Origin of the sequence: Carnobacterium pleistocenium FTR1, assembly GCF_000744285.1 — a bacterium.
Lineage (GTDB): Bacteria > Bacillota > Bacilli > Lactobacillales > Carnobacteriaceae > Carnobacterium_B > Carnobacterium_B pleistocenium.
The window spans coordinates 2,420,172-2,477,842 of sequence record NZ_JQLQ01000002.1 but is presented as its reverse complement, the minus strand read 5'-3'; the positions used below and the strand labels follow the sequence as shown (position 1 = coordinate 2,477,842).

The 57,671-nt window shown below is 38.2% G+C and carries 38 protein-coding genes, 10 tRNA genes, 6 rRNA genes and 1 other RNA gene (2 of these 55 cut by a window edge); 48 read left to right on the top strand and 7 right to left on the bottom strand.

All coding sequences use genetic code 11. The features are described from left to right. The 36 genes from mfd to BP17_RS11935 all read left to right on the top strand — a co-directional run. Positions 1 to 2,666, top strand: partial view of a transcription-repair coupling factor gene (mfd, locus tag BP17_RS12110; RefSeq protein ID WP_035054714.1) — the 3' portion only. 877 nt of this gene lie to the left of the window's left edge; the window shows 2,666 of its 3,543 coding nt (coding positions 878-3,543); its start codon lies off the left edge, out of view; it ends in the stop codon at positions 2,664 to 2,666. Positions 2,667 to 2,708: 42 nt separating this feature from the next. Then, positions 2,709 to 4,295, top strand: coding sequence for a putative polysaccharide biosynthesis protein (locus BP17_RS12105; protein WP_035055495.1), 1,587 nt, complete (start codon positions 2,709 to 2,711; stop codon positions 4,293 to 4,295). A gap of 10 nt (positions 4,296 to 4,305) precedes the next feature. Further along, positions 4,306 to 5,367, top strand: coding sequence for a MazG nucleotide pyrophosphohydrolase domain-containing protein (locus tag BP17_RS12100; protein WP_035054712.1), 1,062 nt, complete (start codon positions 4,306 to 4,308; stop codon positions 5,365 to 5,367). Next, on the top strand, positions 5,364 to 5,633 hold the full coding sequence (locus tag BP17_RS12095; protein WP_035054710.1) for an RNA-binding S4 domain-containing protein: 270 nt from the start codon (positions 5,364 to 5,366) through the stop codon (positions 5,631 to 5,633). Before BP17_RS12100 ends, BP17_RS12095 begins: the two co-directional genes overlap by 4 nt. 162 nt (positions 5,634 to 5,795) lie before the next feature. Continuing rightward, the gene (locus BP17_RS12090) at positions 5,796 to 6,197 is read left to right on the top strand and encodes an FtsB family cell division protein (RefSeq protein ID WP_035054708.1); all 402 of its coding nucleotides are present in this window, start codon (positions 5,796 to 5,798) and stop codon (positions 6,195 to 6,197) included. Between the two features lie 134 nt (positions 6,198 to 6,331). Beyond that, positions 6,332 to 6,817: a S1 domain-containing RNA-binding protein gene (locus tag BP17_RS12085; protein ID WP_035054707.1), complete on the top strand. Its 486-nt coding sequence runs from the start codon at positions 6,332 to 6,334 to the stop codon at positions 6,815 to 6,817. Positions 6,818 to 6,932: 115 nt separating this feature from the next. Further along, positions 6,933 to 8,339, top strand: a complete 1,407-nt coding sequence (tilS, locus tag BP17_RS12080) for a tRNA lysidine(34) synthetase TilS (protein WP_035054705.1) — start codon at positions 6,933 to 6,935, stop codon at positions 8,337 to 8,339. Positions 8,340 to 8,371: 32 nt separating this feature from the next. Beyond that, on the top strand, positions 8,372 to 8,914 hold the full coding sequence (gene hpt, locus BP17_RS12075; RefSeq protein ID WP_035054703.1) for a hypoxanthine phosphoribosyltransferase: 543 nt from the start codon (positions 8,372 to 8,374) through the stop codon (positions 8,912 to 8,914). Between the two features lie 104 nt (positions 8,915 to 9,018). After that, positions 9,019 to 11,196: an ATP-dependent zinc metalloprotease FtsH gene (gene ftsH / locus BP17_RS12070; RefSeq protein WP_035054701.1), complete on the top strand. Its 2,178-nt coding sequence runs from the start codon at positions 9,019 to 9,021 to the stop codon at positions 11,194 to 11,196. Positions 11,197 to 11,291: 95 nt separating this feature from the next. Next, positions 11,292 to 12,173: an Hsp33 family molecular chaperone HslO gene (gene hslO, locus BP17_RS12065; protein ID WP_035054699.1), complete on the top strand. Its 882-nt coding sequence runs from the start codon at positions 11,292 to 11,294 to the stop codon at positions 12,171 to 12,173. A gap of 180 nt (positions 12,174 to 12,353) precedes the next feature. Further along, positions 12,354 to 13,283 (top strand): cysteine synthase A, encoded by a 930-nt coding sequence (cysK, locus tag BP17_RS12060; RefSeq protein WP_035054697.1) that lies wholly within the window; start codon positions 12,354 to 12,356, stop codon positions 13,281 to 13,283. A 271-nt stretch (positions 13,284 to 13,554) separates the two neighbouring features. Beyond that, on the top strand, positions 13,555 to 15,054 hold the full coding sequence (gene lysS, locus BP17_RS12055) for a lysine--tRNA ligase (RefSeq protein ID WP_035054695.1): 1,500 nt from the start codon (positions 13,555 to 13,557) through the stop codon (positions 15,052 to 15,054). A 128-nt stretch (positions 15,055 to 15,182) separates the two neighbouring features. After that, positions 15,183 to 16,364 (top strand): AI-2E family transporter, encoded by a 1,182-nt coding sequence (locus BP17_RS12050; RefSeq protein WP_084676393.1) that lies wholly within the window; start codon positions 15,183 to 15,185, stop codon positions 16,362 to 16,364. 620 nt (positions 16,365 to 16,984) lie between these two features. Then, a 16S ribosomal RNA gene (locus BP17_RS12045) occupies positions 16,985 to 18,546 on the top strand. Positions 18,547 to 18,770: 224 nt separating this feature from the next. Further along, positions 18,771 to 21,691 (top strand): 23S ribosomal RNA (locus BP17_RS12040). An 88-nt stretch (positions 21,692 to 21,779) separates the two neighbouring features. Then, positions 21,780 to 21,895, top strand: a 5S ribosomal RNA gene (gene rrf, locus BP17_RS12035). The 16S, 23S and 5S rRNA genes sit together here, the layout of an rRNA operon. 315 nt (positions 21,896 to 22,210) lie before the next feature. Beyond that, positions 22,211 to 23,053 (top strand): BglG family transcription antiterminator LicT, encoded by an 843-nt coding sequence (licT, locus tag BP17_RS12030; protein ID WP_035055493.1) that lies wholly within the window; start codon positions 22,211 to 22,213, stop codon positions 23,051 to 23,053. Between the two features lie 137 nt (positions 23,054 to 23,190). Continuing rightward, positions 23,191 to 25,116, top strand: a complete 1,926-nt coding sequence (locus BP17_RS12025) for a beta-glucoside-specific PTS transporter subunit IIABC (RefSeq protein WP_035054692.1) — start codon at positions 23,191 to 23,193, stop codon at positions 25,114 to 25,116. Positions 25,117 to 25,138: 22 nt separating this feature from the next. Continuing rightward, on the top strand, positions 25,139 to 26,599 hold the full coding sequence (gene ascB, locus BP17_RS12020; protein WP_035054690.1) for a 6-phospho-beta-glucosidase: 1,461 nt from the start codon (positions 25,139 to 25,141) through the stop codon (positions 26,597 to 26,599). A 134-nt stretch (positions 26,600 to 26,733) separates the two neighbouring features. Further along, positions 26,734 to 28,173, top strand: coding sequence for a glycoside hydrolase family 1 protein (locus BP17_RS12015; RefSeq protein WP_156956037.1), 1,440 nt, complete (start codon positions 26,734 to 26,736; stop codon positions 28,171 to 28,173). A gap of 508 nt (positions 28,174 to 28,681) precedes the next feature. Continuing rightward, a 16S ribosomal RNA gene (locus BP17_RS12010) occupies positions 28,682 to 30,243 on the top strand. Positions 30,244 to 30,345: 102 nt separating this feature from the next. Beyond that, positions 30,346 to 30,419, top strand: a tRNA-Ile gene (locus BP17_RS12005). A 39-nt stretch (positions 30,420 to 30,458) separates the two neighbouring features. Further along, positions 30,459 to 30,531, top strand: a tRNA-Ala gene (locus tag BP17_RS12000). Between the two features lie 159 nt (positions 30,532 to 30,690). Beyond that, positions 30,691 to 33,611, top strand: a 23S ribosomal RNA gene (locus BP17_RS11995). Positions 33,612 to 33,699: 88 nt separating this feature from the next. After that, positions 33,700 to 33,815 (top strand): 5S ribosomal RNA (gene rrf, locus BP17_RS11990). A gap of 25 nt (positions 33,816 to 33,840) precedes the next feature. After that, positions 33,841 to 33,916 (top strand) — tRNA-Val (locus tag BP17_RS11985). A gap of 1 nt (position 33,917) precedes the next feature. Continuing rightward, positions 33,918 to 33,990: transfer RNA gene (locus tag BP17_RS11980), tRNA-Lys, on the top strand. Positions 33,991 to 34,030: 40 nt separating this feature from the next. After that, a tRNA-Leu gene (locus BP17_RS11975) sits at positions 34,031 to 34,112 on the top strand. 33 nt (positions 34,113 to 34,145) lie between these two features. Beyond that, positions 34,146 to 34,218, top strand: a tRNA-Thr gene (locus tag BP17_RS11970). A gap of 7 nt (positions 34,219 to 34,225) precedes the next feature. Continuing rightward, positions 34,226 to 34,297, top strand: a tRNA-Gly gene (locus tag BP17_RS11965). A 49-nt stretch (positions 34,298 to 34,346) separates the two neighbouring features. Next, positions 34,347 to 34,432: transfer RNA gene (locus BP17_RS11960), tRNA-Leu, on the top strand. A 6-nt stretch (positions 34,433 to 34,438) separates the two neighbouring features. Continuing rightward, positions 34,439 to 34,512: transfer RNA gene (locus BP17_RS11955), tRNA-Arg, on the top strand. Positions 34,513 to 34,546: 34 nt separating this feature from the next. Then, positions 34,547 to 34,620: transfer RNA gene (locus tag BP17_RS11950), tRNA-Pro, on the top strand. An 888-nt stretch (positions 34,621 to 35,508) separates the two neighbouring features. Further along, entirely contained in the window at positions 35,509 to 35,970 is a 462-nt protein-coding gene (locus BP17_RS11945) for a CtsR family transcriptional regulator (RefSeq protein WP_035054688.1), read from the top strand. 26 nt (positions 35,971 to 35,996) lie between these two features. Beyond that, positions 35,997 to 38,489 (top strand): ATP-dependent Clp protease ATP-binding subunit, encoded by a 2,493-nt coding sequence (locus BP17_RS11940; protein WP_035054686.1) that lies wholly within the window; start codon positions 35,997 to 35,999, stop codon positions 38,487 to 38,489. 126 nt (positions 38,490 to 38,615) lie between these two features. Further along, complete coding sequence (locus BP17_RS11935; protein ID WP_035054684.1) at positions 38,616 to 38,999, top strand: hypothetical protein; 384 nt, start codon at positions 38,616 to 38,618, stop codon at positions 38,997 to 38,999. A gap of 63 nt (positions 39,000 to 39,062) precedes the next feature. On the opposite strand, the gene BP17_RS11930 is transcribed toward BP17_RS11935, so the two are convergent. Beyond that, complete coding sequence (locus tag BP17_RS11930; protein ID WP_035054682.1) at positions 39,063 to 39,926, bottom strand: helix-turn-helix domain-containing protein; 864 nt, start codon at positions 39,924 to 39,926, stop codon at positions 39,063 to 39,065. A gap of 123 nt (positions 39,927 to 40,049) precedes the next feature. On the opposite strand from BP17_RS11930, the gene tadA reads away from it, so the two are divergent. After that, positions 40,050 to 40,574 carry a tRNA adenosine(34) deaminase TadA gene (gene tadA / locus BP17_RS11925; RefSeq protein WP_035054680.1) on the top strand — a complete coding sequence of 175 codons (525 nt, stop codon included), beginning with the start codon at positions 40,050 to 40,052 and terminating at the stop codon, positions 40,572 to 40,574. Positions 40,575 to 40,614: 40 nt separating this feature from the next. Here the strand turns inward: tadA and proC are convergent, their stop codons facing one another. Beyond that, positions 40,615 to 41,427, bottom strand: a complete 813-nt coding sequence (proC, locus tag BP17_RS11920) for a pyrroline-5-carboxylate reductase (RefSeq protein WP_035054678.1) — start codon at positions 41,425 to 41,427, stop codon at positions 40,615 to 40,617. A 186-nt stretch (positions 41,428 to 41,613) separates the two neighbouring features. Here proC and BP17_RS11915 point away from each other — a divergent pair, with 186 nt between their 5' ends. The 5 genes from BP17_RS11915 to BP17_RS11895 all read left to right on the top strand — a co-directional run bounded on the left by BP17_RS11915 (position 41,614) and on the right by BP17_RS11895 (position 46,369). Further along, entirely contained in the window at positions 41,614 to 42,582 is a 969-nt protein-coding gene (locus tag BP17_RS11915) for a tocopherol cyclase family protein (RefSeq protein WP_035054676.1), read from the top strand. 17 nt (positions 42,583 to 42,599) lie between these two features. Continuing rightward, positions 42,600 to 43,133: a methylated-DNA--[protein]-cysteine S-methyltransferase gene (locus tag BP17_RS11910; RefSeq protein WP_035054674.1), complete on the top strand. Its 534-nt coding sequence runs from the start codon at positions 42,600 to 42,602 to the stop codon at positions 43,131 to 43,133. Between the two features lie 182 nt (positions 43,134 to 43,315). Beyond that, on the top strand, positions 43,316 to 45,514 hold the full coding sequence (gene nrdD / locus BP17_RS11905; protein WP_035054672.1) for an anaerobic ribonucleoside-triphosphate reductase: 2,199 nt from the start codon (positions 43,316 to 43,318) through the stop codon (positions 45,512 to 45,514). Between the two features lie 2 nt (positions 45,515 to 45,516). Beyond that, positions 45,517 to 46,077: an anaerobic ribonucleoside-triphosphate reductase activating protein gene (gene nrdG / locus BP17_RS11900; RefSeq protein ID WP_035054670.1), complete on the top strand. Its 561-nt coding sequence runs from the start codon at positions 45,517 to 45,519 to the stop codon at positions 46,075 to 46,077. 85 nt (positions 46,078 to 46,162) lie between these two features. Next, positions 46,163 to 46,369 carry a YwbE family protein gene (locus tag BP17_RS11895; RefSeq protein WP_035054668.1) on the top strand — a complete coding sequence of 69 codons (207 nt, stop codon included), beginning with the start codon at positions 46,163 to 46,165 and terminating at the stop codon, positions 46,367 to 46,369. A 352-nt stretch (positions 46,370 to 46,721) separates the two neighbouring features. Here the strand turns inward: BP17_RS11895 and BP17_RS11890 are convergent, their stop codons facing one another. Both BP17_RS11890 and BP17_RS11885 read right to left on the bottom strand, forming a co-directional pair. After that, positions 46,722 to 47,252, bottom strand: coding sequence for a biotin transporter BioY (locus tag BP17_RS11890; protein ID WP_035054665.1), 531 nt, complete (start codon positions 47,250 to 47,252; stop codon positions 46,722 to 46,724). A gap of 31 nt (positions 47,253 to 47,283) precedes the next feature. After that, the gene (locus BP17_RS11885) at positions 47,284 to 48,270 is read right to left on the bottom strand and encodes a biotin--[acetyl-CoA-carboxylase] ligase (protein ID WP_035054663.1); all 987 of its coding nucleotides are present in this window, start codon (positions 48,268 to 48,270) and stop codon (positions 47,284 to 47,286) included. A 227-nt stretch (positions 48,271 to 48,497) separates the two neighbouring features. Here BP17_RS11885 and BP17_RS11880 point away from each other — a divergent pair, with 227 nt between their 5' ends. Both BP17_RS11880 and BP17_RS11875 read left to right on the top strand, forming a co-directional pair. After that, a complete protein-coding gene (locus BP17_RS11880; RefSeq protein ID WP_035054661.1) occupies positions 48,498 to 50,456 on the top strand; it encodes an ABC transporter ATP-binding protein/permease in 1,959 nt (652 codons plus the stop codon). Between the two features lie 20 nt (positions 50,457 to 50,476). Then, a complete protein-coding gene (locus BP17_RS11875) occupies positions 50,477 to 50,995 on the top strand; it encodes a GrpB family protein (RefSeq protein WP_035054659.1) in 519 nt (172 codons plus the stop codon). A gap of 331 nt (positions 50,996 to 51,326) precedes the next feature. Here the strand turns inward: BP17_RS11875 and alr are convergent, their stop codons facing one another. After that, a complete protein-coding gene (alr, locus tag BP17_RS11870; protein WP_035054657.1) occupies positions 51,327 to 52,499 on the bottom strand; it encodes an alanine racemase in 1,173 nt (390 codons plus the stop codon). A 379-nt stretch (positions 52,500 to 52,878) separates the two neighbouring features. On the opposite strand from alr, the gene BP17_RS11865 reads away from it, so the two are divergent. Both BP17_RS11865 and BP17_RS11860 read left to right on the top strand, forming a co-directional pair. After that, positions 52,879 to 53,637: a polysaccharide deacetylase family protein gene (locus tag BP17_RS11865; RefSeq protein ID WP_035054655.1), complete on the top strand. Its 759-nt coding sequence runs from the start codon at positions 52,879 to 52,881 to the stop codon at positions 53,635 to 53,637. After that, positions 53,634 to 54,512 carry an ABC transporter substrate-binding protein gene (locus BP17_RS11860; RefSeq protein WP_232219623.1) on the top strand — a complete coding sequence of 293 codons (879 nt, stop codon included), beginning with the start codon at positions 53,634 to 53,636 and terminating at the stop codon, positions 54,510 to 54,512. Before BP17_RS11865 ends, BP17_RS11860 begins: the two co-directional genes overlap by 4 nt. Positions 54,513 to 54,677: 165 nt before the next feature. Here BP17_RS11860 and BP17_RS11855 read toward each other — a convergent pair whose 3' ends face one another. Together BP17_RS11855 and BP17_RS11850 are read right to left on the bottom strand one after the other, a co-directional pair. Further along, the gene (locus BP17_RS11855) at positions 54,678 to 55,427 is read right to left on the bottom strand and encodes an ABC transporter permease (RefSeq protein WP_051910535.1); all 750 of its coding nucleotides are present in this window, start codon (positions 55,425 to 55,427) and stop codon (positions 54,678 to 54,680) included. Then, positions 55,420 to 56,169 (bottom strand): ABC transporter ATP-binding protein, encoded by a 750-nt coding sequence (locus BP17_RS11850; protein WP_035054653.1) that lies wholly within the window; start codon positions 56,167 to 56,169, stop codon positions 55,420 to 55,422. Before BP17_RS11850 ends, BP17_RS11855 begins: the two co-directional genes overlap by 8 nt. 170 nt (positions 56,170 to 56,339) lie before the next feature. Here BP17_RS11850 and ffs point away from each other — a divergent pair. Both ffs and dnaX read left to right on the top strand, forming a co-directional pair. Next, positions 56,340 to 56,426: signal recognition particle sRNA small type (gene ffs, locus BP17_RS13325), an RNA gene on the top strand. A 175-nt stretch (positions 56,427 to 56,601) separates the two neighbouring features. Further along, a protein-coding gene (gene dnaX / locus BP17_RS11845) for a DNA polymerase III subunit gamma/tau (protein WP_035054651.1) crosses the window boundary here: on the top strand, positions 56,602 to 57,671 show its 5' portion. 760 nt of this gene lie beyond the right edge of the window; the window shows 1,070 of its 1,830 coding nt (coding positions 1-1,070); its start codon is at positions 56,602 to 56,604; its stop codon lies beyond the right edge, outside the window.

Sequence of the window (57,671 nt, the reverse complement as noted above, 5' to 3'; positions counted from 1 at the left end):
AAAATAGTGTGTTGGACTATATGAGTAAAAAAGGAATCGTTGTCATAGATGAGTATCCTAGGGTAATGGAAACCGATCGTCGTTTAAACGAAGAAGAAGCTGAATGGGTCACGAGCAAATTGAGTGAGCGACGTATTTTGCAAGACCAAGTCTTTTCCAACAACTTTCGTGATCAATTGAAGGCGTTAAGTAACAACATCTTATATTTTGCTGTTTTTCAAAAAGGAATGGGAAATACTCGATTTAATAACATACAGGCCTTTCAATATCGAAATATGCAGCAGTTTTTTGGGCAAATGCCTTTGTTTAAAACTGAGATAGATCGGTGGGTCAAACAAAAAAATACGGTTATCATCATGGTCCCGAATGCGGATCGAGCTAAAAAAGTACATCAGACCCTCAATGATTTTGAGATAACTAGTAAAATAGTCAAACCTGCTAGGATCGAACTCGAGAAAGTTCAAGTAGTAGAAGGCTATGTTCAAGCCGGTTTTGAAATGCCAACAGAAAAACTAGTAGTCGTTACTGAACGAGAATTATTTAATAAGGTCACAAAGAAAGTCGCTAGACGTCAAACGTTGTCTAATGCGGAGAGATTGAAAAGTTATAGCGAACTCAATCCTGGCGATTTCGTTGTTCATGTTAATCATGGGATAGGGAAATATACTGGAATGGAAACTCTTGAGATAAATGGTATCTATCAAGATTATATGTCGATCATCTATAAAGATGAGGCAAAATTATTTATTCCTGTAACACAGCTTAATTTATTACAAAAGTATGTTTCTTCTGAAGCAAAAACGCCTAAAGTAAATAAGTTAGGTGGGACAGAGTGGGCTAAAACAAAGAAAAAAGTAGCTACTAAAATTGAAGATATCGCTGATGAATTAATTGAGCTATATGCTTCTAGGGAACAAGAAGTAGGCTATGCCTTTTCTCCAGATGATGCTTATCAAGAAGAATTTGAAAATGCATTTCCGTATACTGAAACAGATGATCAATTAAGAAGTACTGCTGAAATAAAACACGATATGGAACAGAAAAAACCAATGGATCGTCTGCTTGTTGGAGATGTTGGGTATGGTAAAACAGAAGTAGCTATGCGAGCAGTATTTAAAGCTGTTCAAGAAGGCAAGCAAGCAGCCTTTTTAGTTCCGACAACTATTTTAGCGCAACAGCATTATGAAACGATGCTACAACGATTTGCTGATTTTCCAATTGAAATTGGGTTGCTTAGTCGTTTTCGTACAAAAAAACAACAAAGCGAGACTATTGCACGTATAAAAAAAGGCCAAGTCGATATTACTATTGGGACGCATCGCATTTTATCAAAAGATATCGAGTTCCAAGATTTAGGTTTGCTTGTAGTTGATGAAGAACAACGTTTTGGTGTAAAACATAAAGAAAAGCTGAAACAGTTGAAAGCTCAAGTGGATGTATTAACATTGACAGCAACACCTATTCCAAGAACATTACACATGTCGATGTTGGGCGTACGAGATTTATCGGTTATCGAAACTCCGCCAGCAAATCGGTATCCTGTACAAACATACGTAATGGAACAAAACTTAGGTGCGGTTCGTGAAGCTGTGGAACGAGAAATGGCACGAGGCGGTCAAGTATTCTATTTATATAACCGAGTAGCAACGATTGAGAAAAAAGTAGATGAGTTGCAACAGCTGATTCCAGATGCGAGAATTGCTTATGCGCATGGCCAAATGACAGAAGGACAGCTTGAGAATACGTTGTTACAATTTATTGAAGGGGAATACGATATGCTCGTGACGACTACGATTATTGAAACTGGTGTTGATATTCCAAATGTCAATACGCTGTTTGTAGAGAATGCAGACCATATGGGGTTATCGCAATTGTATCAATTGCGGGGACGTGTTGGTAGGAGCAATCGGGTAGCCTATGCTTATTTCTTATATCAACCGAATAAAGTGTTAAATGAAGTCAGTGAAAAAAGGCTGCAAGCGATTAAAGATTTTACTGAATTAGGTTCAGGATTTAAAATTGCAATGCGCGATTTATCGATTCGCGGTGCAGGAAATCTTTTGGGAGCGCAACAGCACGGATTTATCGATTCTGTTGGATTTGACTTGTATTCTGAAATGTTGAGCGAAGCAGTAGCTCGTAAACGAGGAATGGATACAAGAGAAGAAAAAACGCAAGTTGAAATTGATTTAGGAATCAACGCGTACTTACCAAGTACGTATATAGAGGATGAACGTCAAAAAATTGAAATTTACAAACGAATTCGAGAATTGAGATCACATGAACAATACGTTGAATTACAGGATGACCTGATTGATCGCTTCGGAGAATATGCTGACGAAGTAGCGGACCTATTGACGATTGGATTGATCAAAATGTATGGAGAACGTGCACTGATCGAAATGATTAAACGACCAGGAGATGAAATTATCATAACCTTCTCTGTTTCGGGCACTCAATCGTTGCCAGCAGAAGAAGTATTCAGAGCACTAAGTGACATACCTTTAAAAGCAAATGTAGCAATAAAAAAAGATCAATTAATGGTTACCTTACAGTTGAAAAAAGAGCCAACTTATCAGTGGTTGGGATATATTCAGAAATTTGCACAAGAGATTGTCAGCTATCGTTCCCAAGATGCTGACAAACCTGTGGAAGCAGAAAGTTAAGCGTGAATGTCTGGTCCAGGTAAAGTAAGCGAGGGTAGGAAATTGGAAAATCAACAGATGAGAAAAATGATGAATGGAGCAATCATCCTTTCAGTGGCAGCTTTTATTGCTAAAATTTTAAGTGCTGTTTATCGCGTTCCTTTTCAAAATATGGTTGGAAATTCAGGATTTTATGTTTATCAACAAATTTATCCAATCTACGGTATTGCAATGACTGTAGCATTGAGCGGTTTTCCTATTTTCTTATCTAAGTTGGTCGCTGAAACTTCAACGATTGATGAGCGGAAAAGCCTTTTAAAAAAATCATTTGTTTTATTAAGTATTTTTTCAGTATTTTTCTTTTTAGGGATTTATTTTTCAGCTTCACTGATTGCAAATTGGATGGGAGACACTAAGTTAGAACCCATTATTCAAAACGTCTCATGGCTGTTCCTGCTGATTCCGTTCTTAGCCGTTAGTCGCGGTTATTTTCAAGGCACTTTTCGTATGCTGCCAACAGCTATTTCTCAAGTAGGAGAACAAGGTGTGCGCGTAGCAGTTATTTTAATTGCGGCTTTCTTGTACACACGTAATCAATGGGATGAGTATCAAATGGGTACGATTGCTATGAGTAGTTCTTGGATAGCAGGTTTAGTCGCACTGATTATTTTAAGTGTTGCACTATACAAACAACGGTCGTTGAAAGTAGAACAACAGCCAGAAGTAAAATCTATAGCTAAAATAATTAACTATAAGAAGATTGCAAAGCGGTTTGCCACAGAAGGCCTTACGATGTTTTTATTGAGTGCATTGCTTATTTTCTTGCAATTGATCGATTCTTTTACGTTATATAATGGATTAATAGAGAACGGAATAAACTCTAGTGAAGCCAAAAATTTGAAGGGAATCTACGATCGCGGCCAGCCGCTAGTCCAATTAGGAATGGTTGTTGCTACAGCTTTCTCAGCTAGCCTCATTCCTTTACTAAGTCAATCGTTTGCTCAACGTAATCAGAAAGCTTTTTCTCGTACTGCAAAATCTTTAATGCGGATAACGGCAACGTTCGCTATGGCAGCTACTACGGGTATGATCGTATTGATGCCGTATTTGAATTTAACATTATTTGGCGATACGGATGGAAATCTTGTTTTAAGTATCTATAATCTGGCCATTCTTTTTGCATCACTAATAGGAGCCTATAATACTATTTTTCAAAGTCAAAATAAGCATCGAATGGCCTTGATTGGGTTTCTAATAGGCTTAGGTGTAAAAATATTACTGAACAAATGGTTCATCGCGTATTTCGGTACACTTGGTTCAAGTGGAGCTACTGTTGTAAGCTTGTTCGCTATTCTAATGGTTATTCGGCTTGATTCATCTAAAGAAGCGAAAGAACGTTTAGTAGAAAAAAGTTTTGGATGGAAATTGTTGTTGAGTTGTGGTGTAATGGCTGTGATAGTATGGCTTGAAATGCAATTAGTTGGACAAGGTGCTTTAATTGAAGAAAACCGATGGGCTGCTTTCAGTTATACTTTAATAGGTGGACTTACAGGTATTGGGGTCTTTCTATGGTTGATAATAAAATGTAAATTGTTAACGATTCGTGAATGGTTATCTCTTCCTTTTGGAAAAAAACTATTAAGAAAGTAGGTGGAGCGGGATGGGGAAAATTAAAGTTGTCGGACTTGGCCCAGGGGATATTGAACAGCTTCCTTTTGGCGTGTACCAATTGTTGAAAAAAGAAAAACCGTTACCGTTGTATTTACGAACCAAATTGCACCCAGCAGTGAAGGATTTAGAACAAGAAGGGCTTGTCTATGAATCATTTGATGCTATTTATGAAGAGAATGATCAGTTTGAGGGCGTTTATGAGACTATTGTAAAAGAGCTGTTAGAGGCTGCTCAAAAGGGTGATATAGTCTACGCTGTTCCAGGACATCCGATGGTAGCTGAAAAATCGGTACAATTATTATTGGAAAATAAAGCCGAAATCGCAATTGAGATAAAAGGTGGAAAAAGTTTTTTAGATGATCTTTTTCAAGCGGTAAAGATTGATCCAGTAGAAGGTTTTCAGTTGGTAGATGCATTGGATTTAAATCAAGATGAGCTAGTAGTCAGTCAACATATCATCGTTATGCAAGTATTTAATGAATATATTGCTAGTGAAGTAAAACTAACCTTAATGGAAAAATACTCAGATGAGCATGTTGTAGCTTTGGTACATGAAGCTGGAAGTAAAAATGAAAAGGTAGAATGGTTGCCATTGTTTGAATTGGATCGAATGGAAGGTGTTCATAACTTAACGTCTTTATATGTTCCTCCTTTGAAAGTGGATGAACGGACAAAATCTTTTCAAACAGTACAGCATTATATGGATGCTATTACGGGAGAAAATGGAGATGCCTGGATAAAAAAACAAGACCATCAGACGTTACTGGCTTATTTGGAAGAAGAAGTAAGTGAATTTAGAGCAGCTGTTGAAAATGATGATATTGATAATATGGTTGAAGAATTAGGTGACTTATTAATGCAAGTGCTCTACCACACAAATCTTGGCGAACAATCCGGTTATTTTTCATTTGAAGAAGTAGTTGAAACACTAAATAAAAAACTTCGTCGTCGTCATCCACATGTCTTTGATGGTGTTAAAGCAGAAACAGTCGAAGAAATCGATGCGATCTGGCAAAAAATAAAGGCTGAAGAAAAGAGGAATAACTTATGAGATTAGATAAATTTTTGAAAGTTTCCCGAATCATTAAACGACGCACGATTGCAAAAGAAGTAGCGGACAAAGGGCGGATACAAATTAATGGTCTAGCGGCTAAATCTTCTTCGGATGTTAAAGTTGGAGATGAATTAACGATAGCGTTTGGAAATAAAACGTTGGTTGTTAGAATCGATAAAATTGTTGAAACAACTAAAAAAGAAGAGTCAAAAGAAATGTTTAGCATTATAAGTGAGACTCAGCGAGAAGAATTAAATAACTAATATAGAAGAAAATAAATAGAGGGTAGCTTTTTTTTCTGAATATAGTCTATGCTGAATGATTTCAGTGAAAAATATTTCTTGTATTTCAACTGATTTATAGACAAAGTAACTGCTTTCTTGCTATAATCATTTCATAAGTGAGAATAGAAGGTGAATCATTTTATGAAGGAAGAAAATCCAACAAATGTCTCCAGATTAAATAATGAGTATACACATAACAAAACGCTTGAAGTACTTCGAAAACGCAAACAAAAACGCCATATACGTAGAAGAATCGTAGGAATACTCGTTATTAGCGGATTCTTTGTTTCAGGATTTGCCGTTAATATATGGACAAATACTCAAACGATTTCTCAAATGGAGGAAGAAAAAACAGAATCACAAACGGAATTGAAGCTTGTTGAAAAAGAGCAAGATGATTTAGATAATCAAATCAAAAAATTAGAAGATGAAGATTATGTTGCTAAAGTAGCGCGTAGTCAGTATTATTTATCTGAAGACAATGAAATTATTTTTAGTTTGCCGGAAGATAATGCAGCCAATGATATCGAAAAAGATAACTGATTTTAAAAATAATCAAATGAAATTGATCAAATTAAAGAGTTGTGTTAATTTTAGTTTTAATAAAAAAATCGTTTTATGTCATAAGATAACATGGTATAATAATCGTACAAGTTTTAAGGAGGAAGCAATTTTATATGTCAATTGAAGTTGGAGAAAAGGTTATCGGTACAGTTTCAGGAATTACAAATTTTGGTGCGTTCATCGATTTAGGTGATAGAAAAACAGGATTAGTTCATATTAGTGAAGTTTCAGATAGCTTCATCAAAGACATAAAAGAAGTTTTAAAAGTTGGAGAACAAGTTACTGTTAAAGTAATGTCCATTGGAGATGATGGTAAGATTGGTCTTTCTATTAGACGTGCAGTAGATAAACCAGTTGAAGCAACACCTTCTCCTCGAGAAAAAACAGGAAGCTATCAAGGGCGTCGCGACAGTAGCAGTACAGGACGCAGTAGTAGTGGTTATCAAAAAGCAGATCGAGGAGCAAGAAATGCAGGACCGAAAAAAGAAGATTTTGATTCATTAATGAGTTCGTTCATAAAAGACAGCGATGATCGTTTAACTTCTCTTAAACGCAACACAGAAGGCAAACGTGGCGGACGCGGCGGACGTCGTAATTAAAAATTAATATTAAAGGATAAGGAGACTTATCCTTTTTATGTTACACTCATTTAGGTCAAATCGATTTAATATCAGTCGATTCAATAACCAGATTCGACGTAAGGGAGTAGCTGAAATGGGCATATATGCTAGTTTTTTAGAGAATTGTCAAACTAATCTCTATTGGAAACCAACAGATCGTCTGCTACTAGCCGTATCTGGTGGGGTTGATTCTATGGTATTGCTGGATTTGATTCAGCGACTACCTGAGGGTATTAAACCTTGGTTTGGAATTGTTCATGTGAACCATCAATTAAGAGAGTCTTCTATAGAAGAAGAAGTATTTCTTCTTCAGTATTGTAAAGACAATAGTATTCCGTTTTTTTCTAAAAGATGGCCGATAAAAGAGCATCCAGTTGAAGGAACAGAAGTAGCAGCTAGAGAATTCAGATATACTTTTTTTCATGAAGTATTGAAAAAAGAAAGAGCTACACATTTGCTTACTGGGCATCATGCAGATGATCAAATGGAAACTATTCTAATGCGATTAGTTCGTGGTGGACAACTAGAGAGTATTATAGGAATAAAAAAACAACGATCTTTTTATGAAAGTCTATTGACTCGACCGTTGTTAGACTATAGTAAAAAAGCAATCTGTGAGTATAGTCGGTTGCGCGAATTATCTTTTTTTGAAGATGAGACAAATAAAAGTTTGGATTTTACGAGAAATCGTTACAGACATCAAGTCGTTCCGTTGCTAAAAAAAGAAAACGCTCAAGTATTAGTTCATTTTTTGGAGTTTTCTTCTGATTTGCAAGATATGATCACAGTAGCTAAAAAAGAAATTAAAAAAATCATGAAAAGTATTTGTTTTCAAAGAGATCCATTTTGCTGGGAACTAGATGTTGAAAAATTTTCAGCTCTTGAACCTGCAGTGCAACGTCAAGTTATGCAGACCTTATTTAATAGTTTATTTGAAAAAGAAGCTAACGAATTTGGAAGAAAACATCAAATGCAAATCATCAGTTTAATAGAGGATGATAAACCAAATAGTCAACTTGATTTGCCTGGAAGCTGGATTGGCCAAAAGAGTTATCAAAAATTTTATTTCTTAAAAGAAAAAGGTCAGCATGAAGAGGCAAATAAAAAAATAGCAAGTGCTCTTTCGTTAAATTTAGAAGAATGGGTAATATTACCCAATGGAGCAAGGATAGGTTTATTCCAAGCAACAAAAAAACTATGGACTCCAAATAAAACAAAGCAAGTTATTTGGCTAGACCCAGCGAGTGTTCATTTGCCATTGCAAGTTAGAAATCGAAGACCTGGCGATCGTATGACCTTAAAAGGATTAGAAACTGGCAGCAAGAAAATCAAAGACATATTTATTGATCAAAAGATCCCGCTTAATAAACGCGAAGAAGCTATATTAGTAACAGACTTCAAGGAAGAAATTATTTGGTTAGTAGAATATAAGGAATCAAGATTGTCTATTGTCCCAGAAACTGATAAAATACATTACATACTCATTTATGAAAGTAAATAAGAGCAGATGTGATGAAAAGGAGAACTTGAACAATGAAAAATGATATTGAACGTGTACTTTTTTCGCAAAAGGAAATAGCTGAAAAAACAAAAGAATTAGGGAAACAGTTAACAGAAGATTATCAAGGTAAGAATCCTTTAGTAGTAGGTATCTTGAAAGGTGGATTGCCGTTTTTATCTGATTTAGTGAAAGAAATGGATCTTTACTTGGAAATGGACTTTATGGACGTTTCGAGTTATGGAAATGGAATAGTTTCTTCAGGTGAAGTCAAAATTGTCAAAGATCTAGACACAAACGTTGAAGGCCGCGATTTACTATTAGTGGAAGACATCATTGATAGCGGACGGACACTGAGTTACTTGATCGATATGTTTAAATACCGTAAGGCTCGTTCAGTTAAAATCGTTACATTGCTAGATAAACCAGAAGGTCGTGTTGTGGATATTACAGCTGACTATGTCGGTTTTCTAGTTCCAAATGAATTTGTAGTTGGGTATGGATTAGACTATGCGGAAAGATACCGTAATTTACCATATGTAGGGATTTTAAAACCCGAAATTTACCAAGAGAAATAAATGGTCAATGTTGGTCAAATATGATACAATAAATAAGATAAAGCATCAATTATATTAAAATACAGAATAGAACTTAAAAAGTTTGTTTGTAGAAGGAGGGCACAATGAAAAAAGGACTCTTTAAAAATGGGTTCTTCTATGCGATCGTTTTCTTAGTCATTATAGGAATTGTAACTTGGGCGACAGGTGGAGACTCAGGAGAAAATAATACAACTCTTTCAGCTAGTGAATTCGTAACGCAACTAGAAGATAATAAGATAAAATCATTCACGATTCAGCCTAACGCTGGAGTGTATCAAATTACGGGCGAGTACCGTGAAGAACAACCTGCAGAGGAGAGTTCTAGTCAAGGTGTCGATATTTTTGGTACGACGGAAACAACAAGTACAACATTTACAACAGCCATATTACAGAATGATTCATCAGTACAAGAAATAACAGCCTTAGCAGATGAAAGTAATATTGTATACACACCTCAACAAGAAGAAACAACAGGTATTTGGGTTACATTATTGATCTCAGTATTGCCTCTAGTTATTTTTGTGTTCTTCATCTACATGATGATGGGACAAAGTGGTCAAGGTGGTGCTGGTCAAGGCGGACGTGGCGTGATGAACTTTGGTAAATCAAAAGCTAAAGAAGCTGATAGTAAAGCGAGCAAAGTTCGATTCTCTGATGTGGCAGGAGCTGATGAAGAGAAAGAAGAACTTGTTGAAGTAGTTGAATTTTTGAAAGATCCTAGACGTTTTGCAGCTTTAGGAGCACGTATTCCAGCAGGTGTCTTGTTAGAAGGACCTCCAGGAACGGGTAAAACGTTGCTAGCTAAAGCCGTTGCTGGTGAAGCAGGAGTGCCGTTCTTCTCAATTTCTGGTTCAGAATTTGTTGAAATGTTTGTTGGGGTCGGAGCAAGTCGTGTACGTGACTTGTTTGAAAATGCTAAAAAAACAGCACCGGCTATTATTTTTATTGATGAAATCGATGCTGTTGGTCGTCAACGTGGCGCAGGAATGGGCGGCGGACATGACGAACGTGAGCAAACATTGAATCAATTGTTAGTAGAAATGGATGGTTTCTCAGGAAATGAAGGAGTTATTGTCATTGCTGCTACAAACCGTTCTGATGTATTAGATCCGGCATTATTGCGTCCAGGTCGTTTTGACCGTCAGATTTTAGTAGGACACCCTGATGTTAAGGGCCGTGAAGCTATCTTAAAAGTTCACGCTAAAAACAAACCTCTAGCGTCTGACGTTGACCTTGCAGTTGTTGCAAGACAAACTCCAGGTTTTTCTGGAGCAGATTTAGAAAATGTGCTAAACGAAGCAGCTCTAGTAGCAGCTCGCCGCAACAAGAAAGAAATAGATGCATTAGATCTTGATGAAGCTCAAGACCGTGTCATTGCTGGTCCAGCTAAAAAAGATCGTGTTATTAGTAAGACAGAACGTGCAATGGTTGCTTACCATGAATCTGGACATACAATTGTCGGAATGGTTCTGAATGATGCACGTATCGTTCACAAAGTTACGATCGTCCCTCGTGGAAAAGCAGGCGGATACGCGATCATGCTTCCTAAAGAAGATCGTTTCTTAATGACTAAAAAAGAAATGTCTGAACAAATTGTAGGATTACTTGGTGGACGTGTGGCTGAAGAGATGGTATTTAACTCTCAATCATCTGGAGCAAGTAATGACTTCCAACAAGCGACTCAATTAGCTCGAAGTATGGTTACGGAATATGGTATGAGTGATAAATTAGGTCCTGTTCAATATGAAGGAAATCATCAAGTATTTGTAGGGCGTGATTATGGTCAAACAAAAGCTTATTCTGAACAAATTGCTTATGAAATTGATCAAGAAGTGCGTAGTATTATTGTGGAAGCTCACACTGAAGCTCGCAAAATCTTAGAGCAATATAAAGATGAACACAAATTAATTGCTGAAAAATTACTTGAGATTGAAACATTAGACGAACGTACTATTAAGAGTTTATTTGAAACAGGCGAAATGCCTGTAGCTCCGGATAATACGAAAGAAGAATTTCCGCATGAAGCAGAAGGTGCTACTTTTGAAGAAGCAAAAAAAGCTCGTGAGGCTAAAGAAGCTGAACGTCTAAAAAAGGAACAAGAAGCATTAGAAGAAAGTAGACATGCTGTTAAAGACGAAGATATCGTGGAAGAAGTCAAAAAAGAATTAGGTACTGACGATGATCTAAATCTAGATCATAATGATGAAGATAAATCTAGTGATAATTCTTCAAGTGACGACGATTCTTCAAAACGTTCGTAATCGATTAAATAAAAATTGGAAGAGGAATGCGACATTGTTGCGTTCCTCTTTTGGATTTGATTGGGAAATAATAAATTATTAAAGGGGATAAACAAATGTCAGATTATTTATTAAAAAGTATTTGTTATGATGGACAAGTACGTGTATATACAATTGATGCGACCGAAACAGTCAGAGAAGCGCAACAGAGGCATGATACTTGGAGTTCTTCTTCAGCAGCTTTAGGCCGTACAATGGTTGGAGCGTTGTTGCTTGGAGCAACTTTAAAAGGTGAAGAAAAAATCACTGTTAAAGTTGAAGGAAATGGTCCAGTTGGGCACATTGTTGTAGATAGTAATGGAAAAGGTGAAGTAAAAGGTTATATTGCCAATCCGAATGTAAGTCTACCGCCAAATGATTTGGGTAAAATTGATGTTCGCGGAGCAGTTGGGACACAAGGAAGTTTGACCGTAACAAAAGATCTTGGAATGAAATCTACTTTTTCAGGTCAGGTTCCGCTAGTAAGTGGAGAATTGGGCGAAGATTTCACTTATTACATGGCAAATTCTGAGCAAACTCCCGCTGCCTTTGGGTTAAGTGTTTTAATAGACACAGATGATTCTATCAAAACAGCTGGAGGATTTATGATCCAAGTAATGCCAGGTGCGACAGATGAAACAATCACTAATTTGGAACAAAGCATTGCGTCTATTCCTATGGTTTCTCAATTAATGGAAAACGGAGAAAAACCTGAAGAAATACTTGAACGGTTAGTAGGAAAAGGAAATGCTAAGATTTTAGAAAAAATGCCGGTATCATTTGAATGTGATTGTTCTAAAGATCGTTTTTCTAGAGCTATCATTGCGCTAGGTTCAAAAGAAATCGATGATATGATCACTGAGGATCAAGGGGCGGAGGCTGTTTGTCATTTTTGTGGCAATAACTACCAATACAGTGTTGAAGAATTAGAAGCTTTAAAAGAAGGTTCAACTAATTAGTTGAAAAAAAGCGTTAGGAAGCAGGCGAAAAGTCAGCTGTCTAACGCTTTTTTTATTTATTATTTAATAGATAGTGTAGGTGGTTTAATAGAAAAAGGATTAAAACGTTGTACTTGATATTGTAAGCGATAAACTTTAAACTAAAAAGATAAGGAATTTAATTTTAGGAGGTAACTTAATATGGTGAAAGTAGTTCATTCGGTAACGGATTTAATCGGAGAAACGCCTATTATTCGTTTAACAAAAGTTGTTCCTGCAGATGCAGCCGAGGTTTATGTAAAATTGGAATCATTTAATGTAGGTGGAAGTACGAAAGATCGTGTGGCTTTAAATATGATCGAAGTAGCAGAACAAGAAGGTAAATTAAAACTAGGCGACACGATCATAGAACCAACAAGTGGAAATACTGGTGTTGGTCTAGCGATGATTGCAGCAGCAAAAGGCTACAAAGCCATTTTTGTGATGCCTGATACGATGAGTATGGAGCGTAGGAAATTATTGAAAGCTTATGGTGCGGAACTCATTTTAACGCCAGGAGCAGGTGGAATACCAGCTTCAATTCAAAAAGCGAGAGAACTTGCAGAAAGCAAAGGCTATTTCATGCCAATGCAATTTGAAAATATCGCTAATCCAGCAGTACATGCTGCTACTACCGGTCCAGAAATATTAGAAGCTTTTGGAAATGTCGTTCCGGATGCATTTGTTTCTGCAATAGGTACAGGTGGAACAATAACGGGAGTTGGCCAAGTTTTGAAAAAAGCTAATCCTTCTGTTAAAATTTATGGCTTAGAACCGACTGAATCGCCGGTTTTAAGTGGTGGAGCTAAAGGACCTCATAAAATTCAAGGTATTGGTACAGGATTTGTACCTAAAGTGCTAGATACAATCATTTATGATGAAATTATACAAGTTTCTAGTGAAGAAGCCTTTGAGATGACTCGTCGTCTGGCTGTAGAAGAAGGCTTGTTAGTTGGTATTTCTTCAGGAGCTGCAATCAAAGGAGCCATTGAAGTAGCTAAAAAGTTAGGACAAGGAAAAAAAGTTATCACGATAGCAGCAGATAATGGGGAACGTTATTTATCAACAAATGTATTTCCATATGTAGACTAATGAGAATAAGACAGAAGGTTGAGACGATAAGTCCCAACCTTTTTTCGGTTCTTCTTTAACTAGCTTGTGAACTGTGTTAATATACAAATTATAAAATTCCCACAGGAAATATAACTGAGTTAGTTACGCTCTAAATAAGAAAGAAAAATAAAAAAGGTGGGAAATGCATAAGGATATTTGTAATTTCCTTGCTTTTTTGGCGTTATGTTGGCATTATTAAGAGTGATGATTAGAGCACGAATGAAGCTATAAAAGAAATGGAGCGGAAATAATGAGCCACGAAGAATTAAACCATGAAGAATTAAATGATCAATTAATTGTCCGCCGAGAAAAGTTGGATGCTTTACGTGAACGTAATGTTGATCCGTTTGGCAGTCGTTTCGAGAGAACGCATCTATCAACGGAACTACACGAAACATATGATGAATTTACTAAAGAAGAAATAGCAGGAAAAGAAGAAACAGCAACTGTTGCAGGTCGTATTATGACTAAACGCGGTAAAGGAAAAGTTGGATTTGCTCATTTGCAAGACCGTAAAGGACAAATTCAAATTTACGTACGAAAAGATGCTGTTGGCGAAGAAGATTACGCTACTTTCAAAAATGCTGATTTAGGAGACTTTATTGGTGTTTCTGGAATAATTATGAAAACTGATACGGGTGAAGTAACTATTAAGCCAACTTCAGTTACCCAATTATCAAAAGCCTTACGTCCGTTACCGGATAAATATCATGGTTTGACAAATGTTGAACAACGTTACCGCCAAAGATATTTGGATTTGATCAGTAACCGAGAAAGTTTTGATCGTTTTACAAAACGTAGTCAAATTATCCGAGAAGTTCGTAACTATTTAAATGAACAAGATTATCTAGAAGTAGAGACACCAACGTTGCATAATTTAGCTGGTGGAGCTGCGGCACGTCCTTTTACTACACACCATAACACGCTAGATATGGAATTGTATTTGCGTATCGCGCTTGAATTGCATTTGAAACGTTTGATTGTTGGTGGCATGGAAAAAGTTTACGAAATTGGACGCGTTTTCCGTAATGAAGGAGTAGACACAACTCATAATCCGGAATTTACAATGTTAGAAGCTTATACAGCGTATACTGATTTTGAAGATGTGATGGATTTAGTTGAAGGATTGATTCGAACTGTTGCGCAACGTGTGTTGGGTACGGGAAAAATCACTTATAATGAGCAGTCTGTAGACTTAGAATCTCCATGGAAACGACAACACATGGTCGATGCCATAAAAGAGCACTCTGGTGTAGACTTTTGGCAACAAATGACGAATGAAGAAGCACGTGCATTAGCTAAAGCACATGATGTTCCTGTAACAGAACACAGTCAATTTGGTCATGTAGTGAATGAATTCTTTGAAAAATTTGTGGAAGATAAATTGATTCAACCGACATTTATTTATGGACATCCTTTGGAAATTTCACCATTAGCTAAGAAAAATGTAGAAGACCCTCGTTTTACAGATCGGTTTGAAGCATTTATCGTAGGAAATGAGTATGGCAATGCTTTTAGTGAGTTGAATGATCCAATTGACCAACGAAATCGTTTTGAAGCACAAATGAAAGAGCGTGCTTTAGGAAATGAAGAAGCTCATATGATCGATGAAGATTTTATTGAATCTTTAGAGTATGGCATGCCTCCAACAGGTGGTTTAGGAATAGGAATTGATCGGTTAGTTATGTTGCTGACTGATGCGCAATCAATTCGAGACGTATTATTATTCCCAACTATGCGTAATCAATAATTAAAAATAAAAAAGCAACCTCCCAAGAGGTTGCTTTTTTACTTTGGATGTAAAATAGTTTAAAATAAAGTGATAAAGAGTAGATTTTACAGTATAGATTAAAGGAACTTAAAACAAGGAGGTACCTGATGAAAGAGAAAACAAAATTTATCAATTATTTAGGTGGCACAAATATTCTTTTTACCCTACTTATTCTTATAATGTTAGGGATACTAATTTATATTTATAATGCAATTGTTTTTATTTTTGAGCCGTTAAAAGTTATTTTTTCGACTTTGGTTGCGCCAATGATTTTAGCTTTTATTTTTTATTACCTGTTAAACCCGACTGTGGATTGGATGGAACGACATAAAATAAAACGAATTTGGGGAGTTGCCATCTTATTTATCGCTATTATTGGTATTATAGCAGGTTTAGTAGCTTTAGCGTTTCAGCCTATCCAAGAACAAGTGACAAGTTTGGTTGATAATTTTCCATCTTATGTTGATTCAATTGGAACAACTGTTTTAAGTTGGGTAGAGGGCACGGCACTTGAAAATTCAGCAAGTAATCTTGTGGAATGGTTAAATAGTTGGGTGAGCAATATACCAAGTCTAGCCGTTGACTATTTTGATACCGCCATAAGTGGACTGACAAGTATCTTTTCCACTGTATCAAATATTTTAGTAGTAATAGTGACGTTTCCAATTATTGCCTTCTTTTTATTGAAAGATGATGAGAAATTTTTCAGCTATGCAGTTAAAATTATCCCACCAAAATTTAGAAAAGATACAAAAAACATTTTCGCAACAATCAATAATCAAGTAGGATCTTATATCAAAGGGCAATTAATGATTTCACTTTCTTTAGGGATCATGATGTTCATAGGTTTTTCTATAATCGGCTTAGATTATTCGGCCATACTATCTATAGTAGTAATGTTTACAAGTATCATTCCGTTTGTAGGAGCTGCACTTGCTATGATACCGGCATTAATAGTAGCATTAATTACTTCATGGTTTATGGTCCTCAAATTACTGATTGTTTGGGGAGTCGTGCAGTTTGTTGATGGGAACGTAGTTGAACCTAATATCATGGGTAAAAACTTAAACGTCCATCCTTTAACAATTATTATTGTCTTACTTGTTTTAGGAGATTTACTTGGTTTCGTCGGCTTAATATTAGGGGTACCAATCTATGCTATTTCAAGAGTTTTAATAACGTTTGTATTTCGGAAATTCAAACAACGTTATAACAAATATTACGGTGATGAAGCAGGGAATTATGAAAATGCTGAATTTACACCAGATAAATACCAAGAAAAAGATTAAGTTTGTTTATTTAAGGTGAATAAATTGAACGATACTTATAAGGCACTAATAGAAAAGATCTGTAACCTGTGACGGCACATAATCGTCAAGGTACAGATCTTTTTTAATAAGTTTAGCTATGGATAAATTTAATAGCTTGTTTAAAATTGGTAATATTATAATTAAAAAATTTAAAAAGGATAAATATGTAAAAAAATGCAATTTCATTCATATTGAACGTTTTTAGAAATTGCGGTCGATTCATTCGCTATTCAATAAAAAACAACACTTTTGAGTAAGGGAGGAACAAAAAAAGTTCGTCTATTAAATTTCTTTTATATTTTTAACCGAAAGTTATTGACGATACTCTGAATCCCTGTTATATTAATACATGTCGCTGAGACAGGTTGAAACAAACCGACACAGCGACAAAGAAAAAATAAAAAAGTTGTTGACAGACGGTTTGAGACATGATATTATATATAAGTTGTCACAAACAAACAACACACTTTAGACCTTTGAAAACTAAACAAAGTAAAACGAACAAAATGTGAGGGTGACTTAGCAGTGCTAAGTCAACAGTAACAAAATTAGTGAATAATTATTCGCTAGCAATTCAATAATGAGCTTCAAGCATCATTTTATATGAGAGTTTGATCCTGGCTCAGGACGAACGCTGGCGGCATGCCTAATACATGCAAGTCGAACGCTTTGATTTCACCGGGTGCTTGCACCCACCGAAGTCAAGGAGTGGCGGACGGGTGAGTAACACGTGGGTAACCTGCCCATAAGAGGGGGATAACATTCGGAAACGGATGCTAATACCGCATATTTCTAAACGTCACATGACGAATAGAAGAAAGGTGGCTTCGGCTACCGCTTATGGATGGACCCGCGGCGTATTAGCTAGTTGGTGAGGTAATGGCTCACCAAGGCGATGATACGTAGCCGACCTGAGAGGGTGATCGGCCACACTGGGACTGAGACACGGCCCAGACTCCTACGGGAGGCAGCAGTAGGGAATCTTCCGCAATGGACGAAAGTCTGACGGAGCAATGCCGCGTGAGTGAAGAAGGTTTTCGGATCGTAAAACTCTGTTGTTAGAGAAGAACAAGGATGAGAGTAACTGCTCATCCCCTGACGGTATCTAACCAGAAAGCCACGGCTAACTACGTGCCAGCAGCCGCGGTAATACGTAGGTGGCAAGCGTTGTCCGGATTTATTGGGCGTAAAGCGAGCGCAGGCGGTTCTTTAAGTCTGATGTGAAAGCCCCCGGCTCAACCGGGGAAGGTCATTGGAAACTGGGGAACTTGAGTGCAGAAGAGGAGAGTGGAATTCCACGTGTAGCGGTGAAATGCGTAGATATGTGGAGGAACACCAGTGGCGAAGGCGACTCTCTGGTCTGTAACTGACGCTGAGGCTCGAAAGCGTGGGGAGCAAACAGGATTAGATACCCTGGTAGTCCACGCCGTAAACGATGAGTGCTAAGTGTTGGAGGGTTTCCGCCCTTCAGTGCTGCAGCTAACGCATTAAGCACTCCGCCTGGGGAGTACGACCGCAAGGTTGAAACTCAAAGGAATTGACGGGGACCCGCACAAGCGGTGGAGCATGTGGTTTAATTCGAAGCAACGCGAAGAACCTTACCAGGTCTTGACATCCTTTGACCACCCTAGAGATAGGGCTTTCCCTTCGGGGACAAAGTGACAGGTGGTGCATGGTTGTCGTCAGCTCGTGTCGTGAGATGTTGGGTTAAGTCCCGCAACGAGCGCAACCCCTATTATTAGTTGCCAGCATTCAGTTGGGCACTCTAGTGAGACTGCCGGTGATAAACCGGAGGAAGGTGGGGATGACGTCAAATCATCATGCCCCTTATGACCTGGGCTACACACGTGCTACAATGGATGGTACAACGAGTCGCAAGGTCGCGAGGCCAAGCTAATCTCTTAAAGCCATTCTCAGTTCGGATTGCAGGCTGCAACTCGCCTGCATGAAGCCGGAATCGCTAGTAATCGCGGATCAGCACGCCGCGGTGAATACGTTCCCGGGTCTTGTACACACCGCCCGTCACACCACGAGAGTTTGTAACACCCGAAGTCGGTGAGGTAACCCTTTTGGGAGCCAGCCGCCTAAGGTGGGACAGATAATTGGGGTGAAGTCGTAACAAGGTAGCCGTATCGGAAGGTGCGGCTGGATCACCTCCTTTCTAAGGAATATAACGGAAACCCACACATTCGTCTTTACTTTGTTTAGTTTTGAGAGGTCTAATCTTCTCAAACGCTTGAATTTAAAAATTGTTCTTTGAAAACTGGATAAAGTTAAAAATCGTAATTAAGTAAGAAACCAGAAACACACCGAAAAGTTTTAAAAAAATAAGTTTTTTAAGGTTCTCATCGAAAGATGAGTATTAAACATTAACGATTAACCATAGGTTAAGTTAATAAGGGCGCACGGTGAATGCCTTGGCACTAGGAGCCGATGAAGGACGGGACTAACGCCGATATGCTTTGGGGAGCTGTAAGTGAGCTTTGATCCAAAGATTTCCGAATGGGGGAACCCAGCATCTTTGATAGGATGTTACTGCTGACTGAATACATAGGTCAGTAGAGGTAGACGCAGAGAACTGAAACATCTAAGTACCTGCAGGAAGAGAAAGAAAAATCGATTCCCTGAGTAGCGGCGAGCGAAACGGGAATAGCCCAAACCAGAAAGCTTGCTTTCTGGGGTTGTAGGACTGAACATATAGAGTCATAAATGAAGTTGGTAGGAGAAGCGATCTGGAAAGGTCTGCCGAAGAAGGTAAAAGCCCTGTAACCGAAACCAATTTCACTCTGATCAGTATCCTGAGTACGGCGGAACACGAGAAATTCCGTCGGAATCCGGGAGGACCATCTCCCAAGGCTAAATACTCCCTAGTGACCGATAGTGAACCAGTACCGTGAGGGAAAGGTGAAAAGAACCTCGGAAGAGGAGTGAAATAGCCCCTGAAACCGTGTGCCTACAAATAGTTAAAGCCCGTTAATGGGTGATAGCGTGCCTTTTGTAGAATGAACCGGCGAGTTACGATCACATGCGAGGTTAAGTTGATGAGACGGAGCCGTAGCGAAAGCGAGTCTGAATAGGGCGAATGAGTATGTGGTCGTAGACCCGAAACCAAGTGATCTACCCATGTCCAGGTTGAAGGTGCGGTAATACGCACTGGAGGACCGAACCCACGTATGTTGAAAAATGCGGGGATGAGGTGTGGGTAGCGGAGAAATTCCAATCGAACTTGGAGATAGCTGGTTCTCTCCGAAATAGCTTTAGGGCTAGCCTCGGAATTAGAATCATGGAGGTAGAGCAACTGTTTGGACTAGGGGCCCTTCTAGGGTTACCGAATTCAGATAAACTCCGAATGCCATTGATTTATATCCGGGAGTCAGACTGCGAGTGATAAGATCCGTAGTCGAAAGGGAAACAGCCCAGACCACCAGCTAAGGTCCCAAAGTTTATGTTAAGTGGAAAAGGATGTGGAGTTGCTTAGACAACTAGGATGTTGGCTCAGAAGCAGCCATCATTTAAAGAGTGCGTAATAGCTCACTAGTCGAGTGACCCTGCGCCGAAAATTTACCGGGGCTAAACATAACACCGAAGCTGTGGATAGAACCATTGGTTCTATGGTAGGAGAGCGTTCTAAGGGCGTTGAAGCTAGATCGTGAGGACTAGTGGAGCGCTTAGAAGTGAGAATGCCGGTATGAGTAGCGAAAGACGGGTGAGAATCCCGTCCACCGAATGACTAAGGTTTCCTGGGGAAGGCTCGTCCTCCCAGGGTTAGTCGGGACCTAAGTCGAGGCCGAATGGCGTAGACGATGGACAACAGGTTGAGATTCCTGTACCAGTTTGTTTTGTTTGAACAATGGAGGGACACAGTAGGCTAAGGAATACGTGCTGTTGGATATGCACGTCCAAGCAACAAGTTTTGAAGTGAGTCAAATGCTTGCTTCTTTAAGAACAAGTTGTGATGGGGAGGGAAATTAAGTACCGAAGTTCCCGATGTCACACTGTCAAGAAAAGCTTCTAGTTAGAAACAAACTGCCCGTACCGCAAACCGACACAGGTAGTCGAGGAGAGAATCCTAAGGTGTGCGAGAGAACTCTCGTTAAGGAACTCGGCAAAATGACCCCGTAACTTCGGGAGAAGGGGTGCTGACCAATTGGTCAGCCGCAGTGAATAGGCCCAGGCGACTGTTTATCAAAAACACAGGTCTCTGCAAAATCGTAAGATGACGTATAGGGGCTGACGCCTGCCCGGTGCTGGAAGGTTAAGAGGAAGGGTTAGCTCTCGGGCGAAGCTCAGAATTGAAGCCCCAGTAAACGGCGGCCGTAACTATAACGGTCCTAAGGTAGCGAAATTCCTTGTCGGGTAAGTTCCGACCCGCACGAAAGGCGTAACGATCTGGGCACTGTCTCAACGAGAGACTCGGTGAAATTATAGTACCTGTGAAGATGCAGGTTACCCGCGACAGGACGGAAAGACCCCATGGAGCTTTACTGCAGTTTGATATTGAGTGTTTGTACAGCTTGTACAGGATAGGTAGGAGCCAATGAAGCCAGGACGCCAGTCTTGGTGGAGGCGTTGGTGGGATACTACCCTTGCTGTATGACCACTCTAACCCACAGCCCTTATCGGGCTGGGAGACAGTGTCTGACGGGCAGTTTGACTGGGGCGGTCGCCTCCTAAAGTGTAACGGAGGCGCCCAAAGGTTCCCTCAGAATGGTTGGAAATCATTCGCAGAGTGTAAAGGCATAAGGGAGCTTGACTGCGAGACCTACAAGTCGAGCAGGGACGAAAGTCGGGCTTAGTGATCCGGTGGTTCCGTATGGAAGGGCCATCGCTCAACGGATAAAAGCTACCCTGGGGATAACAGGCTTATCTCCCCCAAGAGTCCACATCGACGGGGAGGTTTGGCACCTCGATGTCGGCTCATCGCATCCTGGGGCTGTAGTCGGTCCCAAGGGTTGGGCTGTTCGCCCATTAAAGCGGTACGCGAGCTGGGTTCAGAACGTCGTGAGACAGTTCGGTCCCTATCCGTCGCGGGCGTAGGAAATTTGAGAGGAGCTGTCCTTAGTACGAGAGGACCGGGATGGACACACCTCTGGTGTACCAGTTGTTCTGCCAAGGGCATTGCTGGGTAGCTATGTGTGGACGGGATAAACGCTGAAAGCATCTAAGCGTGAAGCCCCCCTCAAGATGAGATTTCCCATCACGTAAGTGAGTAAGACCCCTGAGAGATGATCAGGTTGATAGGTTGGAAGTGGAAGTATAGCGATATATGGAGCGGACCAATACTAATCGGTCGAGGACTTAACCAAAGAAATAACCGGTGTACGACGGATTCAGAACAAAAACGATTTTTACCTTATCCAGTTTTGAGAGAACAATGTTCTCTGATTGAAATTGTGTGGTGATGATGGCAAGAAGGTCACACCTGTTCCCATGCCGAACACAGAAGTTAAGCTTCTTAGCGCCGATGGTAGTGAAGGGTTTCCCTTTGTGAGAGTAGGACGTTGCCACGCAACTAGAAAGACATCATCTTCGGATGGTGTCTTTTTTTTGTGATCAATTTAAAGCAGCTAACTAAAACCAAAAATTATAGATCCTTCTCAAGAAGCACTTATTTGGAATGACAAAGTTTGATAAAACAATTAAAAAAACGCTTGCATAAAAAAGAATGTCGTGTTATATTGATTTCAATAAAGGATTGTTACTGCTTCGGCAGGCAAAACCTAAATTGATTCGAAATAGCTCTAATCCATTAGTGATAGAGTATTTGGAATGAGTTTAGGTTTTTAATTTTCTATAAGGTGAAAGTTGGTGAGCAAAGCGATAAAATGAGAATAGAAAAAGTATTGAATAATAATGTTGTAATTACTTTAACTGATACTAAGGAAGAAATGGTAGTAATGGGAAGAGGAATTGCTTTTCAACGTAAAGTTGGCGATACGATTGAAGTCAAAAAAATAGAAAAAACTTTTGTACCAGAAGGAAATGAAGGTATTGAAACTTTTTCCACTTTGTTTAAAGAAATCAAACCAGAAATTATAGAAATAGCGACAGATACGATCAAGTATGCTCAAGCTATTTTAAAAACTAAACTAAGCAATAATATTTATTTAACCTTAACAGATCACTTGAATTATGCAATAAAACGAACAGGTGAAGGAATCGAAATAAAAAACCCTTTAACTTGGGAAATAAAAAAATTTTATAAGCCAGAATATGAAATTGGATTAAAAACGTTAGAAACTATAAAAGCCAAATTCGGTGTACTAATGAGCGAAGATGAGGCAGCATCTATAGCCTTACATATTGTGAATGCTAAACAAGATGGGCAAGAAATAGGAATCACAGTTAAAATGACGGAAATTGTACAAGATATTTTAACAATTGTGAGATTGCAATTTGGTATTGTTTTTAATGAAGATTCCTTTAACTACTCTCGTTTTGTGACTCATCTGCAATATTTTGCACGTAGAATGCTTGAACATGAGGACAAAAGCTCGAATGATGACTTTTTGTTCGAACAGGTCAAAATAAAATACCCAAAAGCTTTCGAATGCAGCAATAAAATCAATAACTATCTTAAAAATAAGCACCACACGTTATTAGCGAAAGATGAACAGGTCTACTTAGCGATTCATATCCAACGAGTGACGAGTGAAAAAATTAAATAATCACACATCAATGATGGATTGTTACTGTGTAAACGGGCAAAACCTAAGTTGATAGCTAGTATGTATCTAATAAAGATGCGTCATGCTATCGATTTAGGTTTTTCTTTTTAAAAAAATAAAAGAGAGAAGGACTTATCATGAAGTATGAAGCATTGGCTAAATCAATTATAGAAAACGTTGGTGGTACTGAAAATATTAATAACTTAACACATTGCGTTACTCGTTTACGTTTTAAGCTAAAAGATGAAAGTAGAGCAAATACAGACGTATTAAAGAAAACGGATGGAATTGTAACCGTAATCAAAAGTGGAGGACAGTATCAAGTTGTTATTGGAAACCATGTTCCAGATGTTTATCAAGAAGTAATGGCAGTAGGAAATTTAAATACTTTAGACGAGTCTGATTCACAAGACTCAGAAAAGACAAGTATCTTTAATAAATTTATTGATTTGATTTCTGGAATTTTTGCACCAACTTTAGGAACTTTAGCAGCTACTGGGATGATCAAAGGATTTAATGCGCTATTTGTAGCTTTTGGATGGTTAACAGTTGAATCGGGTACGTATCAAATATTAAATGCCATCGGAGATTCACTATTTTATTTCTTCCCCATTTTCTTAGCTCTTACAGCCAGTAAAAAATTGAATGTGAATCAATTTACGGCAATGGCTATTGGAGCATCATTGGTTTATCCAACCTTAACTGGTATAACAGCAGGAGAACCGCTATACACATTATTTGCTGGAACATTAATTGAGTCACCAGTTTTTATTGAATTTTTAGGAATACCGCTTATTTTGATGACGTATTCTTCTTCAGTTATTCCAATCATTCTATCTATTATATTGGCTTCAAAAGTAGAAAAAGGTTTGAAGAAATTCATTCCAGATGTTGTTAAAACATTTTTAGTTCCCTTCTTTACACTGTTAGTAGTTGTCCCGCTAACTTTTATCATTATTGGCCCTATTGCAACCTGGGCAGGTAGTTTGGTAGGAGCAGGAACGTTAGCTGTTTATAACTTAAGTCCAGTTGTTGCTGGCTTGATCATCGGTGGATTTTGGCAAATCTTCGTTATGTTTGGATTACACTGGGGTCTAATTCCAGTAGCACTTAATAATTTAGCTGTTTATGGAAGTGATCCTGTTGTAGCTATGTCTTTTGCAGCTTCATTTGCACAAACAGGTGCGATTATTGCAGTAATGTTGAAAACAAAAGAGAAAAAAGTTAAATCATTGAGCATTCCTTCTATTATTTCCGGTATATTTGGAGTGACTGAACCGGCTATTTATGGAATCAGTTTACCACTTAAAAAACCATTCATCATGAGTTGTATTGCTGGGGCGATTGGTGGGGCAGCCATTGGGTTGATTGATGCTAAAATATTTATGGTCGGTGGATTAGGAGTTTTTGGAATCACAAACTTTTTGAATCCGGCTGGTGGAAATAACGGTTCAGTGTTAGGAGTTATCGCTATCATTATCGCTTCAACTATCCTTGGTTTTGTATTAACGTATATTGTCGGATTCGGTAAATTATATGAAGACGATGTAGTTGTCGCAGAAACATCTAAGGATGGCGTAATTGAGTCAGGTAATGAAGTTTATATTGGAAAAGATGTTATTGAAAGTCCGTTAAAAGGATCTATTATACCCCTTTCTAATGTGCGAGATGAAGCTTTTTCTTCTGGAGCAATGGGAAAAGGTCTTGCTATTGATCCCGTGGAAGGAAAAGTAGTTTCACCAGTTAATGGAGTCATTACAATGTTGTTCCCTACAGCACATGCAATTGGGATAACTTCAGATGAGGGTACAGAAATTTTGATTCATATCGGTATGGATACTGTTCAATTGGATGGAGAAGGATTTGTTCCACACGTTAAACAAGGAGATAAAGTAACAAAAGGTCAATTGTTGATTGAATTTGATATTGAAAAAATTAAAAATGCAGGTTATAGCATCATTACGCCAATTGTTATTACAAATTCACAAAATTATCTAGATGTCATTACAACAGAAAAAACAACGATTGCTTCAACAGAGCAATTGATGACTATAGTGATATAAAATTAGAAAATGAGGTAATGAGATGAAGAAAATTGAAGGTTTTCCAAAAGGATTTTTATGGGGTGGGGCAACTGCAGCTAACCAGTTTGAAGGAGCATATAACGAGGGAGGAAAAGGCCTTTCAACTGCAGACATGGTTAGATTCATTCCTAAAGAAGAACGTGGAGGAGGATTTTCGTTAGATGTTTCGCGTAACGAAATTGAGGAAATTTTAGCAGGAAACGTAGATGCTGTTTTCCCGAAACGTTTTGGGGTTGATTTCTATCATCATTATAAAGAGGACATTGCTTTACTTGCTGAAATGGGATTTAAAGTGTTCAGGTTATCTCTTAACTGGGCACGTATCTTCCCTAATGGAGATGATGCTACACCGAATGAAGCGGGATTAGCTTTTTATGATAATGTATTTGATGAATGTTTGAAATACGGTATTGAACCGTTAGTAACCTTATCTCATTATGAAACACCACTGAACCTGACATTGAAGTATAATGGATGGGCTGATCGTAAAGTTATTGACATCTTTGTTCAGTATGCTGAAACAGTCTTCACGCGTTATCAAAATAAGGTTAAATATTGGCTAACATTTAATGAAATCAACATTATCACACTAAGTCCTTATACAGGAGGCGGAGTGTTAGTAGAAGATGCAGAAAATCCATTGGAGTTGTCTTATCAAGCGGGACATCATCAATTTGTAGCTAGTGCATTGGCTACAAAAATTGGACATGAAATTAATCCAGAATTTAAAATAGGGTGTATGCTAGCTCGTATGACAACTTATCCTGAAACCAACAACCCGAAAGATGTCTTAAAAGCTCAAGAGGAAAACCAATTGAACTTATTCTTCACAGACGTTCAAGCGCGTGGCGAGTATCCTACTTATATGGATCGTTACTTTCATGAAAAGAAGATTAACATTTATAAGGAACGCGGAGATGATGAGATTTTGAAAGCTTATCCCGTTGATTTTATTTCTTTCAGTTATTATATGTCCAGTACGACTAGTTCGAAACCGTTAGAAAATCAGGTTAATGGCAACTTTATGGGAGGAATAAAAAATACCTATCTAGAAACCTCCGATTGGGGCTGGCAAATTGATCCCATCGGATTAAGATGGACGCTGAATGATTTTTATGATCGGTACCAACTGCCCTTATTCATTGTTGAAAATGGTCTAGGAGCATATGATGCAGTAGAAGAAGATGGAAGTATTCATGATGATTATCGGATCGACTATTTGCAAAAGCATATTGAACAAATGAAAGAAGCAATTAAAGATGGCGTAGATTTAATGGGTTACACAAGCTGGGGAGCAATCGATTTAGTTAGTGCTTCTACTTCAGAAATGTCTAAACGCTATGGGTATGTTTACGTTGATCAAGATGACGAAGGAAAGGGTACTTTAAATCGCTCAAGAAAAGACTCGTTCTTCTGGTATAAAAAAGTCATAGAAACGAATGGAACAGATTTAAGTAAGTAAAGTTAGGTGGGCAAAGGAATATCCATGAAACGGATGTGGTATTCCTTGCAACTGCTTTCAATAATTGGAAAATAGCATGTTATACTTAATGTAACGAAAAAAATAATGCGAATAAGTGAAAATAATTAAGCAATATGAAGGAGAAGATCACTTTGACAGTAGACCAATTTCCAAAAGATTTTTTGTGGGGCGGAGCAGTTGCTGCGAACCAATTAGAAGGTGCTTATAATGAAGACGGCAAGGGATTAACTGTACAAGATGTAACGCCACATGGCGGATTTGGTCCGATAACTGAAGTACCTACAGAAGATAATATGAAACTTGTAGGAATTGATTTTTATCATCGCTACAAAGAGGATGTTAAGTTATTTGCAGAAATGGGATTTAAAACCTTTCGTACATCAATTGCCTGGTCGCGTATCTTTCCTAATGGAGACGAAACAGAACCAAATGAAGCTGGACTGAAATTTTACGATGATTTATTCGATGAATTGCTTAAATACAATATCGAACCGTTAGTAACGCTTTCTCATTATGAAACGCCACTTCATTTAGCCAAAGAATACGATGGCTGGGTCAACCGTAAAATGATTGGATTTTATGAAAATTATGTCCGTACTGTCTTTACACGTTACAAAGGAAAAGTGAAATATTGGTTGACCTTCAATGAAATCAATTCAATTATACATGCACCGTTCATGAGTGGTGGAATAGCTACTGCTCCAGAAAAGCTGACTCAAAAAGATTTGTACCAGGCTGTCCATCACGAGTTAGTAGCAAGTGCTTCAGCTACGAAAATTGGACATAAAATTATGCCAGAAGCACAAATTGGTTGTATGGTTTTAGCTATGCCAACTTATCCATTGACATCTCATCCAGATGATATTATTGCTGTTATGGAGGCCGAGCGCAAAAATTACTTCTTCTCCGATGTACATGTTCGAGGCACTTATCCAGGCTACATGAAGAGATTTTTCCGTGAAAATGCTATCGAGTTAGATTATGGTCCAGAAGACGAAGAACTATTAAAAAATACAGTTGATTTTATTTCATTCAGTTATTATATGAGTTCTACTGAAACCGCTGATGAAAGCAAAAGAGAAAAAGGCAAGGGAAATATTTTGGGCGGCATATCTAATCCTTATTTAGAAGCTTCTGAATGGGGATGGCAAATTGATCCTAAAGGACTACGTATTGTATTAAATAGCTTTTGGGATAGATATCAAAAACCATTGTTCATTGTCGAAAATGGATTAGGGGCAAATGATGAGTTGATTACCGATGAAAATGGCAATAAAACAGTTAATGATGATTACCGTATCAAATATCTAAATGATCATCTAGTACAGGTTGGAGAGGCACTTAAAGATGGTGTCCAAGTTATGGGATATACAACTTGGGGCTGTATCGATTTAGTTAGTGCTTCAACAGCTGAGTTAAAGAAACGTTACGGGTTCATTTATGTTGATCGTCATGATGATGGTTCAGGAACGTTAGAACGGTATAAAAAGGAAAGCTTCTTCTGGTATAAAAAAGTTATTGAAACAAATGGAACAAGTCTTAGCGAAAAATAAAAAGATCCCTGCAAGGTTTTAAACTTGTAGGGATTTTTTTATGTATATAATATAAAATAAAAGTATAAATATGTAAAATAGTATAAAATGATATTTCCCTTATAATTAGTAGAAAAACGATACTATTATTCGTTTTTTTTAGCGATTTTAAAGAGAATAGAATCTGATTTAATGTTGAATGTTCTGGTTTGAAAAATAAATCGAATTTATTCTAGAAAAACATTGACGAATGTTGGTTTCACTGGTATATTTGTAAATGTCGTTGAGACAGGTTGAAACAAACCGGTATACAACACAAAGAAAAATTTTGAAAAGTTGTTGACAGACGATTTGAGACATGATATTATATATAAGTTGTCACAAACAAACAACACACTTTAGACCTTTGAAAACTAAACAAAGTAAAACGAACAAAATGTGAGGGTGACTTAGCAGTGCTAAGTCAACAGTAACAAAATTAGTGAATAATTATTCGCTAGCAATTCAATAATGAGCTTCAAGCATCATTTTATATGAGAGTTTGATCCTGGCTCAGGACGAACGCTGGCGGCATGCCTAATACATGCAAGTCGAACGCTTTGATTTCACCGGGTGCTTGCACCCACCGAAGTCAAGGAGTGGCGGACGGGTGAGTAACACGTGGGTAACCTGCCCATAAGAGGGGGATAACATTCGGAAACGGATGCTAATACCGCATATTTCTAAACGTCACATGACGAATAGAAGAAAGGTGGCTTCGGCTACCGCTTATGGATGGACCCGCGGCGTATTAGCTAGTTGGTGAGGTAATGGCTCACCAAGGCGATGATACGTAGCCGACCTGAGAGGGTGATCGGCCACACTGGGACTGAGACACGGCCCAGACTCCTACGGGAGGCAGCAGTAGGGAATCTTCCGCAATGGACGAAAGTCTGACGGAGCAATGCCGCGTGAGTGAAGAAGGTTTTCGGATCGTAAAACTCTGTTGTTAGAGAAGAACAAGGATGAGAGTAACTGCTCATCCCCTGACGGTATCTAACCAGAAAGCCACGGCTAACTACGTGCCAGCAGCCGCGGTAATACGTAGGTGGCAAGCGTTGTCCGGATTTATTGGGCGTAAAGCGAGCGCAGGCGGTTCTTTAAGTCTGATGTGAAAGCCCCCGGCTCAACCGGGGAAGGTCATTGGAAACTGGGGAACTTGAGTGCAGAAGAGGAGAGTGGAATTCCACGTGTAGCGGTGAAATGCGTAGATATGTGGAGGAACACCAGTGGCGAAGGCGACTCTCTGGTCTGTAACTGACGCTGAGGCTCGAAAGCGTGGGGAGCAAACAGGATTAGATACCCTGGTAGTCCACGCCGTAAACGATGAGTGCTAAGTGTTGGAGGGTTTCCGCCCTTCAGTGCTGCAGCTAACGCATTAAGCACTCCGCCTGGGGAGTACGACCGCAAGGTTGAAACTCAAAGGAATTGACGGGGACCCGCACAAGCGGTGGAGCATGTGGTTTAATTCGAAGCAACGCGAAGAACCTTACCAGGTCTTGACATCCTTTGACCACCCTAGAGATAGGGCTTTCCCTTCGGGGACAAAGTGACAGGTGGTGCATGGTTGTCGTCAGCTCGTGTCGTGAGATGTTGGGTTAAGTCCCGCAACGAGCGCAACCCCTATTATTAGTTGCCAGCATTCAGTTGGGCACTCTAGTGAGACTGCCGGTGATAAACCGGAGGAAGGTGGGGATGACGTCAAATCATCATGCCCCTTATGACCTGGGCTACACACGTGCTACAATGGATGGTACAACGAGTCGCAAGGTCGCGAGGCCAAGCTAATCTCTTAAAGCCATTCTCAGTTCGGATTGCAGGCTGCAACTCGCCTGCATGAAGCCGGAATCGCTAGTAATCGCGGATCAGCACGCCGCGGTGAATACGTTCCCGGGTCTTGTACACACCGCCCGTCACACCACGAGAGTTTGTAACACCCGAAGTCGGTGAGGTAACCCTTTTGGGAGCCAGCCGCCTAAGGTGGGACAGATAATTGGGGTGAAGTCGTAACAAGGTAGCCGTATCGGAAGGTGCGGCTGGATCACCTCCTTTCTAAGGAATATAACGGAAACCCACACATTCGTCTTTACTTTGTTTAGTTTTGAGAGGTCTAATCTTCTCAAAAAAAAGCTTTACTGAAATGCCTAATACGTTGGGCCTATAGCTCAGCTGGTTAGAGCGCACGCCTGATAAGCGTGAGGTCGATGGTTCGAGTCCATTTAGGCCCACTTTTCATTTTTGAAAAATAACATGAAATATTAGTTCCCGGGGCCTTAGCTCAGCTGGGAGAGCGCCTGCCTTGCACGCAGGAGGTCAGCGGTTCGATCCCGCTAGGCTCCATTGCAACTTTAGTTGCGAAAAGAATTGTTCTTTGAAAACTGGATAAAGTTAAAAATCGTAATTAAGTAAGAAACCAGAAACACACCGAAAATTTTTAAAAAATAAGTTTTTTAAGGTTCTCATCGAAAGATGAGTATTAAACATTAACGATTAACCATAGGTTAAGTTAATAAGGGCGCACGGTGAATGCCTTGGCACTAGGAGCCGATGAAGGACGGGACTAACGCCGATATGCTTTGGGGAGCTGTAAGTGAGCTTTGATCCAAAGATTTCCGAATGGGGGAACCCAGCATCTTTGATAGGATGTTACTGCTGACTGAATACATAGGTCAGTAGAGGTAGACGCAGAGAACTGAAACATCTAAGTACCTGCAGGAAGAGAAAGAAAAATCGATTCCCTGAGTAGCGGCGAGCGAAACGGGAATAGCCCAAACCAGAAAGCTTGCTTTCTGGGGTTGTAGGACTGAACATATAGAGTCATAAATGAAGTTGGTAGGAGAAGCGACCTGGAAAGGTCTGCCGAAGAAGGTAAAAGCCCTGTAACCGAAACCAATTTCACTCTGATCAGTATCCTGAGTACGGCGGAACACGAGAAATTCCGTCGGAATCCGGGAGGACCATCTCCCAAGGCTAAATACTCCCTAGTGACCGATAGTGAACCAGTACCGTGAGGGAAAGGTGAAAAGAACCTCGGAAGAGGAGTGAAATAGCCCCTGAAACCGTGTGCCTACAAATAGTTAAAGCCCGTTAATGGGTGATAGCGTGCCTTTTGTAGAATGAACCGGCGAGTTACGATCACATGCGAGGTTAAGTTGATGAGACGGAGCCGTAGCGAAAGCGAGTCTGAATAGGGCGAATGAGTATGTGGTCGTAGACCCGAAACCAAGTGATCTACCCATGTCCAGGTTGAAGGTGCGGTAATACGCACTGGAGGACCGAACCCACGTATGTTGAAAAATGCGGGGATGAGGTGTGGGTAGCGGAGAAATTCCAATCGAACTTGGAGATAGCTGGTTCTCTCCGAAATAGCTTTAGGGCTAGCCTCGGAATTAGAATCATGGAGGTAGAGCAACTGTTTGGACTAGGGGCCCTTCTAGGGTTACCGAATTCAGATAAACTCCGAATGCCATTGATTTATATCCGGGAGTCAGACTGCGAGTGATAAGATCCGTAGTCGAAAGGGAAACAGCCCAGACCACCAGCTAAGGTCCCAAAGTTTATGTTAAGTGGAAAAGGATGTGGAGTTGCTTAGACAACTAGGATGTTGGCTCAGAAGCAGCCATCATTTAAAGAGTGCGTAATAGCTCACTAGTCGAGTGACCCTGCGCCGAAAATTTACCGGGGCTAAACATAACACCGAAGCTGTGGATAGAACCATTGGTTCTATGGTAGGAGAGCGTTCTAAGGGCGTTGAAGCTAGATCGTGAGGACTAGTGGAGCGCTTAGAAGTGAGAATGCCGGTATGAGTAGCGAAAGACGGGTGAGAATCCCGTCCACCGAATGACTAAGGTTTCCTGGGGAAGGCTCGTCCTCCCAGGGTTAGTCGGGACCTAAGTCGAGGCCGAATGGCGTAGACGATGGACAACAGGTTGAGATTCCTGTACCAGTTTGTTTTGTTTGAACAATGGAGGGACACAGTAGGCTAAGGAATACGTGCTGTTGGATATGCACGTCCAAGCAACAAGTTTTGAAGTGAGTCAAATGCTTGCTTCTTTAAGAACAAGTTGTGATGGGGAGGGAAATTAAGTACCGAAGTTCCCGATGTCACACTGTCAAGAAAAGCTTCTAGTTAGAAACAAACTGCCCGTACCGCAAACCGACACAGGTAGTCGAGGAGAGAATCCTAAGGTGTGCGAGAGAACTCTCGTTAAGGAACTCGGCAAAATGACCCCGTAACTTCGGGAGAAGGGGTGCTGACCAATTGGTCAGCCGCAGTGAATAGGCCCAGGCGACTGTTTATCAAAAACACAGGTCTCTGCAAAATCGTAAGATGACGTATAGGGGCTGACGCCTGCCCGGTGCTGGAAGGTTAAGAGGAAGGGTTAGCTCTCGGGCGAAGCTCAGAATTGAAGCCCCAGTAAACGGCGGCCGTAACTATAACGGTCCTAAGGTAGCGAAATTCCTTGTCGGGTAAGTTCCGACCCGCACGAAAGGCGTAACGATCTGGGCACTGTCTCAACGAGAGACTCGGTGAAATTATAGTACCTGTGAAGATGCAGGTTACCCGCGACAGGACGGAAAGACCCCATGGAGCTTTACTGCAGTTTGATATTGAGTGTTTGTACAGCTTGTACAGGATAGGTAGGAGCCAATGAAGCCAGGACGCCAGTCTTGGTGGAGGCGTTGGTGGGATACTACCCTTGCTGTATGACCACTCTAACCCACAGCCCTTATCGGGCTGGGAGACAGTGTCTGACGGGCAGTTTGACTGGGGCGGTCGCCTCCTAAAGTGTAACGGAGGCGCCCAAAGGTTCCCTCAGAATGGTTGGAAATCATTCGCAGAGTGTAAAGGCATAAGGGAGCTTGACTGCGAGACCTACAAGTCGAGCAGGGACGAAAGTCGGGCTTAGTGATCCGGTGGTTCCGTATGGAAGGGCCATCGCTCAACGGATAAAAGCTACCCTGGGGATAACAGGCTTATCTCCCCCAAGAGTCCACATCGACGGGGAGGTTTGGCACCTCGATGTCGGCTCATCGCATCCTGGGGCTGTAGTCGGTCCCAAGGGTTGGGCTGTTCGCCCATTAAAGCGGTACGCGAGCTGGGTTCAGAACGTCGTGAGACAGTTCGGTCCCTATCCGTCGCGGGCGTAGGAAATTTGAGAGGAGCTGTCCTTAGTACGAGAGGACCGGGATGGACACACCTCTGGTGTACCAGTTGTTCTGCCAAGGGCATTGCTGGGTAGCTATGTGTGGACGGGATAAACGCTGAAAGCATCTAAGCGTGAAGCCCCCCTCAAGATGAGATTTCCCATCACGTAAGTGAGTAAGACCCCTGAGAGATGATCAGGTTGATAGGTTGGAAGTGGAAGTATAGCGATATATGGAGCGGACCAATACTAATCGGTCGAGGACTTAACCAAAGAAATAACCGGTGTACGACGGATTCAGAACAAAAACGATTTTTACCTTATCCAGTTTTGAGAGAACAATGTTCTCTGATTGAAATTGTGTGGTGATGATGGCAAGAAGGTCACACCTGTTCCCATGCCGAACACAGAAGTTAAGCTTCTTAGCGCCGATGGTAGTGAAGGGTTTCCCTTTGTGAGAGTAGGACGTTGCCACGCAAATTCAATTGTTTTTTTTTTTTATGGAGGTTTAGCTCAGTTGGGAGAGCATCTGCCTTACAAGCAGAGGGTCGGCGGTTCGAGCCCGTCAACCTCCACCATGAGTCATTAGCTCAGTTGGTAGAGCATCTGACTTTTAATCAGAGGGTCGCAGGTTCGAATCCTGCATGACTCATAGCTAATCAGTCAAATATGGTTAGTTATGCCATGTTTTTGCGGGTGTGGCGGAATTGGCAGACGCACTAGATTTAGGATCTAGCGTCGTAAGACGTGGGGGTTCAAGTCCCTTCACCCGCATTATCTTTATTAAATGATTGAGGTATCACTTCAGCCGGCTTAGCTCAGTTGGTAGAGCATCTGATTTGTAATCAGAGGGTCGAGGGTTCAACTCCTTTAGCCGGCATTCTTTTGCGAAAGTAGTTCAGTGGTAGAACATCACCTTGCCAAGGTGGGGGTCGCGGGTTCGAATCCCGTCTTTCGCTTACTAGTTTGACTAGTAAGCTTATTCGTAAGATGAAGAACTGTTCTAATGCCGGGGTGGCGGAACAGGTAGACGCACAGGACTTAAAATCCTGCGGTGAGTGATCACCGTGCCGGTTCGATTCCGGCCCTCGGCACTATTTGCACCCATAGCTCAATTGGATAGAGTACTTGACTACGAATCAAGGGGTTAGAGGTTCAAGTCCTCTTGGGTGCATTTCTTTTGAAAGAAAAATTAAGAAGTAATTGAACGGGAAGTAGCTCAGCTTGGTAGAGCACTTGGTTTGGGACCAAGGGGTCGCAGGTTCGAATCCTGTCTTCCCGATAAATAATTTTAAAAAGATGATTTCTCTTAATAATTAGAGAAATTATCTTTTTTTTTGGTTGTATAATTGTTTTGGTTCTAGGTCAAATAGTGTGGATGCTTCAAGATGAAATTTCTTCTGGAATGTACGAACTTGCTTGTGAAGCCAGGGGAGCTACCTGAAGACCTGGAAAACCATAGTCTTAAGGTTTTCAAGCCTTAACAGAGCGTTAACTCTCTGTTATTCGCATTGAATTCAATGATATGGTTACAAGCAGAACCTATTCCGCCAGAATTTTTAGGTGAGTTATGTAATTAATTTTTTTATCCACACCAAAAATTAGACAGCTATTTTTTCGTCTGATTGGTAGTATTCATATGCACGAAAAAAACAGTTTCTATCTATAAAAGAAAATAAAACAGACTTTTTTTCGATAATCAAAGCTATCATCGTTGATTTGTATTTGGTTAAAAAAGACACTACTTTTATTTAACAGAATTAGATCCGTAAAAAGCTACATTAAATTGAGAGTCAATTTTTAAAATTGGCTAATACTTTAGCCATGCATTTTTCTTAGATAAAAAGATAAACTTTAATATTTATTTTCTTTGTCTATTGGGCAATAGAAGAAGTTTCGGAGTTAATTTAGATGAAATGAGTAAAGTTACTTTTCAAATCTTCTTATTTCTCGTATAATGAAAGTCAGGATTAGTCAAGAATGCTTTCTAGTTTTTACTAGAGGTATCCTCCGCTATTAATTTAGTTTATGTTATTGATAAGCTAAATGATTAAGTCTAGTGTTAGGACGATAAGAAAAGGAGTGTTACTAAAAAAACACCGTTGTAAAGTAGAGAAGGTAAAATTATTATCTTTATCATACACTGAAATGTTTTAGTAACAGGTAACCCATGCATAATCAAAATATGTCGGACATCATTGAAGCTTATTTAAAAAAAGTTTTAGGTCAAGATGAACGAGTCGAGATCAGACGCAGCGAGATGGCAGATCGATTTAATTGTGTTCCTTCTCAAATAAATTATGTTATAAATACTCGTTTTACAGTGCAACAAGGTTATTTGGTTGAAAGTAAACGTGGTGGTGGCGGTTATATACGTATCATTAAAGTGAAACTGTTGGATGAAGCTGAGATGTTGGATATGATGATCGATATCATTGGAAATAGAATCACTCAAAAGAATGCTTATTCTATTATAGAAAGATTATTTGAAACTGAAATGTTGACTAAGAGAGAGGCAAATATTATGCTATCTGTAATGGGAAAATCACTCTTAAATGCTGATGGAATAGACGAAAATGAATTACGAGCTAAACTATTAGTGGCCTTTTTGAACAATTTGAAATATGAATAAAGAATAAAATCGGAGGCGAAATATAAATGGATGAATTATTTTCTGAAAAAGCAAGAATGGTTTTGATCATGGCGCAAGAAGAAGCAAAGGGATTTCGTCACCACTCTGTAGGGACTGAACACATTCTTTTAGGATTGATTATGGAGCAGGATGGAATTGCTGGGAAAACGTTAAGACAATTTTCTGTGACTGAAGTCGATATTAGAGAAGAAATCGAACACTTTACGGGCTATGGAACAATGAAGTACCTTTCTAAAAATGCTATTCTTCCTTATTCTCCAAGAGCTAAACAAGCTATTACATTTGCTACAGATGAAGCAAGACGTATGGGTTCAGCACTTGTTGGCACAGAGCATTTATTGTTAGGATTACTACGCGAAGAAGACATTTTATCATCTAAAATTTTAAGCAATTTAGATATCAATTTAAACAAAGCTCGTCAAATCGTATTGAAAAAAATTGGTTTGGGTGATGCAACAAATGCTAAAGGTAGAAAAGCAAAACCAGCTGCTAAACAAGTTGCAGGCACACCAACCTTAGATTCTTTGGCTCGCGACTTGACTGCTGTGGCAAGAGAAGGGAAATTAGATCCAGTCGTTGGTCGTCATAAAGAGATCAAACGTATTATTCAAGTGTTGAGCCGTAGAACAAAAAATAATCCTGTTTTAGTAGGAGAACCCGGTGTAGGTAAAACAGCTATTGCTGAAGGATTAGCACAAAAAATCAAAGATGGTGAAGTTCCAGCTGCATTAGCAAATAAACGGTTAATGATGCTCGATATGGGTTCATTGGTAGCTGGTACAAAATATCGTGGCGAATTTGAAGAACGAATGAAAAAAATTATTGATGAAATTTATCAAGATGGTGAAGTTATCTTATTCATAGATGAGCTGCACACGCTAATTGGTGCTGGTGGGGCAGAAGGTGCTATTGATGCATCTAATATTTTGAAACCTGCATTAGCACGTGGTGAACTGCAGACTATAGGAGCAACAACATTAGATGAATATCAAAAATATATTGAAAAAGATGCTGCTTTAGAAAGACGATTCTCACCAATTCATGTGGATCCTCCTTCAGAAGAGGAAACAGAAGAAATCTTGTTAGGTTTACGTTCTCGTTACGAAGAACATCACGGTGTTAAAATTACGGATGAAGCTATACATGCTGCAGTTAAGCTTTCATCTCGTTATATTACATCAAGACAATTACCGGATAAAGCTATTGATTTGATAGATGAATCTGCTTCTAAAGTACGTTTAGATGTTTCAGGTAAACCTTCTCCAGTTGCAGCTGCAGTCTCAGACTTAGAAGCTTTGATACAAAATAAAGAAGATGCTATCCAGTTACAAGATTTTGAACAAGCTGCGAGAATTCGTATAAAAGAAATGAAACAACGTAAAAAAATTGAAAATTTATTACAAAAACAAGAAGGAAAAGCTTCTTTAAACTCACTAGAAGTAACTGAAAGAGATATCGCAGAGGTTGTATCTTTATGGACGAGTATCCCTGTTCAGCAAATGGAACAAAAAGAATCAGACCGTTTAATGAATTTAGAAAAAATATTGCATAAACGAGTGATTGGGCAAGAACTAGCTGTTGGATCAGTTTCTAGAGCAATCAGACGTTCTAGGAGTGGGTTGAAAGATCCTAACCGTCCAATAGGTTCATTTATGTTCTTAGGACCTACAGGTGTTGGTAAAACAGAGCTAGCTAAGGCTCTTGCAGAAGCAATGTTTGGCAATGAAGAAGCGTTAGTTCGGGTAGACATGTCCGAATTCATGGAAAAATACAGCACGAGTCGTTTAATCGGCTCACCTCCTGGATATGTTGGATATGATGAAGGTGGCCAATTAACCGAAAAAATCCGTCAAAAACCTTATTCTGTTATCCTATTTGATGAAGTTGAAAAAGCTCATCCAGATGTATTTAATATTTTATTGCAAGTTCTTGATGATGGTCATCTAACGGATGCCAAAGGCCGAAAAGTTGATTTCAAAAATACGGTTATGATTATGACATCTAATTTGGGAGCAACAGCTTTAAGAGATGAAAAATCTGTAGGATTTGGCACAGTAAACAATAAAAAAGATCATTCAGCAATGGAAAAACGGATTATGGAAGAAATGAAAAAAACATTCAAGCCAGAATTTATTAATCGTATTGATGATTCTATCGTTTTCCATTCTCTGGAAAAAGCAGAATTGACACAAATTGTAAAATTAATGGCACAAACGATTATTAAACGATTAAAAGACATGGATATTGACGTTAAAATTACTCAAGCGGCTATTGATGTTATTGCAAAAGCCGGTTACGATCCTGAATATGGGGCACGCCCGATTCGTCGAGCACTTCAAAAAGAGGTTGAAGATCGATTGAGTGAAGAATTGTTAAGTGGTCGGGTCAAAATTGGCGATCAAGTTACAATTGGTGCTTCAAAGGGAACCATTCGTATTACTGTAACAAATTTAAAGAAAATAGCTGGAAAAGCATTAACTGCAATCGAGAATAATTGATTGAAATGAATTGAAAGAGTAAAAACGTCTACCATCTTTACAGGATAGTAGACGTTTTTATTCGTATTTTAATTTTCTTTCTGCTATGATGAATTAAGAGAAATGATGAAAGGGAAGTGACTATTTATGAAAGACTCAACTAAAGCGTTACTAGTAGGAGTTGGAACAATTTTTGCAGTTGGAGCAGTTATAGTGGCATCTTCAAATATGGCAATGGAAAAACTGGAATCTAAAATTAATCGCAAAAGAGCAAGATATTTTGTGAAAGAAAAATTAAAAGGCAACGAAAAAGCAATGAGTGTTGTAGATGACTTATCTGATATGGAAGTAGCTAACTTATTGAATGTTGTTGATAAAGTTTCTGATTTGAAAGGCAATGTAAGTTCATATGGGAATCATTTCAAAGAGACTACACATGATTTTAAAGATGCTTTCATGGATAAAAAACATAGTTTACAGCATGAAATGAAACATCACAAAAAAGAGTTGAAACATAAATTGAAAAAATAAATTTTCTTATAACCAATAGAAAAAAATAATCTATCGTTAGATTTCTAACGGTAGATTATTTTTTTAGAGAGTTGATAAGTAACAGAGAAGTAAATCATTTCTATTTTTCAACGAAAAACCAAATTCTTCAAAAAAACGATCTACTCGGTATTGTAACGTATTTCGGTGAATATACAGATATTTAGCGGCTAGACTGATGTTTCCTTGATTCAGCCATACGGCAATGACTAGCTCTTTTATTTCAGGGTTAGAAGTTAACTTTTTTTTAAGTTGTTGAATAATGGGACTGCTAGATAAAGCTTCCGATGCGTAATAACTTAGTGCGACATCCGATAAAGAGAAAACTTGTTTGCTTTTTTGTAGTTGATTGAAAAAAATGGTCTGTTCTTCTTTAAAAATTCTTTTAAAATCTAAAGTAAGAGACCAATACTGGCCAATATAACTGCTTGTTTTTGTTGAAAAATCGTCGTCTAAAGTTTGTAAGACCCCAATCATCTCATCCTGAGTCTCCGAGGAATTAGAGTAAGGATGAATTAAAAGGCCATAATGGTCATTAATAAAGAAAACTTCTTGTACATCTTTAAAAAAACTTTTAAACGAATTAAGCCATAGTTTTTTATCAAAAAGAGTATCTTTTTTTTGGATTTTAAATTGAACAACACGGTAAATACCTTCTTCAGCTGGAAGAGAAGGGTTATCTTCCAGTAAATAGCGATACCATCTTGATTGGGGAATTCCTAAATTTTTCACAGAAGTATCTTTATTAAAAATAAGATAAAGTAATTTTGTTTCGGAAGCGGTCAGCTGTTTTTTATCAAAATGGATCCATTGATTTTGGTAAGGAAATGTTAGATAAGTATAATCATTTTTCAAATCTTCTGTTAGAAAAGCGGATGGGTAGATGGATTGAATTTGATTGAAATTCATAAACACACTCCTTTAAATGAGAACCGTTACAATTCGGGTATACTATTATTCTATCATTTTTACCGTAAGTATGTAGCTAAATTATGCTATGATAAAGAAAAGAATAGATGAAGGAATGGGTAGATGTTAACTAATGAAGAAAAAATTTTTTTTATGCAAGAAGCAATCAAAGAAGCCCACAAAGCAAAATCAAAATTAGAAGTTCCAATAGGTGCCATAGTTGTGTTGAATGGTGAGATTATTGGTCGTGGCCATAATATAAGAGAAGAATCAAATAATGCAACGACTCATGCGGAAATGTTGGCTATTCAAGAAGCTAACCGAAACTTAAAGAACTGGCGTTTAGAGGAAGCTCAATTGTTTGTAACCTTAGAACCTTGTCCTATGTGTAGTGGAGCAATGATTTTGTCACGTATTAAAGAACTTTACTATGGAGCGAGCGATCCCAAAGGTGGTACAGCAGGCACATTAATGAATTTATTGGATGATAAGCGTTTTAATCACCAAGTCCAAATTGAAAAAGGTCTCTTAGAGGAAGAATGCGGCAAATTATTAAGTGATTTTTTCCGAGAATTAAGAAAGCGTAAAAAAGAAGAAAAAGCGCAGAGAAATATGAAGCTAATCAAAGAAGACGACAGCCACGTTTAAAACGAGGATGACGTCTTCTTTTTTTAAGCAAAACACTTATTTATTGTTGCATCATAGCTTGATCTTTATCAATTACTGCTTGTGCAGCTTTTGTGATAGAAGAGATAAAACCGGTATCTTCTAAAGCTAAAACACCCTCAACAGTTGTTCCACCTGGAGAAGAGACTTGGTCGATTAAATTCCAAGGTGATTCACTGCTCTCCAATACTAATTTTCCACTTCCAATAACAGCTTGTGCGGCAATTTTTGTGGCTATTTCTTTAGACATACCATTTTTGACCGCAGCTCTTGCCAAAGAATCAATAAATAAAAAGACAAAGGCTGGTGAACTTCCAGCAATTGCTGTAAATGTGCTGAAGTCCTTTTCAGGTAATTCAATTGCTTTTCCAACAGCTTTAAACATATTCAAAACAAAAGCTTTTTGTTTTGAGGTAGTGTAGTCATTTCCACAAATAGCAGACATTCCTTCTCCAATTTGTGAATTTAGATTAGGCATTACCCTAACCAAAGGGATCTCATTGCTAATATTTAATAGCTCTGACAGTTTTTGAAGTGTTGTTCCTGCAGCAATAGAAACAACTACTGGTTGATGAGCAGCAAGTTCATCTTTAATTTCTGCTAAAATAGCTGGAAGAACATTTGGTTTAGCTGCAAGTACTAAAATATCAACCTGTTCTGCTAACTCTTTATTAGATGAACAAGCATGTGTCCCAGTTTCCGCCGTAAAAAGTGCTAATTTTTCTGGAGTTGTATTATGGACATAAATATCTTGATTGGATGTGTGGCCATTTTGTATAATACCTTTGATAATAGCACTAGCCATATTCCCAATACCGATGAATCCTACTTTCATAGATAACACTCCTACTTATTTATTTTAGATGTTCAGTTTACCACAACTTCAAAGAAGTAGGTTCGATATTTTAGTGTGGCAATAGATTCACCACTTTATTAGCTATCTTTTATCGAATAAAGTAAGATAAAGATAAGAGGCAAGACATTTCGAGCATAAGAGAAATGACGAAGTGGAGGTAGCTAAATGTTTGGGAAAATAAGAAATCCAGTTCTTTTTCAAGGGAATTTGCATAGAGAAAGTTACTTTGAAGGATGGTATTACAAACAAGTATCATGCGATGAAAAGACCAGTATCAGCTTTATTCCTGGAGTGAATTTATTCAATGGGGATGAGCATAGTTTTATCCAATATATCTATATGAATTTAAATGAACAAAATGAAAAAATAACAAAGACGGGTTATATTCGTTATCGATTAGATGAATTTAGTTACCAAGATGACCCGTTCCTAGTTCAAATTGGGCAAAATATTTTTACGGAATCGTTTATCTCTGTTCAACTTAAAGACAAACAGTTTATGATTCAAGGGAAATTAGGCTTAGGGAATTTTCAAAGTATAAAAACAACTCTTTTATCTCCTTCGATCATGGGAGGATTTGCGTATGTTCCAAAGATGGAGTGTTACCATGGCTTAATTAGTATGAATCATAGATTGCAAGGGACTTTAACGATCAACGATAAAGACATTGTCTTTACAAATGGCAAAGGTTATATTGAAAAAGATTGGGGGACTTCATTTCCAAAAGAGTATGTTTGGATCCATTCAAATCATTTCAAAAATCCCAATACTAGTCTATTTTTATCAATCGCACATATCCCCTTTCATATAAAAACGTTTAAAGGTTTTATTTGTAATCTAATAGTGAATGACATTGAGTATCGCTTTGCAACTTATAATAGCAGTAAAGTAAGGATATTGGATCAAACAAAAGATTCGGTAACAGTCATACTCGAAAATAAAGAAGCAGAACTGACCATTAAAGGAATGATTACCTATTCTGGTAAACTTATTGCTCCTGAAAATGGCAGTATGAATAAGGCTATTAAAGAAGGTCTGTCAGGAGAAGTCAATATCCTCTTGAAAGATAAGAAGCGAAATACGATGTACCGAGATATAAGTAATTTAGCAGGCATCGAAATAGTAGAAGCTTAGTTTAAAGAGGTGAGAAGATGAGAAATAATGCACAGAAAATAATTTATAGTTCTTTTAAGTATGACTTAGGAAGCCTTTATCTGGCAGCAACCGATATCGGTCTTTGTTTTGTGGGTTCTTTAAATGAGTCGCTGAGTGAACTGGAAGCGGGGATGATAAAATTATATCCAGGAGCAGTTTTAGTGGAAGATAAGACTGAATTACAGCTTTACCATCAACAGTTTCTAGAGTATTTTAAGGGGTCTAGAACTATTTTCACTTTTCCTATAGATGTTAAGGGGACTTTATTTCAGCAAAAGGTTTGGAAAGTTTTAAATGATATCCCATATGGAAAAACAAGCTCATATGGCGAAATCGCGGCAGCTATTGGACAGCCCAATTCATTTCGGGCGGTTGGTACAGCAATCGGAAGAAATCCTTTATTGATCGTAGTCCCTTGCCATCGGGTTATCCATAAAGACGGTAGATTAACCGGTTATCGAGGGAAGTTAGAGATGAAAGAGAGACTGTTAGATTTAGAAAAGTGCAGCATCAATAAGTCTTATGAATAATTTAATAAGCTTAGAGGTAACCAGGTCATACATACTGATGTGTGGCCTGGTTTTGTATCTAGTATGAACTTAAAAAGACTTGCTAAAAGAGTAATTATAACCTATTATACTAGATATGGTTTATAATTAGTTTTATAAACTACATATAGTGTTTTAGAGGAAAGATAGGACGGTGATAGGAAATGATAAAAAGTAATAATGGTTTTTGTGAAAAAACGAACAATGTTAAGTTGAAAGTATTGAAAAGAGATGGCAGAGAAGTTGAATTCAAAGAAGAAAAAATCTTTGAAGCCTTATTGAAAGCTCAGCGTTCACTAACAAAACAACTAGACGAAAAAAACATTCAAGAGTTAAGAGTCATTGTTGAAGAAGTCAAAAAAGAAATAGCCAGACGGTTCATAAGCAATGTCCAAATTTATGAAATTCAAAGTATCGTTGAACACACAGTAATCGATGCACATAAACATGAATTAGCAGAAGCTTATTTAGTGTATAGGACCCGTCGTGATTTGGAAAGAAGTCAGTCAACAGATATCAATTATGGCATCCATAACCTATTGCTCAAAGAAGAAACCGTTGTAAATGAAAATGCGAATAAAGACAGTAATATTTTTAATACACAAAGAGATTTGACCGCGGGGACAGTTGCTAAATCGATTGGTCTTAAAATGTTGCCAGAACATGTAGCTAATGCCCATCAAAAAGGGGATATTCATTACCATGATTTAGATTACCAACCCTACTCACCAATGACAAATTGTTGTCTGATTGATTTCAAGGGTATGTTTAGTGAAGGCTTTAAGATAGGAAATGCAGAAGTAGAAAGTCCACGTTCTATCCAAACAGCTGCTGCTCAAATGGCCCAAATTATAGCCAATGTTGCTTCTAGCCAGTATGGGGGATGTAGCGCTGACCGTATTGATGAAGTACTAGCTCCCTATAGCCGTTTAAATTACCAAAAACATTTAAAAACAGCGAAAGAATGGATTTTAGGTGAAGAGAAGCAGCAACAGTACGCAAATGAAAAAACTAAAAAAGATATTTATGATGCAATGCAAAGTTTAGAATATGAAATCAATACACTTTACTCATCGCAAGGGCAAACGCCTTTTACAACGTTAGGATTTGGATTAGGAACAGATTGGTTTGAACGAGAAATTCAGCAATCTATTTTACAAGTACGAATCAATGGTTTGGGAAAAGAAAAAAGAACGGCTATTTTTCCAAAACTTGTCTTTTCATTGAAGCGAGGGGTCAATTTAAATCCAGAAGATAAAAATTACGATTTAAAAAAATTAGCCCTAACTTGTTCAACGAAAAGAATGTATCCCGATGTTTTGATGTACGATAAAATTGTCTCATTAACCGGCAGTTTTAAAGCTCCTATGGGGTGTCGTTCTTTCTTACAAGGCTGGAAGGATGCGGAGGGAAATGAAGTAAACGCTGGAAGAATGAATTTAGGTGTCGTTACCATGAATTTGCCGCGCATAGCTTTAGAGTCTAAAGGAGACCGCTCATTGTTTTGGAAAATACTGGAAGAAAGATTATTGGTTTGTCGAGATGCATTAGTCTACCGTGTTCAAAGGACAAATGAAGCTACACCCGAAAATGCCCCTATATTGTATCAGTATGGAGCTTTCGGAAAGCGTCTTGAAAAAAAAGATTATGTGGATGACCTTTTTAAAGACAAACGTGCCACAGTATCATTAGGGTATATTGGTTTATATGAAACAGCAACCGTGTTCTTTGGACCTGATTGGGAGAAAAATGAAGAAGCCAAACTATTTACATTAGCAGTTCTGAAAGAAATGAAGCAGTATACAGATCAGTGGGGAGAAGAGCAAGGCTACCATTTTAGTGTGTATTCGACTCCAAGTGAGAGTCTAACTGACCGTTTTTGCCGATTAGATACGAAGAAATTTGGTGTAATCGATAATATTACTGATAAAGAGTATTATACAAACAGTTTTCATTATGATGTTCGCAAAAAACCGACACCATTTGAAAAAATAGAATTTGAAAAAGATTATCCTGAATACACTTCCGGAGGGTTCATTCACTATTGCGAGTACCCAAATATGCAGCAAAATCCAAAAGCCTTGGAAGCCGTGTGGGATTATGCATACGATCGCATTGGATACCTTGGGACTAATACACCAATCGATCATTGTTATGATTGCGGATTTGATGGAGATTTTGATCCGACTGAACGAGGTTTTAAGTGCCCGGAATGTGGCAATACTAATCCAGAAACATGTGACGTTGTAAAAAGAACGTGTGGCTATTTGGGTAATCCTCAAGCCAGACCAATGGTTCATGGAAGACACAAAGAAATTTTGGCCCGGGTCAAACATATGTCAAGCAATGGGGAAGAAGGATAGAAATGAGAAATCCTAAACCAAAAGAGTGGCTGGCTGAAGATTACAGTCAAAGCCGGATCGCAGATTATAAACCGTTTAATTTTGTTGATGGAGAAGGCGTAAGATGCAGCCTTTATATGAGTGGCTGTTTATTCGCGTGCAAAGGGTGTTACAATAAAATCGCTCAAAATTTTGCATACGGATATGAGTATACAACTGAACTAGAAGATACGATTGTAGAAGATTTAAAGCAACCTTACGTCCAAGGGTTAACACTTTTAGGCGGTGAACCTTTTTTAAATACTCAAGTGGCCGTTCGACTAGCTAAAAGAATTCGTTCTGAATATGGCAAAACAAAAGATATCTGGTCATGGACAGGATATACTTGGCAAGAATTGATGCAAGAATCTGAAGATAAATTGGAATTACTCTCTTTGTTAGATGTTTTAGTAGATGGGCGTTTTGAACTAGCAAAAAAGGATCTGACCTTACAGTTTCGCGGGAGTTCAAATCAACGCGTGATTGATGTACAAGCATCGTTAGAACAGAATGAAGTTATTTTATGGAATAATCAATTTACTTAAAAAACAGCTCCTTATTTTCTGAAGAGAAGTAGCATGAAATGTCTAAATTATGCTACACTACAATTAGTTAAAGGAGCGGATTATAATGGATGGTAAATCAAGAGCGAATATTAAAATTGATGCATTAGTCGATATTGTTTTGAAAAAAGATCAACGTACGAACAAATTAACTAGAGGTCACGTGAAACGTATTTTAACCAATAGTGCTCAGCATCCGCATGGTATTAAAGTGATGTTGAAAGAAGGAGACCAAGTTGGTCGCGTACAAAAAATCTTAACAGATGATAAATAGAAAAGTAGAAAGTTTAAACTAAAGGCTCTTCGTCCAATGGTGTGAATGAGTCTTACTAAGAGTGGGTATAGGACAGATAGTGTTTATACTTTAAAGGAAATTTCTTATGGAATAGACGGTTTTTCTTGTTAAGCCATGAGGACCATCTTAAGCCTGAAAAGCACAGTCTTGAGGCTTGAATCCATTGCACGGCGACAAGCAAATCCTATTCCTCCAGAATTTTTAGGTGAGTGATTGGATTAAATCTAGCAACATTAAAAATTATAGACCTAAACTAAAAAAGAGATCAAGGGATGTTTTCACATCCCTTGATCTCTTTTTAGTTATTGGAAAATGCGATTAGAGAACTGACTTAACTAGGTAATCGTCGCACAAAAGGTTGTAAGCGGGAAGCAATCAAAAAAGCAAAAGCGGCTTTGATGATATCTCCTGGAATAAAGAGTAAGAATCCAGTTTTTAAAATAAGACTGTTGCTCATTGTCAAATCAAGATATCCCCGTACGATGAAAACCATATATGGCAAACCAAACAAGTAAAAGATGCTTGAGCCAATAAGCAGAGCTACTATAGTAGTTTTCAGTGTGAATGATCGGCTTTCTAAATACCAAGCCATAAGATAAGCCCCAACAACAAATCCAATAACAAAGCCAAAACTAGGACTGAGAAAAGATTGAAATCCTTTGAAAATCAAAATCAAGAATAAATGCAAAGTTTGTGCTAGAAAAGCAGCTCTCTTTTGCAAAATAAGACCAGTCAATAAGACGAATAATGTTTGTAATGTAAAAGGAACGGGTCCTAATGGCAAGCTGACAAAACTGCCAATATAAGTTAAAGCAGCCATAAGACTGCAAAGAGTTAGTTCTCGGGTAGTTAATTTTGACATAGCGGTCTCCTTCTAAATTGAATAGGCGCAACTATTCAATTGGTTTTTTCATAATAATTTCGCCATACGACAACGTGCGTTGGTGACCATTAGCCATTTGTACGACCAGTCCGCCATGAGAATCGATGTCAATCGGAACAGCTTCAAATTGATCGTTGCGTTCTTTGAAAGTGATTTTTTTTCCTAGCACAAAGCAGCGTTTTTTGTATTCTTCTAAAAAAGAGCGCTCCTCAATTGTTTGGTAGATAGTATAGAACTGATTTGCAATTTCAGCTATTAGGAGGTTACGATCAAAAGCACCATTTTCTGCAGAAGAAGTAAGAAAGCCCGCTATAGTATCCAATTCAGAAGGGAAACCAGCTGAAGGTTCTTTGACGTTCAAGCCTATTCCAACAATCAAAGTCTCTACTTTACCACTTTCAAAATCAGATACTGCCTCGGTTAAAATACCGCATATTTTTGTATCGCCAAGATAAATATCATTTACCCATTTAATTTGTGGCTTCTTAGCAGTCAATTTTTCAATGGCAAAACAAACAGCTACAGCAGTGGCTGTGGTAACTAAAGTAGCATCAGACATATTTAAATTAGGCTTTAGATAAAAGCTCATATAAATACCTGTTTGACTGGGAGAATAAAAAGATTTACCCAAGCGTCCGCGTCCTTTGGTTTGTTCTTCAGACAGCACAATTCCCTGTTTTATGGAGTCTTTCGATGAAAGTCTTCGAGCTTCAGTATTTGTAGAATCAATCGTTTTAAATGTCTGAATAGAAAAATCTTGTAGACCAGGTAGCAAGAATGGCTGAATAGTTTCGGCAGAAATGACATCTGATTTTGTAGACAATCGATACCCTTTATTGGTTACAGCTTCAATAATATAGCCTTCTTTTTGTAGCGTTTTAATGCCTTTCCAAATAGATGTTCTTGAAAGTCCCAGAGAGTCTGCCAATGTTTGTCCAGAAATGCTATCTCCTTGTTGTTTTTCCAATAAAGAAAGAATACGTAATTTTGTAGACATAATTTCACCTCAAATTTAGTATAATAGGTTCTTTTTTTATTGTCAACTTAATTTTTTTAACAGGGTAACAATCAGTTTAGGAAAACTAGCAAACTAAAAAAAATTATTTTTTGATAAGGGTGCTAAGGGATGTAACAGTAGGAATAACCCTTGTCTAATCAATGTAAAAGTAGTAATATTAGAACATTCTACAAAAAAAGTCACAGAATAATCAAAGGAGAATAAAAATGCCCGTAATGGAACTAAAGCAAGTAAATAAATCATATAAAGTCAATGGTGGGGAAACATTTCAAGCTTTGAAAGATGTCAATTTGTCTTTTGAAAAAGGAGAACTGATTTCTATTATTGGGGAATCGGGCAGTGGAAAATCGACATTGATGAACTTGATTGGTGGATTAGATTCAGATTTTCAAGGTGAAATTCTTGTCGATGGTGAAAATATTAGAGGTTATTCTGAAAAGAGTCTAGTGCAATACCATAAAGAAAAAGTAGGATTTGTATTTCAAAGTTTTAACCTTATCTCTCATTTATCTGTTTTAGATAATGTAACGTTAGCAATGACTTTATCAAATGTTTCAAAAGCGGATCGTGAAAAAAGAGCAAAAGAAATTTTGGATGTAGTAGGTTTGAAAGATCATGTGTATAAGAAACCTGACGCTATTTCAGGTGGACAGAAGCAACGGGTTGCTATTGCACGTGCATTGGTAAATGATCCTGATATTATTATCGCAGATGAGCCAACAGGAGCTTTGGATTCAGAAACATCGAACCAAGTTTTAGAAGTGATCAAAGAAATTGCTGAAAACGGCAAACTGGTCATTATGGTTACCCATTCTGAAAAAGTAGCTGCCTATTCTAGTCGAGTGGTAACGATCGATGATGGCCGGGTAATCAACGATCAAGCTGGAAAGGCATTGATTGTTAAAGAGAACAAATATAAAACGGAAAAACCGAATCGCAATAAAAATTTGAGTTTGCTAGGGTCGATGAAGTTAGCACTTTTAAATATGAAAGAAAAGTTATCCCGAAATATCTTGATAGCTTTGGGTGGAAGCGTTGGAATCATGAGTGTTATTTTGATGTTGTCTCTAGGTAGCGGAGTGAATGCTTACTTAACAGATACTATGAATAGCCAAGTGAATCCGTTAGTCAGCGAAGTTCACATGCCAGATGAAGAAACAGGCAATGAAACCGAAATAAATAATTTGCAAAATCAAAACCCGTTGTTAGGCTTATCTAGTGCAGCGACGTTTGAAGCTGAGAATACTGAAGAATTAGCTGGAATCGAGCACGTAGAGTCTGTTGAAGAAGGCTTTACTAATTTCTCAGTTGGATCAAGTAAAGCTTCTTATGAAGAAAACACGGCTCAATTCATGAGTGTAACAACTGTTTCTTCCATGATTACTAGCGCGGATATTTTAGAAGGTGCATTGCCTAATGAAGGCGAAGTCGTCATCACTGAGAACTTGGCCAATACTTTAGGCGATGATCTTGTAGGAAAAGATATCCAAATAGAAACCTTGATCAATGAAGAACTGCTTGATTTGACGATGACGGTCAGTGGTATTTATGGTTCTGAAGGTGGAATGGACACCGTATACTTGAATTATGAGAATTTGGAGAATGCTTTAGAAGAAGCAGGTGGAGAACTAGCACCTAATATCGTTTACCTGGTTTCTGATGATGCAGATGCGACTGAGTCTATAAAAGCTGAAGTTGAAAATTTGGATTACAAAGGTTCATCAACAGAAGCATTGGCCGATACGTTTAGCCAAATGTTAGATATCTTTACGTATGTACTAGCTGGAGTTGCTGGTATTTCATTAATTGTCTCAGCTATTATGATTTTGACGGTCTTATACATCAGTGTGGTGGAACGGACAAAAGAAATCGGAGTAATCAAGGCAATAGGTGGACGTAAAAAAGATATCCGCCGTATCTTTGTATCCGAATCGTTTTTGATTGGGTTATTTAGCGGATTGTTTGGAGTGGGTATTGCATGGGGATTGTCATTAACGGCTAATGCTGTAAGTATGAGCTACTTTGATGTTGAGATTATTAATTTAACACCAACGTATGCCATTTCTGGGATCGTTTTGAGTATCTTCATTAGTATGGTAGCCGGTTTAATGCCAGCATCTAAAGCTGCTAAATTAGATCCAGTAGAGTCATTGAGAAGAGACTAACTACAGGCAGGTGAGCAGAGGTGCGAAAAGTAGAAGTGCTAGATTATCAAACAGAATGGCCAGGTCTGTTTGAAAAAGAAAAAAGCAGACTGCAGCATCTTCTCCAAGGAAACAGCTATAGAATTTTTCATATTGGCAGTACGTCTGTTCCCGGATTAGCAGCAAAGCCGATTATTGATTTAATGCCTGTGGTTTATAATTTGCATCAAATAGATGCATTAAATGAAGAAATGGAACTGCTTGGTTATATAGTTAAAGGTGAGAATGGATTACCGGGTAGACGCTATTTTGAAAAAGGTGACGATCAACATACCCATCATGTGCATCTTTTTCAACTAGGCAATGAAGACATTATACGTCACTTAGCTTTTCGTGATTACTTAAGAGCTCATCCTAAAGAAGCTCAAAGGTATGGACAGTTAAAGAAAGAAAGTGCATTAAATTATCCAGATGATATTACTGCCTATATTGCGGCCAAGGCAAGTTTAGTAAAAGAAGTAGAACAATTAGCCTTACGGTGGTATAAGAGAACAAACTAAAACCTAGTGCAAACTGTAAATCAACAGTTATGCACTAGGTTTATTTTTTTGCTGTATAATTTTTGGTTTGGATAAATAAATTAAATGACTCATCTGCAAATTCTGGAGGAACAGGGTTGCTTGTAGCCATGTAAAGTATTCAATGCGAATTATAAAACGTTGACGCTTTAGCGCGATTACGGGTTGTTTGAAGCTTGAAAGTTTGTAAGACCATAGGCTTACAGACGGTGCCATAGCTTCATAAGAAAACCTGTACATTCCAGAAGGAATTTTATTTTGCAACACCCACACCATTTGACATAGAACCTATTTTTTATAGATAAGTGTGAGGCTAAGAACTTATTAACCCGGTTGTAGCTGCTATAGTAGCGTTTTTGAGGTAAACTCTAGGTACCCTTTGACCTACCAAACAAGCCACTTCATAATGAATGGTATTCATTTGTGCAGCTACTTCGCTGATGGAAATACAGTCATCTTTAGGGTCTCCAAAAAGAATGATTTCTTCATTAAAATTAACAGAATCAATTTCGGTAAGATCTACCATCGTTTGATCCATACACACTCGTCCGATGATTGGTGCTCTATGCCCGTTTAATGTCACATGACCTGTATTCGATAGTGCCCGTGAAAAGCCATCTGCATAGCCTACTGGAATCGTTGCAATAATCGAATCTTTTGTAGTGGTATAAGTTCGTCCATAGCTGACAGATTGTCCAGCTGGAACTTCTTTGATTAAAATAGGTTTTGTTTTAAAGGTCATGACTGGTTTCAACTCTATTTTATCGCGTAAATGTTCTTCAGGGTAGATACCATAAATACCGATGCCAATCCGAACCATATCTAAATGCATCTCGGGAAAAGCAATAGTTGCTGCAGTGTTGCAGCAATGTGTAATAGGAATCGTATAGCCTTCTTTTTGAATAGAAGAAGTAATGTTCATGAAATGGTTGAATTGATCGTAAACAAATGTAGACTGAATAGCATCTGCATCCGCAAAATGAGTGAAAATACCTTCTAAGATCAAATAATCTGATGTGATTGATGAAATGATTTGCAAAGCTTCTTCTGCTGTTCGTACCCCAATGCGATTCATCCCGCTATCTATTTTTAAATGAATCCGGCATACTGTCTCTTTTTCTTGAGCTAATTCTTGAATGCTTGCGACAGCTTCTCTAGAATAAACGGTTAGTGTAATGTTATGGTCAATCGCGGTTTTAATTGTTTCACTATCGAGACTATTATAGCCAAATACTAAAATTGGAATGGAGAATCCAGCTTTTCGTAAAACAATCGCTTCATCTAGAAAAGCAACGGCTAGATAGGTTGCACCAGCATCAATGGCTGTTTGAGCAACTTCTTTTGCACCATGGCCATAGGCATCAGCTTTTACAACAGCCATTAAAGTTGTTTTTGGGGGAATCATTCTTTTAAAGCTTTTTATATTGTGTGCTAAATTATCCAAGGATATTTCTACCCAAGTCTCTCTAAAACTTCCTTTTTTCATTTCATTCACTTCCTAAAGTTAGCTAGTATATTTTAAATATAATACCACTTAACAACCAAAGAATGAAAGGATAATAAAATATTTTATAGCAAATAGGTCATGCTTTTAGAATTTATACAGACATGTATAAATTCTAGAATGATTTGTTCAAAGACAGAGGACTTAAAATTTTGAAATCTGTACCGGGAAAATGAAAAAATACAATTTAATTATTAGTCATTCGTTTTGTTATTTTAGGAAGGAGATAGTGTAAGAAAAAAGTGTTTCTATCGAAATTAACTGTTTTAGCTAAAAATAAATGGTATTATTGATTAAGTAAAAGAGCGTTCTTGTAGTTTTTTAGTAATAAAAGTGAATATTTTCACAAAAGGAGATAATGATGACTTTTAATGTTTTGATGTACCATGAATTTCGAGAACAAGGTGACGTGGATGTTTTGAATCCATCCACTATTTCGGTTGCACAAGATTATCAAGATGCTTTACCGACAGTACTTTTTAGTTATATTAATAACTTTAAACTACAAATGGAATTTTTGAAAAGTGAAGGGTACCATACCTTGATGCTTCAAGAAATAAAAGATTTTTACGAGAAAGGAATCCAGCTTCCAGAAAAATCAGTTTTACTAACATTTGATGATGCTTTTCAATCAGTGCACAAGTACGCCTATCCAATTTTGAAAGAATTACAGTTCCATGCAGTCAGTTTTGTGGTATTAGGTTGGCTATCGCAAGAGAAAAAAATATTTGATACAACAGTATCGCTAGTTATGAGTAAAGCTGAACTTGAAGAGATGAAAGATGTATTTGAATTTGCTAATCATACAACTAACTTACATAAGCGATACTCTGATGGAACGACTGAAATGCAACGAACTTCTCTACAAGAGTTGAAAGAAGATTTAGTAATATGCGGAAAATACGTGAACCACCCAGATATATTTGCTTATCCGTTTGGAATTTTTTCGTCTGAGGATACAAAACGCTTAGCTGAAATCAATATCCAGTATGCATTTACTACAGTTCCAGGGGTAAATACAAAAAGTACACCGTTGTTAGAATTACACCGCGATACGGTGATGCTTGATTGTACATTAGAAGAATTTAAAATCATTGTGGAAAGAGGAACGAGAAGATGAAGAAATTAGGTAGACTGCTACTAGTCATTACATTCGTAGTAATAGCAGCAATCGGTTTGGCAGCTTGTTCAACGGATGCCGAGACTGCTCAAACTAGTAAAGATAGCTCTTCGGAAAATATGAATGAGCCACTTAGATTTGGCACATTGCCTGCAGAATCAGCTATTCCGATCATATTAGCAGAAGAGAATGGTTATTTTGAGGATGAAAATGTAGCTGTAGACATCACTCCTTTTAGTTCGCCAAATGACCGCAATGCAGCTGCTCAATCTGGTGAACTGGATGGAATGATCGCAGATGTAATGACGGCTCTTTCATTCCGAGAAGGTGGAATCGATTTAACGATTACGTCTGACATTAATGAGGAATTCAAATTATTGTCTTCACCTGATTCAGGGATCACAGATATCAAACAATTAGATGGTAAAGATGTTTCATTAGTACCTAAATTTTTACTTGAATATATTATGGATGAAATAGCTGCTAAAAATGAGATTGGTTATGAAGTGGTTTCGATTCCTTCTATCCCGGCGAGGTATGAAGCATTATTAGAAAATCAAATTGATTCGGTCATCTTTACGGAACCTCAAGCTACAGCTCTTAAAGTAAATGGGGCACATGTATTGGCAAGTTCATCAGAGTATGGCATCAAAGGTGGAACGATTCTGTTTAGCGATGAGAGTGTAGCAGAAAAATCTACTGAGATTGCTGCTTTTTATCGTGCGTACGACAAAGCAGTTGAGTATATGAATACTACTGATCCAGTTGAATACAGTACGATTTTAGATGAGTATAATTTTCCTAAAGAAATGGGCGACTATTTAGCCAATAAAGAAGAAGATTACACTAAAGCAACAGCCGTTACAAAAGAATAATATGCTAGTATCGAAGAATGGACTAAAGAAAAAGAAATGATCAGCAAAGATTATAGATATGAAGAATTGACCGATTTTTCTATGCTGAAAGAATAACAAAACGCCTCAGATTCAACCAACTCTATTAAGAGAGCCAGGTGGATTCGAGGCGTTTTTAGTCTGGGGTTACATCGATTTATTCCATGGCGTCAAAAACCATTCTAGCAGATCTATCAATTTGAATAACAAAAAACCAACTAAACAAAGCGCTAGTATGCCGCAAAACATTTGCGAATAGTCAATGACAGACCAAGCATTCATGATGTAATAACCGAGACCATATTGCGTAGCATAATTTTCTGCAAAAAATAGTGAAGCTACTGCAATCCCAATACAAACACGCAACCCACTAATGATTTGTGGGAGAATGGCTGGATAGAGCAAGTAGAGAAAGGTCTGCCATTTGCTTGCATGCATCATCCGCATGACCTGATAATAAGACTGGTCAATTTGGGCTATGCCATCGCGCACGGATAGAATCAGTTGGAAGACAATGATCCAGACGACTAAACTGATTTTTGAAGCATCGCCTAAACCAAAAACCAGCATAAAGACTGGTAAAAATGCGACTTTCGGTATAGGGTAAATAAAGTACAGTAAAGGAGATAATAAACGATCTGCCCATTTACTAGCTCCAATCCAAATACCTAAAGGCACACCAATCATAAAAGAAATAACGATAGCTGATAAGATGCGGAATAAACTGCTAAAGATATGAGGGAGCAGTAGTGGAAACACTTCTATAAATAAACCAATTGTCTTAATCGGCTCTGGAATAACTGGATGCGCCACGACAAAATAAAGCGACTCCCAAACTAAAAATAAGCCTATCAAACCAATAAAAGTATCTAAAGAGATCTTTTTCTTTTTAGACATGTTGTGTCCCACTTTCTAGACTTTCTCGAACCCTTAAGCACATGTCGTAAAAGGCCAGGTTTTTACGATTATTTTCACTTCCAACTAAAGGATTATGTATAATTTCATGAATTCCGCTTTGATTCATAACAATGATTTGTTCCCCTAAAAATACGGCTTCCTCGATAGAATGAGTCACTTGCAAAAGAGTCGTCTTTTTTGTTTGATGAATCGCTAGAATCAGATTTTGCAATTGCTCTTTGGTCATGGCATCCAATGCCGAAGTAGCTTCATCTAAGAGAAGAATCTCGGGATCTAAGTTTAAACTTCGGGCAATCGCTACACGTTGCTTTTGCCCACCACTAATTTGAGAAGGATAAAATTGAGCGAGACTTGAAAGGCCTAAATCTTTTAAAAGATGGGTGGTCTTTTTTTTTATACTGCTAGGACTGTGATGAGTTATTTTAAGCCCCAACGCTACGTTATCGAAAACAGTACACCATGGGAGCAAAGCGTATTCTTGAAAAATGATTCCAGTATGAGCAGGAAAATCGGTTACTGGAACATCATTTATTTTTAATTCTCCGCTGACAGGTTTAATGAATCCGGCTAAAGCATGGAGAATAGTTGTTTTCCCGCAACCGGAGGGTCCAATGATGACACATGTAGAGTTGGATGGAACAACAAAAGAAATGTCAGTCAATACAATTTTATTTTCAAACGAACAAGTTAACTTGTTCACAAATATAGCGTTTCTAATCATTCAGCTGTCTCCCTTTTAGTAGTCGATTCCATTATAAAAGTTTTAGTCTCGATATTCAAACAACTTTTAAAAATGACTACTGATTTAACCATTAGAACAGTCCACTTACTTAATTTAGAAAAATACTGGCTTTTTATTCATTAATCCGTTATAATAGGAAGTGCCGAAAGGTCGTACGGCAATGATAGACTTTCGAATCGTGTCAGATCCGGAAGGAAGCAGCACTAAGAATGTTCCGTCATGTGCCGTTCGTACATATAATAAAATAAAAAGAAGCCGCTTATTGAAAAATCAGCGGTTTCTTTTTATTTTATTATCTAATGGAGTTAGATGGTTGAAACTCAAAAGAGTCTTTGACTAACTGTTTAAATTCCGCCTCAAATAACGTATAATAGAGAGTAATTACGAACGGTTCAAGAAAGGGAGAAATGCATGAGTTATCAAGCACTTTATCGAGTATGGCGTCCCCAAAAATTTCAAGATATTGCAGGTCAAAAAGCCATTACACAAACGTTAATAAATGCTTTGGCACAAGAAAAAACAAGCCATGCTTATCTGTTTACTGGGCCTCGTGGAACAGGAAAGACGAGTGCAGCTAAAATTTTTGCTAAAGCTATTAATTGCCCCAATATAAAAGACGGAGAACCTTGTAATGAGTGTGAAACATGTCTTTCTATTACTAATGGTCAATTAAATGATGTAATTGAAATTGATGCGGCCAGTAATAATGGGGTAGAAGAAATTCGAGATATTCGGGATAAAGCAAAATATGCACCGACTAGCGCAGACTATAAAATTTACATCATTGACGAAGTTCATATGTTAACAACTGGAGCTTTTAATGCGTTACTAAAGACGTTAGAGGAACCTCCAAAAAATGTTGTCTTTATCTTAGCTACAACAGAGCCGCATAAAATTCCTTTGACCATTATTTCTAGAACGCAACGGTTTGATTTTAAACGTATCAGTGTGCGCGATAGTTGCGAACGAATGGCATATATTCTAAATCAAAAAAAAATAACGTATCAAGAAGAGGCTTTAACGGTCATTGCTAGAGCTGCTGAAGGCGGTATGCGTGATGCATTAAGTATATTGGATCAAACCATTTCATATGGAGATAATTCAGTAACCGTTGAAAATGCCATGAGCGTTACCGGTAGTTTGACACAAGAATTAGTTTTAGATTATTTTGATGCTATTATTCACTCCAATACCGAAAAAGGTTTATCTCTTTTGCAAAGTATTTTAGCTGAAGGCAAAGATGCCAGTCGTTTTGTGGAAGATTTGATTTTGTTCAGCCGTGATATATTGGTTTACCAGCAAGCTCCTTTGATGACTGATTTATTGGAAGGTGCAAATGTTGACGAAGGGTTTAAAGCACTCAGTCAAACGATTACAGCTCAGCAGTTGTACGAAGTCATTAGGATTTTAAATGATGCTCAACAAGAAATGCGATATACAAATCATGCAGAAGTTTATTTAGAAGTTTCCACAGTGAAGTT

Bases quoted from the DNA above. Each gene is read 5' to 3' on its own strand.
- BP17_RS12100 (WP_035054712.1), top strand. From the start codon at position 4,306: ATGGGGAAAATTAAAGTTGTCGGACTTGGCCCAGGGGATATTGAACAG.
- BP17_RS12095 (WP_035054710.1), top strand. From the start codon at position 5,364: ATGAGATTAGATAAATTTTTGAAAGTTTCCCGAATCATTAAACGACGC.
- BP17_RS12090 (WP_035054708.1), top strand. From the start codon at position 5,796: ATGAAGGAAGAAAATCCAACAAATGTCTCCAGATTAAATAATGAGTAT.
- BP17_RS12085 (WP_035054707.1), top strand. From the start codon at position 6,332: ATGTCAATTGAAGTTGGAGAAAAGGTTATCGGTACAGTTTCAGGAATT.
- tilS (WP_035054705.1), top strand. From the start codon at position 6,933: ATGGGCATATATGCTAGTTTTTTAGAGAATTGTCAAACTAATCTCTAT.
- hpt (WP_035054703.1), top strand. From the start codon at position 8,372: ATGAAAAATGATATTGAACGTGTACTTTTTTCGCAAAAGGAAATAGCT.
- ftsH (WP_035054701.1), top strand. From the start codon at position 9,019: ATGAAAAAAGGACTCTTTAAAAATGGGTTCTTCTATGCGATCGTTTTC.
- hslO (WP_035054699.1), top strand. From the start codon at position 11,292: ATGTCAGATTATTTATTAAAAAGTATTTGTTATGATGGACAAGTACGT.
- cysK (WP_035054697.1), top strand. From the start codon at position 12,354: ATGGTGAAAGTAGTTCATTCGGTAACGGATTTAATCGGAGAAACGCCT.
- lysS (WP_035054695.1), top strand. From the start codon at position 13,555: ATGAGCCACGAAGAATTAAACCATGAAGAATTAAATGATCAATTAATT.
- BP17_RS12050 (WP_084676393.1), top strand. From the start codon at position 15,183: ATGAAAGAGAAAACAAAATTTATCAATTATTTAGGTGGCACAAATATT.
- licT (WP_035055493.1), top strand. From the start codon at position 22,211: ATGAGAATAGAAAAAGTATTGAATAATAATGTTGTAATTACTTTAACT.
- BP17_RS12025 (WP_035054692.1), top strand. From the start codon at position 23,191: ATGAAGTATGAAGCATTGGCTAAATCAATTATAGAAAACGTTGGTGGT.
- ascB (WP_035054690.1), top strand. From the start codon at position 25,139: ATGAAGAAAATTGAAGGTTTTCCAAAAGGATTTTTATGGGGTGGGGCA.
- BP17_RS12015 (WP_156956037.1), top strand. From the start codon at position 26,734: ATGAAGGAGAAGATCACTTTGACAGTAGACCAATTTCCAAAAGATTTT.
- BP17_RS11945 (WP_035054688.1), top strand. From the start codon at position 35,509: ATGCATAATCAAAATATGTCGGACATCATTGAAGCTTATTTAAAAAAA.
- BP17_RS11940 (WP_035054686.1), top strand. From the start codon at position 35,997: ATGGATGAATTATTTTCTGAAAAAGCAAGAATGGTTTTGATCATGGCG.
- BP17_RS11935 (WP_035054684.1), top strand. From the start codon at position 38,616: ATGAAAGACTCAACTAAAGCGTTACTAGTAGGAGTTGGAACAATTTTT.
- BP17_RS11930 (WP_035054682.1), bottom strand. From the start codon at position 39,926: ATGAATTTCAATCAAATTCAATCCATCTACCCATCCGCTTTTCTAACA.
- tadA (WP_035054680.1), top strand. From the start codon at position 40,050: ATGTTAACTAATGAAGAAAAAATTTTTTTTATGCAAGAAGCAATCAAA.
- proC (WP_035054678.1), bottom strand. From the start codon at position 41,427: ATGAAAGTAGGATTCATCGGTATTGGGAATATGGCTAGTGCTATTATC.
- BP17_RS11915 (WP_035054676.1), top strand. From the start codon at position 41,614: ATGTTTGGGAAAATAAGAAATCCAGTTCTTTTTCAAGGGAATTTGCAT.
- BP17_RS11910 (WP_035054674.1), top strand. From the start codon at position 42,600: ATGAGAAATAATGCACAGAAAATAATTTATAGTTCTTTTAAGTATGAC.
- nrdD (WP_035054672.1), top strand. From the start codon at position 43,316: ATGATAAAAAGTAATAATGGTTTTTGTGAAAAAACGAACAATGTTAAG.
- nrdG (WP_035054670.1), top strand. From the start codon at position 45,517: ATGAGAAATCCTAAACCAAAAGAGTGGCTGGCTGAAGATTACAGTCAA.
- BP17_RS11895 (WP_035054668.1), top strand. From the start codon at position 46,163: ATGGATGGTAAATCAAGAGCGAATATTAAAATTGATGCATTAGTCGAT.
- BP17_RS11890 (WP_035054665.1), bottom strand. From the start codon at position 47,252: ATGTCAAAATTAACTACCCGAGAACTAACTCTTTGCAGTCTTATGGCT.
- BP17_RS11885 (WP_035054663.1), bottom strand. From the start codon at position 48,270: ATGTCTACAAAATTACGTATTCTTTCTTTATTGGAAAAACAACAAGGA.
- BP17_RS11880 (WP_035054661.1), top strand. From the start codon at position 48,498: ATGCCCGTAATGGAACTAAAGCAAGTAAATAAATCATATAAAGTCAAT.
- alr (WP_035054657.1), bottom strand. From the start codon at position 52,499: ATGAAAAAAGGAAGTTTTAGAGAGACTTGGGTAGAAATATCCTTGGAT.
- BP17_RS11865 (WP_035054655.1), top strand. From the start codon at position 52,879: ATGACTTTTAATGTTTTGATGTACCATGAATTTCGAGAACAAGGTGAC.
- BP17_RS11860 (WP_232219623.1), top strand. From the start codon at position 53,634: ATGAAGAAATTAGGTAGACTGCTACTAGTCATTACATTCGTAGTAATA.
- BP17_RS11855 (WP_051910535.1), bottom strand. From the start codon at position 55,427: ATGTCTAAAAAGAAAAAGATCTCTTTAGATACTTTTATTGGTTTGATA.
- BP17_RS11850 (WP_035054653.1), bottom strand. From the start codon at position 56,169: ATGATTAGAAACGCTATATTTGTGAACAAGTTAACTTGTTCGTTTGAA.